The organism is Thioalkalivibrio sulfidiphilus HL-EbGr7 (assembly GCF_000021985.1).
In the GTDB taxonomy this organism is placed as follows: domain Bacteria; phylum Pseudomonadota; class Gammaproteobacteria; order Ectothiorhodospirales; family Ectothiorhodospiraceae; genus Thioalkalivibrio_A; species Thioalkalivibrio_A sulfidiphilus.
The window spans coordinates 2,262,836-2,317,665 of sequence record NC_011901.1 but is presented as its reverse complement, the minus strand read 5'-3'; the positions used below and the strand labels follow the sequence as shown (position 1 = coordinate 2,317,665).

Below are 54,830 nucleotides of genomic sequence, written 5' to 3'. Positions count from 1 at the left end.
GCCGCGCACCGCCGCGACCACACCATCCTCGATCAGCAGGATGGCGGAATCGGGCAGGGCATGACCGATGCAGGATTGCAGGGTGTTGCGCTCGAAGGGCGACTTGTTGACGGTATGCAGCATGCTCACTGATTGACTCCCCCTCAAAAGCTCAGGATGACGTCTTGTTCGTCCATGAGCCGGGCGAGGTCGTCACGGGACATCACCTCCACCGGCACCAGCATGTCTTCTTCTGTGAGCCCGCGCTCGGCCAGGGATTCGGCCTCCACGTAGAGCTTTTCCACGTCGTAGCCCTCCAGGGCACGATAGGTGGGCGAGAAGTTCTTCATGCCGATCTGCTGGGTATCCTGACCCTTCTTGAGCTGGTAGACGCCGTCATCGACGAACACCATGCTCACATCCTGTTCAAACGCCGCCGCGATCAGCACCACTTCCAGGGATTCCAGCGCGTAGATGGTTCCGTAAGGGGCCTTGCGGTTGACGTACATGAACTTCTTGACTTCACCGGGACCTTCATCTTCCCAAGGTTCGGACATCTTCATTCACCTTCATGTGTCTTGTGGGAGGAGGGCATCCGTGGGGATGCCGGCCTGTTGCGCGTCTGGGTCAGTCGCCGAACACCAGCAGGCGGTCGCACTGGATGCCGGCTTCGATCAGCTGACCGAGACCGGAGATGCGGAAGCCCGGGGCGATGTTGTTGCCGTCCTTGCCCTGACGCTTGGCCTCGCCCTCGTCCAGGATGCCGCGGCGCTGGGCGGCGGCGATGCAGATCACCAGGTCGATGTTGTTGGCCTGGGCCAGTTCGGTCCAGCGCGCGGTGATGTTGCGGTCGTCCTGGGGCGGCACGGCGAAGCGTGTGCCGTTGTTCACGCCGTCGTGATAGAAGAAGACCCGGAAGACCTCGTGGCCACGGTCAATGGCCGCCTTGCAGAACTGGTAAGCCGTATCAGCGGCCTGATGCTGATAGGGTCCTTCGTTGACCAGAATGCCGTATTTCATGTCTCGACTGTCCTGTGGTGTTCGGGTCCGGGCGGCCACAGGCCGCCCGGACGGGCAGGTCACATGGAGTTAGGCTCGCTTCCCGATCAGAAGCGAATGTGGGTCGAGGCGTTCAGGCTGTTGCGCGCCCCTCTCCAGTTCTCCACGTGGAATCGGGTGAAGGGCAGGCCGGTCTTCTCGAAGAACTCGGGCCAGCCGATACGCTCGATCCAGTCGTTGATGCGCTCCCAGTCCTTGGCACCCTCTTTGTAAGCCTGGAGGATGTTCTTGACGATGGCAGTGGCCTCGGGCCAGCGCGGCGGGTTGTTGGGGATACCGGAGGCCACCAGCTTCTGGAAGGTGGGCTTGCCGCGGGCATTGGAGTGGTTACCACCCACCCAGATGGCCAGCTTGGTGTGCTCGGCATCGTTGATCTGCATGGGCGGGCAGGGGGGGTAGCAGGCGCCGCAGCAGATGCACTTCTTCTCGTCCACTTCCAGGGAGGGCTTGCCGTTCACCAGGGCGGGGCGGATGGCCGCCACCGGGCAACGGGCCACCACGGAGGGGCGTTCGCAGACGTTGGCCACCAGGTCGTGGTTGATCTTCGGCGGCTTGGTGTGCTGCACGTTGATGGCGATGTCACCCTGGCCGCCGCAGTTGATCTGGCAGCAGGAAGTGGTGATGTGCACGCGGTTGGGCATGCGGCAGTTGCGGAACTCGTCGATGAGCTCGTCCATCATCGCCTTCACCACGCCGGAGGCGTCGGTGCCGGGGATGTCGCAGTGCAGCCAGCCCTGGGTGTGGGAGATCATGGACACCGAGTTGGCGGTGCCGCCGACGATGAAGCCGGCATCTTCCAGGGCCTTGATCAGGGGCTCGACCTTGGCCTCGCTGTCGACCATGTACTCGATGTTGGAACGGATGGTGAAACGCACGTAGCCGTCGGCGAACTGGTCACCGATATCGCACAGCTTGCGAAGGGTGAACACGTCGAGGATACGCTGGGTGCCCGCCTTGACGGTCCAGATGTCTTCGCCGGACTCGGCGACGTGACGCAGCACGCCGGGACGGGGATGCTCGTGGTACTTCCACATGCCGAAGTTCCGGCGCATCACCGGGTGCATGTACTGGAAGCCGTCCGGGCAACCGGATTCAATGGGAGGACGCATGGCCTGTGCCTGTGACATTGCTCAACTCCTGCCTTTTATAGATCCACTACCGTGGTGGAATCGGATGGTTGTTGGGTTGGGGCGGCCTTAGTTGGCCGCCGACCGCTTCTGTTCCATCTTGCGGCGCAGGTACTGCTCGGCCGCTTCGTCGAACTCGTCCATACGGATGTAGGAGCTCTGACGGGGGTGGTTGACCATGTTGGGATCGGCGTCGAGGCCCATGCCCTTGAGGAAGTTCACCAGGCCGATACGCTCGATCATCTCGCCGCAACGCTCGTGCTCCAGACCGTTCTCGGCCCAGAACTCGATGATGTTTTCGGCCAGCTCGGTGAGCTTCTCGTAGTCTTCCTCGGTCTCGAGCTTCATGAACGGGATGATCACGGTGCCCATCAGGTCGCCGATCTTCAGGGTGCGCTTGCCGCCCACCAGGATGGAGACACCCTTGTCGTCGCCGGGGGACAGGGCCTTGGGCATGACGTTCAGGCAGTGCATGCAGCGCACGCAGCCCTTGTTGTCGATGGTCAGGGTGTCGTCGGCGTTCAGGGTCATGGCCTGGGTCGGGCAGCGGGTGGTGACGTTGTCGATGACGTAGTCACGGCCCTTCTTCTCGATGAAGGCCTTCACCTCGGCCTGGTCCACCTTCATGTCGTCGCGCCAGGTGCCGATCACCGCGAAGTCGGAACGCTCGATGGAGTTCACGCAGTCGTTGGGGCAGCCGGAGACCTTGAACTTGAACTTGTAGGGCAGGGACGGACGATGCACGTCGTCGGTGAAGCGGTTGAGCAGGGTGCGGTGGATGCGCTGCTCGTTGGCGCAGGACTGTTCGCAGCGGGCAGCGCCCACGCAGGACATGCCGGTGCGCACGCAGGGGCCGGCGCCGCCGAGGTCGAAGCCGTACTCGTTGATCTCGTCGAAGAAGGCCTGGGTGTTCTCGGTGCTCACGCCGATGAACATGGCGTTACCGGTCTGGCCGTGGAAGGTGATCAGGCCGGAACCGTACTTCTCCCAGGAATCGGCCAGCTGGCGCAGGATGTCGGTGGAGTAGAAGTTGCCGGCGGGGGGCTGCACACGCACGGTGTGGAACTCGCGGGACTCCGGGAAGGCCTTGGCCACTTCGGAGAAGCGCGGAATGATGCCGGAGCCGTATCCGAACACGGACACGGTGCCGCCCTTCCAGTATCCCTTGCGGGTCTCGTAGGAGTGCTCCAGCTGACCGAGCAGGTCGTTGGTCATGCCGCGGATGCGCGCATCGGGGTGCTCGTCACGAAGACGCTTGATCCCGGAGATGAAACTCGGCCAGGGGCCGTTTTCCAGCTCGTCGAGCATCGGGGTCTGGTGCTGATTGTTCGCCATGACAGTCTCCTTCTCGGGTCTGGGGACGTGGGACCGTGTGCGTCTGCCTTGGGTGCCTGGGAACTGCGCCGCGGCTACGTCCCGGTCCTGGTTTTGGTCGGGGTCTGACGGCAAGCCGGGACCCAGATGGTTCTTTTTGCTGCGGTAGACTCTAGGACCGGCCGCCCGGGGAGAACACCCTACTCATGGGGGGGGATCCCTACCCGGGCATATCCCACTGGGGATAGAGACAGGAACGGGGCCGCGAACAGCGCCCCGGCGGCCCCTGTCCCGGCCTATCCCGGAAGGAAGGTTGTGCTGCCGTGTCGCACCATTACACTGCTTCATCAATTCTTCGCCAGGCGTTGAAAACACCAGTCATGACAGCACGACAGTCATCCAGCGTGATTGACCACTCCGGTCCCGCGACGCACGGGCACCGGGATGCCCGCGCCTTCGATCTGGGCGCTGTGCCGGCCTACCGGGCCTGGCGCGAGGGCAAACTCGCCCGCCAGCCCGAATCCATCGAGGCCTTGCGCGTGGAAGTGGGTGATCTGGCGCGGCCCAGCGCCGAGGAATGCGCGGCCCTGACCGCCCATCTCCGGCAGCACAACCTGGTCCTCTACCGCAGTGCAGCAGGCGGCGTGGACCGGGCCACGGTGCGGACCTTCGGCCTGGCCCTGGGCCTGTCGCGCCTGGACAGCAACCTGTGCAGCGAGGAGGACGGGGTCAGCGAGCTGCAGGTGAGCGCCGGCGGGCGCCAGGCAGACTACATCCCCTACACCAACCGGCCGCTCAGCTGGCATTGCGACGGCTACTACAACCCCCCCGAGCGGCGCATCCGGGCCATGTTGCTGCACTGCGTCACGGACGCGGCCGAGGGTGGCGAGAACGCCCTGCTGGATCATGAGCTGCTGTACATCCGCCTGCGCGACGAGAATCCCGGCTGGATCGAGGCCCTGATGCACCCGCAGGCCATGACCATCCCGGAGAACGTGGAGAACGGCGTGGTGCTGCGGGAGGCCCAGTCCGGCCCGGTGTTCAGTGTGGACCCGGAGACCGGCCGGCTGCACCTGCGCTACACCGCCCGGGAACGCAACGTGCACTGGCGTGATGACCCCCTGACCCGCGAGGCGGCAGCCCGCATCCGGGAATTGCTCGCCTCCGACATGCCGGGCATCATCCGCCACCGTCTCTCCCCCGGGGAGGGCATCCTGTGCAACAACGTGTTGCACAACCGCACCGGCTTTCGCGACGACCCGCAGGCCGGCCAGACAAGACTGATCTACCGTGCCCGCTACCTGGACCGGGTGGCCGGGACCTGAAACCCCGAGGAGTCCCCATGCTGTGGTTGAGTGAGCTGCTGATGCAGAACCAGGACCTGCAGTCCTTCGAGGAGATGCTGGAACTGGTGCGCGAGCGCGCAAGGGCAGGGGAGCGGTTCCTCAGCTCCGACGTCAAGCCCCCGTTCCCGGATACCCCGCCGGACTGGGAGGAGCGGGTCGAGGCCACCTTCACCTCGCCCATGTCCTGAGGATCGCCAGGCCATGTTCTGGGACGACGACACCGAGATCGACCCCCATCTGCCCGATGACATCATCGATGTGTCCTACCGCATCGACTGTCGCTGCCTGCCCCTGGACCACGCCCACGCCCTGTCCAGCGCAGTGCTTGCGGCCCTGCCGTGGATGAGCGAGGAACCCGCCGCCGGCGTGCACCTGATCCACGGGGCGGAATCCGGCAACGGCTGGTACCGGCCCCAGGACCCGGAGCACGACCTGCTGCACCTGTCCCGGCGTGCCCGCTTCCGCCTGCGCGTGCCCCGCACCCGGCTGGAGGACGCCCGGGCCCTGGTGGGTCAGGCCCTGCGACTGGAGGGCCATGAACTGCTCATCGGCGAGGCCGGTGTCCTGCCCCTGCAGCCCTTGCCGGCGCTCATGGCGCGCTATGTGGTCTCCACCCCCGACGAGGCGGAGGCGGATTTCCTGGCCCGGGCGGCCGGGGCACTGCGGGAACTGGGTGTGCCGGTCACCAAGCTCCTGTGCGGCCGTGAACACGTGCTGCGCACCCCCGATGGCGAGGTGCATACCCGAAGCCTGATGGTGGCGGACCTGGATCCCCACGGCTCGGTGGAGCTGCAGCGTCAGGGTCTCGGACCGATGCGGCTGATGGGCTGCGGCCTGTTCATCGGTCACAAGGACGTCGCGCCGGTACAACGCGTACCGGGCGAGAGTTGAAACATCACCACATCATCAACAGCAACGAGACGGAGGATGGCTCAATGAGTCTGGAAGTGGATGGCGTCACCATTGCAACCAATGCCAACGGCTACCTGGAAAACATATCCGACTGGAGCGAGAACGTGGCCAAGGCCATTGCCGCGAAGGAAGGCATCGAGCTGACCGATCGGCACTGGGACCTGATCAACTACCTGCGTGACGAATACATCAACAACAACGAGAATCAGCCCAACACCCGGACCATCGTCAAGGCGATGTCGGCCAAGTGGGACGACAAGAGCGTGGATGCCAAGACCCTCTACGACCTGTTCCCCCTGGACCCCAGCAAGCAGGGCGGCCGCGTCTCCGGCCTGCCGGAGAGCCGCCGCAAGGGCGGCTATTAAGGCAGTGGCAAGTGGCTAGTGGTTAGTGGCAAGGAAAACGGCTGCTTTTCTGATTTTCCTTGCCACTTGAGACTTGCCACTAGCCACTGCCTTTCTATCCCCTAAGGGGGGTTAAGGGGCCCGGATGGCCGGTGCTATAGTCCCGGGAGTCCCTAGTGTCCTGTCTGACAAATATCTTGTCATTCAGAGCCTCGCAAAAGCGCCAAGGCAAGGCGCGCAGCGCAGCCAATGGCAAGCCCTTGGCAAGGTGCGCAACGCCGCATTGGCGCTTTTGCGAGGCTCCCTGCGGGCGCGGCTGTGTGGGCATGTGGCGTTGTTACGCTTGCTTGAAATGGGGGTGGCCATTCCTGCGCAAGCGTGCCTAGCCACACGCCCACACAGCCACGCTGAATGGCAAGATATTTGTCAGACAGGACACTAGAATCAGGCGGCCCGCCACAGCGATCCATCGGAGGTCAGAAAGCAATGAGCAACAAGCAGGAACTGATCAAGGAAATGCTCGAGATGCAGAAGATGTTCATGGAATATGAACATGCCAACGGCGTCTCCCCCGAGGAGTACTACCTGGCCCCCGAGGGCCATCCCCTGCATCAGTACCGCCAGAAGTACCGCGATATCGCCATGCAGCTGGTGGACATCGCCCACGCGGAAAAGGGCTCCCATCGTTGATGATGGGGGAGACCCGCCGGGTCTCCGCTGCCTGACCGATCTCGCGCCCATGCCCGCACTGCCGGGCATGGGCGCGGTTCTGTATGATGCCGGGTGTTCCCAAGCCAGAGACATCATCCATGTCCAACCCGCCCCCCGCATTCGATCCCCGCATCATCGCGCCCCTGCGCGAGCGCCTCGACCAGCATCCCGTCTACGGCCTGCGGGACCTCGACGACCTGCGTCGCTTCATGGAATGCCACATCTACTCGGTGTGGGATTTCATGTCCCTGATCAAGTTTCTCCAGCACCACATCGCGCCGGCCCGCTATCCCTGGGCGCCGGGTCCGGATGCGGCGGTGTGCCGCTTCATCAACGAGCTGGTGCTGGAAGAGGAGTCCGACAAGATCCCCGGGCCCGACGGCGAGGAGATATGCCTGAGCCATTTCGAGCTCTACTGCGGCGCCATGCGTGAACTGGGCGCGGATCCCTCCGGCCCCCAGGCCTTCGTGGCCCTGGCCGCCCGTGAGGGCATCGACGCGGCGCTGGCCGCGGGCATCGCCCCCGAGCCGTCACGCCGCTTCATGGAGAGCACCTTCGGCTTCATCAGCGGCGGCCAGCCCCATGTGGTCGCGGCGGCCCTGGCCCTGGGACGCGAACACGTGATCCCCGGCATGTTCCGCAGCCTGTTGGCCCGCATGGGCATCACCGAGCAGGATGCCCCCATGTTTCACTTCTACCTGAAACGCCACATCCACCTGGATGAGGACTTCCACGGCCCCCTGTCCCTGCGCATGCTGGACATGCTCTGCGCCGGTGACGCGCAGAAGCGGCGCGAGGCGGAGCAGGCGGCCTGCGCGGCCATCGAGGCGCGCATCCGCTTCTGGGACGATGTGGCCAAGCGACTGGAGATTTCCTGATGGCACTGCGACTGCGCAATCGCTGGAAACAGGGTGAGCGGGCCCGCACCCTGGAGGATGTGGCCACGGTGAGCGCCGCCAATGCCTGGCGGGTGGCCTGCAATGGCGTGCTCAGCCTGGAGAACGAGGGATTCGAGACCCGCACCCAGTACCAGCGCCTGGACGTGATCGAGGAATTCGTGGTCTTCCTGCTGCACCTCACCGATCACCAGGTCTACGGCAAGTTCAACGAGGAGGAGCGGGCAAAATTCATCACTGCCATGGCCCTGCGCCTGGCCGGCTTCGTGGAGGAGAACCGGGCCGACAACAAGGCGCCGGAAGACCTGCAGCACCTGACGCCGGCGGACTTCAAGCGGATCTTCATCGACAAGCTCAATGCCCGCAACGCGGTCTATGCCGAATGCAGTTACAGCCCCATCGAGGGACCCGGATTCAAGCTCATGCGCGCGTTTGCCGACTGGGTCAGTGATGCCCTGGGACCGAAGAACCGGGAATGGGCCATCGATCAGATCCTGACCATCGAGGGACCCGAGGCGGTGGAGAAGTACACCGCGTCCCTGGACGCGCTGCTGGCGGGTTCAGACGACCGTGCCGGGCCGGGCAAGGAGGGGCCGGTCCGGCCGATGGCGGAGGATTGAGGGTTTAGCCAGTCGAGGCGGTAAAGGCCTTCAACGCAAAGACGCAAAGACGCGAAGAACGCAAAAGGTCATGGGTATGAAAAACGGGGGCCGAGGCCCCCGTTTTCATGCAACGCCTTTTCGCGACCTTTGCGTCTTCGCGTCTTTGCGTTGGATTTTCAGACAAGCCTTACTGCTTGGTCCAGCTGCTGAAGCCGTCGGTCTTGCCTTGCAGGCCGTCGTTGTAGCCGGCGTCGTAGGCATCGGTGACCCGCTGCTCTTCCAGCTTGGGGCTGTGCATGAAGCCGGTCTGCCATCCCATGACGTAGGCGGGGTCGACGCCCACGCTTTCCATCTTCTTGGAGGTTTCGTAGTAGGTCTTCTTGTCCATGTCTATCTCCTCTGGTACACGTGCGGTTGACCGCGTCTGATGGGTTTGGGGGTCACGCAAGAAAACGGGCCCGGGCCGAACCGTCGTCCAGGGCACGACGAATCCGGTCCGCGGCGGATTTGAGGTCGGGTTCGCGCCCCAGGTGCCAGAGGCACAGGGCGCCGGAATAGGCCAGGCTTTCCCGGGTCGGGCCTGCGGCGCCTTCCAGGGCGGCAAGCCCGGCGGTGGCGGCGGCACGGGCCAGGGCGGCGCTGTCCACGGTTTCCTGGTTCTTGCCCTTGAGCTTGCCCGGGGTCAGGTCCTCGGGCAGGGGCACGGCGCGGCCGTCGGCCTGGATGCCCAGGTCAGCGGGCTCGATCAGCACCTCCTGCTCAGGGCCTTTGTCCTTGTACTGGAACAGGCGCCCGGTCTGCTGCAGGGAGGGCGTCACGCCGCCTTCCACGCCGCGCACCACCAGGCCGGAATCGAAGCCGGAGAAGCGCGCCAGTTCCGAGTAGATGGGCGGATAGGCCTTGTGCACGTAGCCGATCAGCAGGTGGGTCCTGTTGCGCGCCCGCACCGGGCCGACGATGTTCTCGACGGTGGTCAGGCAGGTGCGCTTGACGATCTGGCTGCGCAGCGCGGTGAGATTGTGCAGGCCGGGGCAGAAGGCCTCCATGTCCACGTAGGCCCAGCCGATGTCGGGGTCGGCGATGCGCTCGGCGGCCTCGGCGGGGGAGAGGTCCACCCGGGCGCCGGCCTCGCGCAGGATCATGCGGTGGGTCGCGCCATACTTGGGGCCCATGGCCTCGACGCCATGGGAGACCGCGGGCAGGCCGCAGGCGGCCAGCACGGCAGGCAGGAAGGGGGTGGCTGGCAGTCCGCGGGCATAGCCGTCATAGGGGTCGGCCACGTCCATGAGTTCGTCCACGTCGGCGGTGGCGGTGGCGGTGTTGTCGCGAATGGCCTGCAGTATGCCCCGGTATTCGTCCATGGCCTCGCGCTTCATGCGCAGGGCGATGAGCAGCACGGCGGACTGTACCGGGTCCACCTTGCCCTGCATGATCAGTTCCATCGCGGCCTGCGCCTCTTCCCGGTTCAGGTCCTCGCTCAGCTCCGGGCCGGTGGCGACCTTCTGGATGCAGGGGCGGATGACGCTGGCGACGTCGATGGCGGCGTTCTGGCTCAGGGACATTCGGTAACCTGTGTGGATCTTTCTGCGGGCTTGCGGGCGTCCCCGGGGGCGCACCGATTCATCATGCAACGGCCGGATTATAGCGACGGGGCCTCGCGGCGGCGTATATCCCCATTGAGAGGGTTCCGGCTGGTGGGGCTTTGCTTCACCATGCCATGAGCATAATCAGCTGGGGGCCTCTTATTGCTTCGTGTCTCCGCTGCTCGACCATGGGTGTCATAGAACAATGATGCATTCGCAAGACGATGACCACATGGATCTTCATAGCGGCATCTCCGCTTTCGAGGCCAAGCATTTCTCCCGGGCCATGCAGCTGCTCAGCCCCCTTGCCGAGGCCGGCAACGCGGAGGCGCAGTATCGCGTGGCCATCATGTGCCAGAACGGACTGGCCGGCGCCCCCAATCCCGATGCCGCCGCACGCTGGATGCGGGTGGCCGCCGAACAGGGTCATCCCATGGCCCAGCACGGCCTGGGCTTCATGTACCTGGAAGGCGAGTGCCTGGAGAAGGATCCGCGCCAGGCCGCTGTGTGGTTCGAGAAGGCCGCCAACCAGGGCCTGGCCGGCTCCCAGACCACCCTGGCCATGATGTACCAGGAAGGCAACGGGGTGGAGCGTGATCCCGAGGCCGCGCGCCGCTGGTACCAGAAGGCCGGTTTCGATGTCTCGGAACTGGACGCCTTCAGCCGCAACGACTGAGCTCACTGCGAGGGTCTGCCAGTCCCATGTCCCTGATCCGCATGTATTGCACCGGGATCTGCCCCTATTGTGACCGCGCCGAGCGGCTGCTGGTGCGCAAGGGCGTCGGTGATCAGATCGAGAAGATCCGCGTGGACCACGACCACGGGGCCATGACCGAGATGATCACGCGCACCCGGCGCAGGACCGTTCCCCAGATCTTCATCGGCGAACGCCACGTGGGCGGCTTCGACGATCTGGTGGAGCTGGACATGGAAGGCGAACTCGACGAACTGCTGTCCGGCCTGAATCTGGCCTGATCCACCACCGGGTATTGCCCAAGCGCTGCCCGCAGACATGACGGAAGGCTTGCCGTGGACTTCTTTCCCGTATTCATGAGACTCAAGGACCGCGCCTGCCTGGTGGTGGGTGGCGGCCCCGTGGCCCTGCGCAAGGTGTCCCTGCTGCGCAAGGCCCACGCCCGTGTCACCGTGGTCTCCCCGGCGCTGTGCCCGGAGCTGGCCGCGCTGAAGGCCCGTGATGCCATCGAGCATCTACCCCGAGGCTTTGAGGACGCCGACGTGGACGCCCGCGTGCTGGTCATCGCCGCCACCGACGACGAGGACCTGAACCGGCACGTCTCCGAGCTGTGCACCGAGCGCTGCATCCCGGTGAACGTGGTGGACCAGCCGGAACTGTGCGGCTTCATTACCCCCTCCATGATCGACCGTTCGCCCATCCAGGTGGCGGTCTCCACCGGCGGCTCCTCGCCGGTGCTGGCGCGCCTGCTGCGCTCGCGCATCGAGAGCTTCATCCCCGCCGCCTACGGGCGCCTGGCCGCGCTGGTGGAGGGCTACCGGCTCAAGGTCAAGGCGCGCATCCCGGACACCGAGCTGCGCCGGCGTTTCTGGGAGCGCCTGCTGGAAGGGCCGGTCACGGAACTGTTCATGTCCGGGCGCGAGGATGCCGCCCGCGAGACCCTGGAAAAGGCGCTCGAAACGGGCCTCGATACACGCGACGCCGGCGGCGAGGTGTTCCTGGTGGGTGCCGGCCCCGGCGACCCGGACCTGCTCACCTTCCGCGCCCTGCGCCTCATGCAGTTGGCGGACGTGGTGGTCTACGACAACCTGGTCTCGCCGGCCATCATCGAGCTGGTGCGCCGCGACGCGGAGATGATCTACGCGGGCAAGAAGCGCAACCTGCACACCCTGCCCCAGGAAGAGATCAACCAGCTGCTGGTGCGGCTCGCCAAGGAGGGCAAGCGGGTGCTGCGGCTCAAGGGCGGCGATCCGTTCATCTTCGGCCGTGGCGGCGAGGAGATCGACACCCTGATGCAGGAGGGCATCCCCTTCCAGGTGGTGCCGGGCATCACCGCCGCCGCCGGCTGCGCGTCCTTCTCGGGCATCCCGCTGACCCATCGCGACTACGCCCAGGCCGTGGTGTTCGCTACCGGTCACCTGCGCGACGGCAGCATCGATCTCAACTGGAAGATGCTCGCCCAGCCGCGCCAGACGGTGGTGTTCTACATGGGCCTGCTGGGTCTGCCCATCATCTGCCGCGAGCTGATGGCCCACGGCGTGTCGCCGGATATGCCCATGGCCCTGGTGGAGCAGGGCACCACCCAGAATCAGCGGGTCATCGTGGGCACTCTGGCCAGCATGCCGGACCTGGTGAAGGACTATGACGTGCAGCCGCCGACCTTGATCATCGTCGGCGAAGTGGTCAAGCTGCACGAGCGGCTGAAGTGGTTCCAGCCGGGCACCGACCACACCGTGAAGAGCCTGTTCAGCAGCCAGGGTCAGGTGGTGGAAGCCCGATCCTCTACCGAGGGAGCCGAGGCATGAGTGACGCTTACAGTATTTTCGATCCCAAGCGGATCAGGGTGGAGACGCCGGACGTGGACCCCGGCGTGGGCAGCGGCTGTGCCACCAGCGAGCCCTTCGCCCTGCGGGTGCTGGGCGACAGCATGTCGCCGGAGTTCGAGCACGGCGTGATCATCATCGTCGACCCGGCCGGGCACGTGGAGTCGGGCAGCTACGTGGTGGCCCGGCATGAGGAAGAATACCTGTTCCGCCAGCTGTTGATCGAGGAGGGGCGTTACTACCTGGTGGCGCTCAAGGATGATCACCGCAAGCTGGAGATCAGCGGCGTGGATGCCATCGCCGGCGTGGTCACCCAGCGTGCCGGGACGCGGCGCTCACAGCGCAAGCATTATGTGTAGAGCGTGAGAGGATAGGGGATAGCAAGAGCTGGCAGTCAAACGGGTGTTGTTGTTCCCACTTCCCGATTCACACTTCGAACTTCATACCGCGCCTCACGCCACCTCACCTCTCCCCCGAGGCCTCGGTGTCCCCAGGCAGGCCGCCGCTTCTCAGTCCCTGCTGCACCGCCAGCACCGCCGCTTCCACCCGGGAGTGCACCCCGAGCTTTCTCAGGATCGCCTTCACGTGCAGTTTGACCGTGCCGTCGGAGATGCCCAGGTTGCGGGCAATCACCTTGTTGCTCTGACCTTCTGCCAGCAGGGCCAGGATCTCGCCCTCTCGCGGGGTCAGTTCGTCGAAGGGGCTGGGTTCGTTGGCGGAGCTGGACTTTCCCTGCACCACCCGCACCAGCAGTTGAGCCAGATCGGGGGCCACCACGGTCTTGCCCTGCAGGATCTCCTCCAGGGCATCCACCAGGTCGCCGGGCTCCATCTCCTTGAGCAGATAGCCCTGAGCGCCATTGCGCAGGCATTCCACCAGGTCCTGCTCCTCGGTGCTGGTGGTGAGCATCACGATGGGCATCTTGAGCCCGGCCTGGCGCAGACGGCGCAGCACTTCCAGGCCGTTCATGGCGGGCATGCGCATGTCCAGCAGGATGACATCGGGCAGCAGATCCCTGGCCAGGTCGATGCCGGTCTCACCGTCGCCCACGGCGCCGACGGTGTCGATGCCGTGACGCTTGAGCAGCTCCTGCAGGCCCTCGCGGAACAGGGTGTGATCATCGATGAGCAGGACCCGGCGCGTCATCGGGCCACCTGCGCGGGCGGGTCGTTGCGGGACGTGAATTCCACCACCCTCGGCTTGGGATAATGGAAGGCGAGGCTGATGCGGGTGCCCTCGCCGGGTTCACTCTCGATGCGGAAATCGGCGTCCAGACGGGCAGCACGTTCTGTCATCACGCTCAGGCCGATATGTTCGCCCGGCGCACCCTGTTCGGCAGGCTGCAGGCCCAGGCCGTCGTCCTCCACCATGACCATGCATTCGCCTTCGGCATCGTTGCGCAGCAGCACGCGCACGTGCTGGGCCTGGGCGTGCTTGCGGATATTGCACAGGGCTTCCTGGACGATACGCAGCACTTCGGTTTCCATCTCCGCGGGCAGTTTGCGGGGCCGCCATTCCTTTTGCAGGTAGACGCTGATGCCGGTCTCTCTGCGCAGGGTCTCGACCATCTTCTCCACCGCGGCGACGAAGCCCTGAGGCTCCATGGGGGCGCGGAAGTGGCTGATCAGGGCGCGAAGTTCCACGTTGGCGCGGTTGAGCACATCCTTGATCTGATCGATTTCGCGACGTGTCTCCGCCGAGGCATCCTGCGCCGTTTCGTCCAGGGCGCGAACGCGAAAACGCAGCGTGGCCAGCGTCTGGGCCAGGGAGTCGTGAAGTTCATGGGCCAGGTGGGTGCGCTCCTCGATGATGCCCAGGCGCTGGGCCTCCTCGTCCACCCGGGCCTTCTCGATGGCCATGCCCAGATGTCGGCCGATGCTGGTGAGCAGGTTGTCCATGTCCTCGTTCAGATGTTCCGGCCATTCGTGCAGGAACAGGCTGTAGACGCCCAGTGTCTTGCCGCGATGCTGCAGCGGGATGGTGATCATGGCGGGCTCATCTTCCTGCGTGTCGCAGTCCGAGGTCACCCGGCCGCATTGCCGGATGTCCGCCTTCCAGCTGAGATCGCCGCCGTCTGCCACCCGCCCGCACATGCACTTGCCCAGGGGAAGGACCTGGCGGCAGCGCTGATCGTCGGGTTCAAATCCCAGGTTGGCCACCAGGCGCATGTGACCGTCGGGGGTCACCAGGCGGGCCGTGGCGGCCTGGGCACCCAAAGCGTGTTTGAGGCTGGTGAGGAAGCGTGTCAACAGGTCGTCCAGGTCCCGGGAGGTGTTGATACTGGCGGCCACGTCATAGAGCACTTCCAGGGTGTGGGACTTCTGCTCCAGGCGTTCCGTCTGGGCACTGACCTCGTCGCGCATCTCCCGGGTGAGTCGCTGCAGTTGCTCCGTGAGGGCGTTCACGTCCTGGGCCAGTTCGGCGAATTCACCGGTGCTGGGGATGGGGATGCGCGCGGCGAGGTTGCCGCCCCGGGCGCGCTGGGCCCAGTGGCGCAGGTGGAACAGGGGGGTGATCAGGTGGTGGTAGATGAGCACCGGCAGCGTCAGGGTCACGGCGAGGCCCGCCACCAGGAACAGCGACTGGATGCCGAGCAGGGGATGGGGCCAGAAGAACAGCAGGATCCAGGCATTGATGGCCAGGGACGCGGCGAAGGCCATGCCGATCAGGCCGAGCAGCAGGAACATGCGGTTCTTGACCAGACCGCGGGTCTTGTGGCGCCAGCCATCGGCCGGGCGGATCATCCACGTGGCCAGACCGGGTCCACGCGATGACTTGGCGTGAACTTTCCTCATCTCAACCTCCTGTGCGCCCATGCCCCGCTGCGGGGTGAGCGACCTGTGGCCACGGGCATTCCCGGTGACCTTATAATATTTAGTAATTCCTAAGCATATTACGGCGCCGCTGGCGTGTCTCCCCCGGCGTGCGCCCGGGCGAGCCCGCCGGGCTTTGCTTCCTGGTTCGGTCTGGTGGATAATAACCAACTAAACCAATCAACTTTGTGCGGTCCGGCAGTCCGTCGGACCCCAGCCCAATCCGGAACCTTATGAAATCACTCAAGATCAGCAATCTGGGCGAGATTCGCAACGAGCTCAACAAGTACAAGAAGGGCAAGAAGTTCGACATCAACCAGTTCAACCAGGTGGCGCGTCTGGCCTGGCTGGGCAAGCTGGTGATGCAGCCCCTGGATCCGGAAGACAAGGAATGCAGTTCCTTCCTGGTCTACTGCGACCACCCGGACGAACTGGCCGCCCATTTTCTGGACCTGGACCAGGACCTGGTGGGGCAGATGCACATCGTCGACGGCGAGCAGGGCGAGGCCCTGATCAAGATCCTGCGCATGGGCGTCGAGGAACGCGCCCGCCTGTACCAGGACCTGTCCCGCAGTGATTTCTATTTCCGCCACTTCTACAAGTCCGACGCCGACAAGGCCCCCGAGGGCGAGTCGGGTAGTTGATGTTGTTTAAGGAATGGACAGGATGAACAGGATAAAAAAACATCAAGGGCAAGGGATCGGACAGGATTGACATGATTCACATGATAAAAAACGTCTTCAAATCATGTACATCATGTTAATCCTGTCCGATTTCATTATGATCTTGTAGATCCTCAGAAATCCTGTTCATCCTGTCCATTCAGACTTGAGCTTCTTGACCACCCTCCCGACCCACTGGCGCTGGCTGGATCTGGGCGATCTGGCCCCCGTCGAGCTGCATGCCGCCTATACCGGCGTGGCACGGGCCATGGGGCCGGAGGACGCGCCGGTCCTGCTCTGGGCCAGGCCGGACCGGCCCCATCTGAGCATTGGGGCCAGCCAATATGCGGCGGCGGACCTGGACCTGGCCCGTTGCGAGGCCCTGGGCATCCCGGTGATCCAGCGGCCCCTGGGGGGCGGCACGGTGTGGGTGGACGGCGACCAGGAGTGCTTCTTCTTCATCCTGCCCCGCCAGCGGGTGCCGGGCGGACATCGCGGGCTGTTCGATCGGTGTCTGGGTCTGGTGGCCCACTGGTTCGCAGCTACGGGCCTCGGGGTGCGGCGCGTGGGTGGCCAGGACCTGTGGCTGGGTACCCGCAAGATCCTGGGTAGCGGCGCGGCCAGCCAGGGAGAGGCCCTGGTGTTCGGCGCCAGCGTGCTGCGGCATTTTCCCGCCCGGTCCTTCGCCGAGTGCATCCGGGCACCCAGTGACGGTTTCCGGGACTGGCTGGCCGAGGCCCTGGCCGAGGGCATGACCGACTGGCGCAGCCAGGGCATCGATCCCGACACCGGGCTGCTGCAGGCGGGACTGCGCGAGACCTGCGAAGGCCAGGCCGGCTGGCGCTTCACGGACTGGCAACCGGACCCGCGCACCCGCGCCTCCATGGCCGAGGCCCGGGAAGAACTCGCGGAACCCCTGGACCCGTCGCCCGGTCGGCGCCATGTGCCCGAGGGTATCCGGATCAACGGCCTGCGTTACCTGCTGGAGCAGGATCGGGACGGGGACTGGTTGCGGGTGCTGCTGGACGACGGGATCATTCGCCGGGTGGCCAGCGCCGATCCTGCCAGCCATGCCGCTCTGCGGGCCTGCCAGGGCGAACCGGCTCATGCAGGGCGGCTGCGGGCCGTCCTGGGTGATGCCCTGCCTGCGGCCAGGGCGAGCGATCTGGCCTCCCGCCTGGAGGCCCTGCATGCCTCCATTCCTTCGTAATCCATTGATGCATCATCTGACGATCAGGAAGTCCCGCCATGGCTGAACCCACCATCGAGGCGCGCATGCAGCGCCGCTACATCCTCATGACCACGGATCAGGACATGCTGGCCCGTTTTCGGGCGCTGACCCCGGAGGGCTGGACGGCGGTGGTGGTGACGGACCTGGAGGACCTGGGCGCCTGGAACGAGGTGCTCCTGCACCGTTTCCTGGTCATGGACCTGGACGAGTTCGATGCCTTCGATCCCCTGGACGTGATCCGCATCCTGCGCCGGGAACACCAGATCAACATCCCGGTGTTCTGCTTCGGCGGTGACGAGGATATCCAGGACGAGATGCGCCTGGCCCGGGCGGACCGGTTCTTCAGCCGGGAGGAGATGCTGGAGATGCTGCCGCGCTTCTTCGAGCAGTATCGGTGGGGGGAGTGACTGGGGGGCCTGCGGTACTTCGCCATGAACGCAGAGGGCGCAGAGACGCAGAGGTCGCAATGTGCGATATGCAAAAGAGCGGCCTGAAGGCCGCTCTTTGCTATTAGATTCTGGGCCGATCTCCGCGTTCTTCGCGTCTCTGCGCCCTCTGCGTTAGTTCAGCTGCATACAAATCAGCCGATCCAGGCGTGCTCGGTGACGTCGATGCGGATGTCCTGGCGGAAGGTCTCGCCATTGCCTTCGATCACCAGCTTGCCCACGCGGGTGCCGGCGGTGTCGTAGCTGAACTTGCACTCGAAGGTGCCGGGCAGATTCACGGTCGCCTCACCCAGGACCTTGCCCTCGGCCTCGAAGCGGGCCTTGGCGCTGCCGCTGCCGTTGAGCAGGGCCTGCAGACGGAATTCCTGATTGACCGGACGGCGGTACACCTCGGGATCACGGTTGAGGTTGTACTGCAGGTTGTTCAGTTTGATGAGTTTCACGAGTTTCATCTCCGCTCCCCGGACTTGGGTTATACCTGAGTATTCTGCTAGGATTTGATTAAGAGATTAATAATATACTATCCCGCCTGCAAATTCGATTCTGTACCCAGAGGACTTTCATGGATCCCAACGCCCGGCTTGTCGCCGCCTTCGATGAACTGGATCGGCGTATCGGCGCCCTGGAGGCCGCCGTGCGCGGGGACGGGGCACCCGATCTGGCCGATCTGCTCGGGGAGGCCGGCGGAATCATGAAGGGGTTGCTCACGGCCTATGCCGAGCACGCCGGCAAGGCCATCCCGGACACCGACGACCTGCTGGAGGTGTTCAAGGCCTTCGTGAAGGGCGATCCGAGCCTCAATGCCGTGCGGGACAACGTGCGCGAACTGGTCTACTACGGCAACTGCCTGGCCATGGACCGGGCCGACGCCCTGCCGCAAAACCCCCAGCGCATGGCGGTGCACACCCTGCGGCACGTTTACCTGTACCTGCATTCGCGCTGCGAACAGGAGCATCGCCTCTAGTGTCCTGAGTCAGAGATTCGTTACATTTCAGCGGGCCTGTACGGGATGCACGGCAAGGCGCACGAGCGAAGGACGGGCAGGCCCATTCGAGCGAGAGCAACGCGGCCGAGCGCCCGTACAGGCCCGCCCGCAGGGAGCTCCGCACAAGACCCAATGCGGCGTTGCGGTCCTTGCCAAGGGCTTGCCATTGCCTGCGGCCCGCGCCTTGCCTTGGGTCTTGTGCGGGGCTCTGAAATGCAACGAATCTCTGACTCAGGACACTGAGCCTGTCGGACCGAGATGCCCTGGGCACCTAAGTCCGACAGGCTCCTAGACGCACCGGCCCGACCCAGACTGACCGACCAAGGAACACCGACCGATGAAAAACCTGTTCAACAAGCTGCGCGGCGTGGAACGGGACGCCGTGCAAAAGCCCGTCGAGGGCGAGGCCCCCTTCTACCTGCCCCAGGGCAACGAGGTGGAGGTATTCAAGGCCGCCTATGCCAAGCGCCTGCCGGTGATGCTCAAGGGCCCCACCGGCTGCGGCAAGACCCGCTTCCTGGAGCACATGGCCCACGTGCTGGATCGGCCCCTGGTGACCGTTTCCTGCCACGAGGACCTGACCAGCTCCGACCTGGTGGGCCGTTTCCTGCTGGAAGGGGAGGAGACCGTGTGGCAGGACGGCCCGCTGACCCGGGCGGTGAAGGAGGGCGCCATCTGTTACCTGGACGAGATCGTCGAGGCGCGCACCGACACCACCGTGGTGATACATCCGCTCACCGACCACCGCCGCCAGCTGCCCATCGACAAGAAGTCGCAGATCATCGACGCCCACGAGGACTTCATGCTGGTGATCTCCTACAACCCCGGCTACCAGACGGTCTTGAAGGACCTCAAGCCCTCCACCAAGCAGCGCTTCGTGGGCCTGCAGTTCGATTACCCGAAGGAGGATATCGAGCGCCAGATCGTGAAGACCGAGTCTGGCGGCCTGGATGACGCCCTGGTGGACAAGCTGGTGGCCGCCGGCCGCAAGGCCCGGGGGCTGAAGGACCACGGTCTCGAAGAGGCCACCTCCACCCGCGCCCTGTGCTACGCCGCCGAACTCATGAACGCCGGCCTCTCCCCCATGGACGCCTGCCGCGCCGCGCTCATCCACCCCATCACCGACGACCCGGAACTGGTGGAGGCCCTGGAGGAGATCTTCCGGGCGCACTTCGGTGATCGTCTGTCAGGTGAGTGATGGTGACGCAGAGGGCGCAGAGACGCGGAGAGCGCAGAGAGAACAAGTGTTCTCACAATGCAGGAAACCGTGATTTTAACGTTACGGTTTCCCTTGCGTCCTCTGCGTCTCTGCGCCCTCTGCGTTAACGCGCCTGGCTCGAATCAAGACCCCAGCACATGACCGAACAAGAAACACTCGTCCAGATCCAGGAGGTGCTGCAGCACCTGGAGCATGTGAGCTTCGTGGCCCACCGGGACACGAAGGAGGCCATGCCGTCGGTGGAACCCCAGGGCGCCGCCGACACCCTGCTGTGGATCGAGACCGCGCGGGACCTGTTCTTCCGCGACCGGGAAGGGGGCAAGAGCTTCCTGCGCCACACCCCGCACATGGTGGAACAGACCGGCTCGGTGCGCGCCTGGGTGGAACAGGCGGCGGCCTTCGGCAAATGGGTCAACGGCTGGAGGGCCCTGGAGGGTTTCCTGACCCAGGCGGGAGACGTCTGGCAGGCCTGGGGCGCCGAGGGCGAGCGGGCCTGGTACGACATGGGCATCCGCTGGTGCGAACGGGGCATCCCCGAGGGACGCGCCTACTTCGGGGCGGACTTCCGCGAGCTGGCCGGGGGCGAGGGCATCGAGGGCTTGAGACGCCTCATGCAACCCGCCGAGACCCTTTACCTGGAGCGCAAGCTCAACCTGGACGTGTTCCTGGCCGGTGCCACCATCGCCAGAGCGCTGGTGGGAAGCCGGGGCCTGGAGGCCTGGGCACGGCGCGGCGCCGACATCCTGCAGACCGGGCGTTCCCGGGGCGAGGCCTACTTCAAGCTGGAGAGCGAGGAGAGCCTCAAGCACCTGCTGGACACCCTGCCGGGCTACCGGCCCCGGGCCCACAGCCGTTTCCTGCGCCTGATCCAGGTGGCCTGGTTCGGCGCCCACGTGTCCCTGGAGGACGGTAACTGGCGCCCGGGGCGCGGCCGGCCCATGGTGGAGACCGACGGTGTGCGCCTGTTCCTGCCGGCGGTGCTGGAGAGCCGCGACGAGGCGGTGGTCGCCGTGCTGCATGCCGCCGGGCATCTGCACTTCGACACCTACTGCGGCGAGGACATCGAGGCCCTGTTCCGTGAGATGGGCATGGCGCACCCACCCCTGGACGAAGACCAGCGCATCACCTGGCGGCCCCTGTTCGCCGCCTACGCCGAGCGCATGTTCCGCTTCCAGCTCCTGTTCGACCTGTGCGAAGACCTGCGGGTGAACCATCGCCTTCAGGGACGGGTGCCCGGGTTCCTGTCCCGCCTGCTGCGCCTGGCGCGAAACCACCCTGCGCCCGAGGGCGCGGCAGGCGAGTACTACCGGGTCGCCCTGGGAGCGCACGAGTCATTGATCACGGGGCAGGGTCTGGATGCCCGCCTGCAACCGCTGCTGTCCGAAGGCGCGACCATCCAGGACAGCTTCCGCATCGCCCGCGCACTGTTCGAGGACGCGGCCTTTCCCGAGATCGACGTGGAGGGCCGGGAGCAGGCCTACCTGCCGGGCCTGTCCATGAACACCGCCCGGGCCGTTTATCCCCGCAAGCGGGGCGAGCCGGTGGGCGGCTACAACGAGGACACCGACGCCCACGCCGATCAGAAGGCGGTGCAGGAGAAGCAGGCGGAGCTGCCGCCGCCCCAGGCCCCGGAACAGCGCCAGAACGACCCGGATCCGGACATCAACGTGCCCCAGGAGAACACTTCCGGCAGCGGCGGGCGCATCGGCGTGGGCATCCCCATGCCCGCCCAGGTGGACAAGCGCGGCGTCGCCCACCGGCAGACCCTGGAGGGCGTGCCTTATCCCGAGTGGGACTATCGCGAGCAGCGCTACCTCAGCGACTGGGCGCGGGTGCATGAGAAGCGCCTGGAGGAAAGCGACCCGGATCGGGCCGAGCTGCTGCTGGCCGAACACGCGCCCATGCTCAAGCGCCTGCGCCGGGCCCTGGAACTGCAGCGCCCCAGCCGGGTGGCGCCGCTGCGCAAACAGCTGGACGGCGACGAGCTGGACCTGGAGGCGGTCACCGGCTTCATCGCCGACAAGAAGGCGGGTCTCTCGCCCAAACCCTTCATCTATCGGCGCCGCACCGTGCAGCACCGGGACACCGCCGTGCTGCTGCTGGCCGATATGTCCACCTCCATCATGGCCAAGCATCCCAGCGGCCAGGGCAAGGTGGTGGACCGGCTGCGCGCCGGGCTGATGATGTTCGCCGAGGCCATCGAGAGCGTGGGCGACCCCTACGCCATCTGCGGCTTCGCCTCGCGCCATCACGACAACGTGAACTTCTACGTGCTCAAGGACTTCCACGAGCACACCGGCCCCGAGGTGCGTGCCAGCATCGCCGCGGTCTCCGGTCGTCTCGCCTCGCGCATGGGTGCGGCCATCCGCCACGGTATCCGGCGCTTCGAGCAGGCCGATGCCCATCACCGCCTGCTGCTGATCCTCTCCGACGGACGCCCTGCGGACTACGACGACGGCGGCGACTCCCGCTACCTGCACGAGGACACGCGTATGGCCATGAAGGAGGCGGTGGACGCGGGCGTGCATCCCTTCTGCATCACCCTGGACACCTCGGGCTCGGAATACCTGCCGGCCATCTTCGGCCCGGGTCACTACCTGGTCCTGGACAACGTGGACGACCTGCCGCGGCGGCTGCCGGAGATCTACCTGCGGTTGCGGCGCTGATCTGCCACTCTGATCAGGGCGAAGGAACGCAGAGGACGCAGAGACGCAGAGGGCGCGGAGAGATGACCGATAAAGCACTCACGCACGATTGTCCATGGTTAGCGAGGATGGATGCAGGCATGGTTTCGAGATTGGCGCATGACAAGTGGCTCTTAATTCGGATGTACTCCGCGTCCTCTGCGTCTCTGCGCCCTCTGCGTTAACAGTCCATAGACAGATAAGAACAGATGATCACACCGTCTCGTACCGAACCCACCCGCAAGGCACTGCTGATCGGCGCGTCCCGTTACCGGCGGCATAGCTACGGGGACAACCATCCCCTGGGCATCCCGCGCGTGTCCCTGACCCTGGACCTGATCCGGGCCTATGGCGCGCTCACGGAGGAGGAATTCCAGGTCTCGCGCAAGGCCACGCCGGCGGAACTTGAGTGGTTTCACACCCGCGAATACGTCTCGGCCATGCAGCGCTGCGAGGCGCTGGGCAAGGTCTATGATCGCTACCGCCAGCGGCACAACATCGGCAACTTCGAGAACCCGTACTTCCCCGGTTTCTTCGCCACCCCCGCCACCGCCACCTACGGCAGCATCCAGGGCGCCGAACGGGTGCTGGAGGGCTTCATGGCCTTCAACCCGGCGGGCGGCATGCACCACGCGGCGCCGGATGCGGCACAGGGTTTCTGCTTCTTCAACGATCCGGTGCTCGGTATCCTGCGGCTGCGTCGGGAAGGGCTGCGCGTCCTGTACCTGGACATCGATGCGCACCACGGCGACGGGGTGGAGGCGGCCTTTCGCAGCGATGACCAGGTGATGACCTGCTCCCTGCACATGGACACGAGCTACGCCTATCCCTTCAAGGGCGGTGGCATCGAGGACACCGGGCCGCTCAACAACGCCGTGAACATGCCCCTGCCCAAGGGCATGAACGACGACGAATACCGCCACGTGTTCGGGCGCCTCTGGCCGGCGGTGCTGGAGGCCTTCCGCCCGGAGGTGATCGTGCTCCAGGCGGGCACCGACATCCTCGGCCCGGATCCCCTGGGCAAGTTCCACATCTCCACCCAGCTGTTCCTGGAGGTGGTGGAGCGGGTCATCAACGACGCGCCCAGGCATTCCGATGGGACGCCGCGGCTGCTGGTGGTGGGCGGCGGCGGTTACCACCCCCTGATGCTCGCCCGCTGCTGGGCCGGTGTCTGGGGCTTGCTCTCGGGGCGCGAACTGCCCGAGGCCATCCCGCCCGAGGGCGAGGCCCTGTTGCGCGCCGTGGACTGGGATCAGGACGAGGAAGAGGATTATTTCGAGGACCTGTTCACTTCTCGGTTGGACAGGCTGGTGGAAGGGGAGGTGCGACGGGAAGTGCGCGAGCGTGTCGATGCCCTCCTGTCGGCACATCCGGCGCTGGTCCGTGGCGGTATCATGCTCGAGAAGACGGTCACAGCCGGCTGATGCGATCAAGCCAGTCCGAGAGGGCGGGAGTGGCACTACGGGTATCGCCGTTGACTGCCACCTGTTGATGCTGGATTTCTGCGGCGATGCCTTTGAGCCGATAGCTCGCTTCGCGGGTGAGGGCTGCCAGTTCGACACTCAACTCGGGCGACTCTTGTAAATCTTCCAGCCACTGATCGGGTGCGGCGGCACGCATCCCGGCACGATCCAGTGATCGGGCCAGATCCGTGAGGCGTCCATTGATCAAGCGCGCGGCGGCGCCGGTGTCGGTCCGCGTCGCCTCAAGGCCCTGCTGGACCAGATCCAGCACTTCGCGCAGATCGGCGATGATCATCTCCGGCATGGTAGGCCTGGACTGCTTGTTTGATGTGGGGCAGTGCTGCAGGGCCAGCAGCAGACGCCCCACAGGCAGGGCATCGAGCTTTTCCGGCTGGCCTTTCAGGATGGCCGCCAGGTTGTCTCCACCGCCGCGATCGCAAAGGGCCACGGCCAGTTCCGCCACCGCCAGGATGCGGCCTGCCATGGCCAGCCTGTCGCCGGAGCGGCCCTGGGGATAGCCGCTGCCGTCCAGTCGTTCGTGGTGTTCCAGCACGGCCCGGCTGACTTCGGGGTGATATTGCGGAAATTCCCTGAGCAGCAGGTAGGCGATCACCGGGTGGGCACGCACCTGCCGCTCCTCGGGCGGCTCAAGGGGGCGACGCAAGGCGAAGATCTCTGGGCTGATGTGCAATTCCCCGAGGTCATGGAACAGCCCCGCCGTGCAGACGGTCCGTGACAGGGCCGCGGTCTCGGCGCCGCCGGACTCCGCCAGCGCACAGGCGGTCAGGGCGACCCGAACGGCGTGGCGAAAGTGATCGGACATCCGTTCCCTGAACACGGTCAGTTTCGCGGCCAGGGGCGGTACCAGGATCACCTTGCCCAGGTGATTCAGCGGTGCCTGGGGATTTTTCAGGGTGGTGTGGAGGGCCTGGAGCAGGGGGTCCTGCTCCGCCAGTTCCTGTCCGACAGTCACCAGTTCCGGTGATTGGACGGCGCCTTCGATGGACAGGCTGTGATCCAGCGGGCGCAGCAGTTTGTGACGCGTGAGTTTTTCGAATACGCCCCGGTCGATTCGAGCCTGGCGGGCGAGCAGCTTGTGCCCCGTCGCGCTGAAGATGTCCTCGCTGGCCTGAACCTGGCGTTGTTCACCGAGTTCCGTGACATGGCGGGTGTAGATTTCATCGCAGTTTTCCGGGAGCGAATCCCGGATATCCTGCATGGTTTCGTCGGCGATGGATGACATGGAATCCTGTTGCTGCGTGCGCAGATCCGGTATGTCTCGAAGTGTACTACGGCGCGTCCGGCGGGTGCCCGTCCTGCCACGGATTCTGGTAGCATTTCCGACCTTTGAACTCAATCATGTCACAGTCCATGAACACAGCTTCCCTGATCCCCGGTTACGCCAATGCCAAGGCCACCCGCGCCTATGCCGAGGCCCACATCGCCTCCGGTGACGCCGCCCCGGGCCATTACAGCGAATTCCTGCGCGCCCGCATGCAGCTCTCCAGCCTCGGTGTGGGCACCTTCGGCGGCGAGGCGAGCCCGCAGGTCGACGCGGCCATCAGCGCCATCGTGACCAAGGCACTCACCCGGGGCATCAACGTCATCGACACCGGCGCCCATTACCGCTACGGCCGCTCCCTGGCCGCGGTGGGTGCGGGGGTGCGCGCGGCCATCGAGGCGGGGGTGCCCCGGGAGGCCATGTTCCTCATGTCCAAGGGCGGCTTCCTGACCCTGCGCGGTGGTCCGCCGGCGGACATGAACGCCTGGTTCGAGTCGGAGATCGTCGCCCAGGGTCTGGGCACCAAGGACGACCTGGCCAAGGGCGCGCACCTGCTGACGCCCGAGTACATCAACTACCAGATCGAGCTGTCGCGCAGCCTGATGGGCGTGGAGACCCTGGATGCCTTCCTGGTGGATCAGCCGGAGGTGCACATCCCGGTGATCGGCAAGGAGGCCACCAACCGCAAGCTCGCCAGGGTGTTCCAGGTGCTGGAACGGGCGGCCAATGAAAAGCGCATCCGCGCCTACGGCATCACCACCTTCGAGGGTTTCAGGGTGGAGACCGACGCCAGGATGTTCCAGTCCATCACTTCCATGATCGGCCTGGCCGAGGGTGCCGCCCGGGAGGTGACCGGCGATGATCATGCGCGGCATCACTTCAAGATCGTGATGATGCCCTTCAACCAGGTGATGCTGGAGGGCTTCACCCGCTTCAACACCGCCACCGGTCAGGGCAACGTGGGCTCCCCCATTCAGGCGGCACACCAGCTGGAGGTCTACATGATGGCCTCCCACACCATGTTCAAGGGCCACCTGGGCAGCCAGTCCGTGGACGTGGTGGCCGAGCGCTTCGCGGACCTCAAGCCCGCGCAACGGGCCATGCAGTTCAACCGCTCCACCCCGGGCCTGGGTACCTCCCTGGTGGGCATGAGCACGCCCGAGCACCTGGACGACATGCTGGCGGTGGCAAAGCTCCCGCCGCTGGAGCGCAAGGATTACCTGTCCATGTATAAGAAGGCCGAGTGACAAGAGACAAGATACAAGAGACAAGATAAGGTGCACGTTGTGTGCGCTCTGCGGCAGAGTCAGCAGAAGCCCCCTCTTGTCTCTAGCCACTTGTCTCTTGTCTCTGATTATTCCTATGCAAGCCGATCTGAAACCCCTGGAGTTCGACTCCATCCGGCGATTGCTGGAACGCCTGACCCACACCCCCTACGGGGCCGATGCCGCGCGGGCCCTGGAGCCGGCGCCGACCCTGGCGGTGGCCCGTGACATGCAGCGGGCGGTCACGGCGGCCCGCACCCGCATCGATGCGGGGCGCATGCCGCTCATGGGACAGCTGCCGGACATCCGTGCGGCCCTGCGTCAGGCGTCTTCTCCGGGCGCGCGGCTCTCCACCCAGGCCATGCACAACATCCAGGTGGTGATGCGTGCCGCCGGCCAGCTGGCCGGGGCGCTGGACGAAACGCCGGATATCTATCCTGGCAGCCTGGATGAACTGAAGCCGCCCCAGGCGCTGGTGGAACTGCTGGACAAGAGCCTCGTGGGTGCAGGTTCCCTGCGCGAGGACGCCAGTACCGAGCTGGAAGAGGCCTTTGCTGAGCGGTCGAAGCTGCGTGCCGAGGTGGAGCAGGTGGTGCTCGGGCGCATGGGCCGTGACGACATCCGCGACTGCCTCGATGACCACCGCAAGGTGCAGTGGAACAGCGAGCGCGCGGTGATCGTGATCCGCGGCACCGAGGCGGACAAGGTCAAGGGGGTGCGCCGGGGCTCGGCCATGGGCGGTCGCGACCAGATCGTGGAACCCATGGAGGCGGTGCCCCTGAACAACCGCCTGGACACCCTGAACGGGCGCATCAACGCCGAGCAGCAGCGGGTGCTGCGGGAGCTGACGGCCGGTATCGCCGAGCACATGGATGCCCTGAACGGCATGCTGGATGCACTCACCTGGGTGGACCTGGCCTTCGCCGCCGGGCAGCTTTCCCACCACATGAATGCCCACGCCCCCACCCTGGTGGAAGGGCCGCGGGTGCGCCTCGCGGAGGCCTACCACCCCCTGCTGCTGATCCAGTTTGCCGACGGCAGTGGACCCCGGCCCGTGCCCCTGTCCATTCACCTGGACGGCAACGACGTGCTGCTGCTGGTCACCGGTCCCAACACCGGCGGCAAGACCGTGGCGCTCAAGACCCTGGGCCTGATCACGGTGATGGCCTGGTGCGGCCTGCACGTGCCCGCGGAACAGGACTGCGAGATCGGCAGCTATGCCCGGGTGATCGTGGACGTGGGCGACCACCAGAGCCTGTTTCATCACCTGTCCACCTTCGCCGGCCACGTGGAGGTGCTCAAGCGCATCCTGGACGAGGCGGACGGCGAGACCCTGGTGCTGCTGGACGAGTTGGGCACCGGCACGGACCCGGAGGAGGGCGCGGCCCTGGCCATGGCGGTGCTGGACGAGCTGCTGTCCCGCAAGGTCCAGGGCATCGTCAATACCCACCTCTCGCCGCTCAAGGACTATGCCGCCAGGCACCCGGGCATCCGCAACGCCTCCATGCAGTTCGACCACCAGCGCCTGGCGCCCACCTACCGGCTGATCATCGGCGAGCCGGGGGTGTCCCTGGGGCTCACCATCGCCCAGAAGAATGGCCTGCCCGAGGCCCTGGTGGAGCGGGCGAGGGGGCATCTGGCGGCCATCATCGGGGAGGGGCGTTAGCCTCCAGACCCGAGAAGCTCACCGCAAAGGGCGCGAAGCGATGCGCGCAGGACGCAAGGGTTTTGTCTTACAAGAGATTTTCCTGGCGTCCTTGGCGAGACCTTCGCGCCCTTTGCGTTCCAGCTTTTGACTTTCCATGCTGACGGGGACCGTCGGATGCGGGCGGCGAAGCTGGCAGGAAAACCACAGGATGTGTCTGAAATATCAAGTTTTCGTGAAATTCCGACCGCTTCATATTACTATTGGGCCCTTTCCCCGCCGTTCCGGCTCCGGGCGCTTCTGCGCCCGGTCGGGCGTGGGGAAGCCAACCCCACCACCCTCGCAACACGCAGGAGACAAGCCGTGGAATTGACCGGTGCCGAGATCTTTGTCCGCTGCTTGCAGGAGGAAGGTGTCGATCTTATTTTCGGGTACCCGGGTGGCGCCGTGCTTCACATCTACGACGCCCTGTACAAGCAGGATAAGGTTGCACACATCCTCGTGCGGCATGAACAGGGGGCGATTCACGCCGCCGAAGGCTATGCCAAGTCGACGGACAAGCCCGGTGTAGCCCTGGTAACCTCCGGTCCCGGCGCCACCAATGCCATCACCGGCATCGCCGACGCCTACATGGATTCCGTGCCCCTGGTGGTGTTCACCGGCCAGGTGCCCACCAGCCTGATCGGCAACGACGCCTTCCAGGAAGTGGACACCGTCGGTATCACGCGCCCCTGCGTGAAGCACAACTTCCTGGTCAAGGACGTCAAGGATCTGGCCACCACCATCAAGAAGGCCTTCTACGTGGCCACCTCCGGCCGACCCGGCCCGGTGGTGGTGGACATCCCCAAGGATGTCACCGCCCACAAGTGCGAGTTCAGCTACCCCAAGACCATCCGGATGCGTTCCTACAATCCGACGGTCAAGGGCCACACGGGGCAGATCAAGAAGGCCATCGACCTGATCCTGGAGGCGCGCCAGCCGGTGATCTATACCGGCGGTGGCGTGATCCTGGGCCGTGCCGCCAAGTCCCTGACCGACTTCACCAGGCTGCTCGGTTATCCCATCACCAACACCCTGATGGGCCTGGGTGGCTACCCGGCCACCGACAAGCAGTTCATCGGCATGCTGGGCATGCACGGCACCTATGAAGCCAACATGGCCATGCACCACGCTGACCTGGTAATCGCCATCGGCGCCCGCTTCGACGACCGGGTGACGGGCAACATCGAGAAGTTCTGCCCCTACGCCAAGATCGTGCACGTGGACGTGGACCCGGCCTCCATCTCCAAGAACGTGAAGGTGGATGTGCCCATCGTCGGCCAAGTGGACAGCGTGCTCAAGGCCATGATCAAGGAGATCAAGGCCGACCCGCGCAAGCCCGACGCCACCGCGCTCAAGGCCTGGTGGAAGCAGATCGACGAGTGGCGCGCCATGGACTGCCTGAAGTTCGACCGCAACTCCGAACTCATCAAGCCCCAGTTCGTGATCGAGACCCTGTGGAAGCTTACCAAGGGGGATGCCTTCGTCACCTCCGACGTGGGCCAGCACCAGATGTGGGCGGCGCAGTTCTACAAGTTCGACAAGCCCAATCGCTGGATCAACTCGGGGGGGCTCGGCACCATGGGTTTCGGCCTGCCGTCGGCCATGGGCGTGCAGCTTGCCCACCCGGATGCCACGGTGGCCTGTATCACCGGTGAGGCCAGCATCCAGATGTGCATCCAGGAGCTGTCAACCTGCCTGCAGTATCACCTGCCCATCAAGGTGGTGAACCTGAACAACCGTTACATGGGCATGGTGCGGCAGTGGCAGGAGTTCTTCTATCAGGGCCGTTACGCCATGTCCTACATGGATGCCCTGCCGGACTTCATGGCGCTCGCCCAGGCCTACGGCCACGTGGGCATGCGCATCGAGAAGCCCGCTGACGTGGAGGGCGCCATCAAGGAGGCCCTCAAGCTCAAGGACCGCCTGGTGTTCATGGACTTCATCACCGATCAGTCCGAGAACGTCTATCCCATGATCCCGGCCGGTGCCGGCCAGAACGAAATGATCCTGGTGTGAGGGCGGGGGCATCATGAGACATATCATTGCAATCCTGATGGAAAACGAATCCGGCGCCCTGTCCCGGGTGGCCGGGCTGTTCTCGGCGCGCGGCTACAACATCGAGTCGCTCACCGTGGCGCCCACCGATGACCCGACCCTGTCGCGCCTGACGCTGGTCACCAGCGGCTCCGACGAGATCGTCGAGCAGATCGTCAAGCAGCTCAACAAGCTGATCGACGTGGTCAAGCTGATGGACCTGACCGAGTATCGCCACATCGAGCGCGAGATTATGATGGCCAAGCTGCGGGTGGGTGGTGACGACCGGGAAGAGGTCAAGCGCCTGACTGATATCTTCCGCGGCCGCATCATCGACGTGAGCCCGGCCACCTATGTGATCGAGCTCACCGGTGACAGCAGCAAACTGGACGCCTTCATCGAGGCCCTGCGCCCGTTCGAGGTGCTCGAAGTGGTGCGTTCCGGCGTCATGGGCATTGCCCGTGGCGATGTCGCATTAAAGATTTAGTTACTAGATACAAGAGACAAGAGGCAAGTTAAGGCCAAACCCTTTTCTCTCTTATCTCTTGGATCTTGCCTCTTGTCTCTTTTTTTACTGGAGCTTTGCTATGCAGGTTTATTACGACAAAGACGCCGACCTCTCCATTATCCAGGGCATGAAGGTCGCCATCGTGGGTTACGGCTCCCAGGGCCACGCCCATGCCAACAACCTGAAGGATTCCGGCGTGGACGTGACCGTGGCGCTGCGCGCCGGTTCCGCCTCCGCCAAGAAGGCCGAGGGTGCGGGCCTCAAGGTTCAGGGCATCGAGGAGGCCGTCAAGGCCGCCGACCTGATCATGATCCTGGCCCCCGACGAGCACCAGGCCGCCCTGTACAAGAACCAGGTGGAGCCCAACCTGAAGCAGGGCGCCGTGCTGGCCTTCGCCCACGGCTTCAACGTGCACTTCGAGCAGATCGTGCCTCGCTCCGACGTGGACGTGATCATGATCGCCCCCAAGGGCCCCGGCCACCTGGTGCGTTCCACCTACACCAAGGGCGGCGGTGTGCCCAGCCTGATCGCCGTCTACCAGGACGCCTCCGGCCGTGCCCGTGACATCGCGCTCTCCTACGCCTCCGCCAACGGCGGCGGCCGCGCCGGTGTCATCGAGACCAGCTTCAAGGACGAGACCGAGACCGATCTGTTCGGCGAACAGGCCGTGCTGTGCGGCGGTGCCACCGCTCTGGTGCAGGCCGGCTTCGAGACCCTGGTGGAAGCCGGCTATCCGCCGGAGATGGCCTACTTCGAGTGCCTGCACGAACTCAAGCTGATCGTGGACCTGATGTATGAAGGCGGCATCGCCGACATGCGTTACTCCATCTCCAACACCGCCGAGTACGGCGACATCACCCGCGGCCCCCGCGTGGTGACCGAGCAGACCAAGGCGGAGATGAAGAAGATCCTGACCGAGATCCAGACCGGCAAGTTCGCCCGGGAATTCATCCTGGAGAACCAGGCCGGTGCCGCGACCCTGAAGGCCAGCCGTCGCATCGCCCGCGAGCATCCCATCGAGGTGGTGGGTGCCAAGCTGCGTGACATGATGCCCTGGATCAAGGCCAACAAGATCGTCGACAAGTCGAAAAACTGATCAAGAGGCAAGATATAAGAGGCAAGAGGCAAGAAGGGGTTGGCCCTTTCTTGTCTCTTGCCTCTTTTCACTTGTATCTTCTTTAAATGCTTCCTCTCGCACCTGAAGGTCGTCCCTACGTCGCGGCTGCGGCGGTCGTCGTCGCCGGTACCCATGCGGTCTGGGGAGCCGAGATCGCCTGGCCCAGCTGGATCCTGCTGGCCGTGGCATTTTTCATCTTCCGTGATTTCAGCCGCAAGGTCGCGCCCAGGGCCCTGGCCGTGCTGAGCCCCGTGGACGGTGTGGTCACGGAGGTGGCCGAACATCGTGATCCCTACCTGGGCCGGCCGGCCCGGCGTGTGAGCCTGCGCCAGTCCCGTTTCGGTGAATTCAACGTGCACAGCCCGATCGAGGGCAAAGTGCAGGCGCGCTGGTGGCCGGGCAAGGAAGGGGTCAAGGAGGGGCTCCCCGGGGACGAGTTCGCCCTGCAGGTGCAGACCGATGAAGGCGACGAGGTGGTATTCGCCATACAGATCCGGGGGCTGCGATTGGTTCGTTGCGGCGTGCAGTCCGGTGAGCGCATGGGGCAGGGCAGGCGCTGCGGTTTCCTGGGTTTCGGCCTGCCGGTGCAGGTCTACCTGCCCATGAACAGCCGGGTGGAGGTGGCGCCGGGACAGCGCCTGAAGGCGGGCAGTGATATCATCGGTATCCTGGTCCACAAGGAAAGCGACAAGGCCTGACTATGTCGGACACCGAACCCCAGGCGGGCGACCAGAAGGCCCGCCGCGGCATCTACCTGCTGCCCAACCTGTTCACCACGGCGGCCCTGTTTGCGGGCTTCTATGCCATCGTGGCCGCCATCAACGATCAGTTCACCGCCGCCGCCATCGCGGTGTTCGTGGCCATGGTGCTGGATGGCATCGATGGACGCGTGGCGCGCATGACCAACACCCAGAGCGCCTTCGGCGCCGAGTACGACAGCCTCTCGGACATGGTCTCCTTCGGCCTCGCGCCGGCCCTGGTGGTCTATCTCTGGGCCCTGGTGGAACTGGGACAGGTGGGCTGGGTTGCGGCCTTCTTCTATGCCGCCGCCGCCGCCCTGCGCCTGGCCCGCTTCAACACCAAGGTGGGCGTGGCTGACAAGCGTTTCTTCCAGGGCCTGCCCAGCCCCTCCGCCGCCGCCCTGGTGATGGGCATGGTGTGGGTCTGGCACGACCTGGAATTCGTGGGCACGGATCTCGGGATCATGGCCCTGGTGGTGACCGTGATCGCCGGCGCGCTGATGGTGAGCAACGTCACTTACTTCAGCTTCAAGGACATGGATTTCCGCCACCGGGTGCCGTTCTTCGTGGTGCTGGTCATCGTGGTGGCCCTGATGCTGACCGCCATCGATCCCCCCAAGGTGCTCTGGGGCGGGTTCCTGCTCTACGCCCTGTCGGGCCCGACCCTGACCGTGATCCGCTGGCGTCGCCGGCGTGCCCGGGGCAGTGAGGACAAGGCGGATGGCGAGGAGCAGAAGGAGGATTGAAGTGGGAAGTGAGAATTGGGAAGTTGGAACAAACGCTCGCACTTCCCAATTCTCACTTCCCACTTGTCAGCCTCGTTCCCCTTTGATAGATTTAGACCAAGTCTAAGTCAACGCTCGACCGAAGAATCTGCAACCATGCCAATTGCCCGGAGCCAACTCGGTCTCTTTCGCGCCCCCCGCCAGGCGGGTGCTGCGGGCTATTGCGGTCTCTCCCTGCTCGTCCTGCGACTGCCGCGCTAGCGGCTACCTCCCTTGTGCCTGGCGAGGCCAAACGCACCCCTGATCCGTGTGTCGTCCCTGTGGACGCAAGCCCCCGATGCGGGCGCGGAATCCGTTAGAATCCGTGAATTGATTTTCAGGCCGACAGGATCGGCCGGCAGGAGAGAGAACCATGTCAGGCAGCGACAAGCTCATCATTTTCGACACCACCTTGCGCGACGGCGAGCAGAGTCCCGGCGCGTCCATGACCCGCGAGGAGAAGGTGCGCATCGCCAAGGCCCTGGAGAAGATGCGCGTGGACGTCATCGAGGCGGGCTTCCCCATCGCCAGCCCCGGCGACTTCGAGTCCGTGCAGGCGGTGGCCCGCGCGGTGAAGGATTCCACCGTGTGCGGTCTGGCCCGGGCCAAGGACAGCGACATCGACCGGGCCGGCGAGGCCCTGAAGGACGCCGCCTCCGCACGCATCCACACCTTCATCGCCACCTCGCCCATCCACATGCAGCACAAGCTGCGCATGAGCCCGGACCAGGTGCTGGAGCAGGCGGTCAAGGCGGTCAAGCGCGCCCGCCAGCACACCGACAACGTGGAGTTCTCCGCCGAGGACGCCGGGCGTTCCGAGCTGGACTTCCTGTGCCGGGTGATCGAGGCGGTGATCGACGCCGGCGCCCGCACCATCAACATCCCCGACACCGTGGGCTACAACATCCCCCAGCAGTTCGGCGAGTTGATCAAGAATCTCATCGAGCGGGTGCCCAACTCCGACAAGGCGGTGTTCTCCGTGCACTGCCACAACGACCTGGGCCTGGCCGTGGCCAACTCCCTGTCCGCGGTGCTCAACGGCGCCCGGCAGGTGGAGTGCACCATCAACGGCCTGGGCGAGCGGGCGGGCAATGCTTCGCTCGAGGAGATCGTCATGGCGGTGCGCACCCGCCAGGACGTGTTCTCCTGCAACACGACGCTCGACACCACCCAGATCGTGCCCTGCTCGCGCCTGGTCTCCGGCATCACCGGTTTCCCGGTGCAGCCCAACAAGGCCATCGTGGGGGCGAACGCCTTCGCCCATGAGTCCGGCATCCACCAGGACGGCGTGCTCAAGCACCGCGACACCTACGAAATCATGCGCGCCCAGGACGTGGGCTGGTCCGACAACCGCATCGTGCTGGGCAAGCACTCCGGCCGCAACGCCTTCAAGACCCGACTCAAGGACCTGGGCATCGAGTTCGAGTCCGAGGAGGAGTTGAACGAGGCCTTCGCCCGGTTCAAGGATCTGGCCGACCGCAAGCACGAGATCTTTGATGAGGATCTCCAGGCCCTGGTGACCGAGACCGCCACCGCCATGGAGGACGAGACCTACAAGCTGGTGGCGCTCAAGGTCTGTTCCGAGACCGGCGAGACTCCGGTGGCCTCGGTGACCCTGAACGTCAATGGCGAGGAGAAGAGCGGCACTGCCGAGGGCGGTGGCCCCGTGGATGCGGCCTTCAAGGCCATCGAATCCATCGCGCCGAGCGGCACCGAGCTGCAGCTCTATTCGGTGAACAACATCACCAGCGGCACCGACGCCCAGGGCGAGGTGACCGTGCGCCTGGAGAAGGCGGGCCGGGTGGTCAACGGCCAGGGTGCCGATACGGACATCGTCATCGCCTCGGCCAAGGCCTATCTCAATGCCCTTAACCGGCTGACCAATCCTCCCGGCCGGGCCCATCCCCAGCGTGGCGACGTCTGACGAAGGGTGAAGTGAGAATTTGGAAGTGCGAACGATAGAGACTGAGCAATGGGCATGAGCCCGGAGCAGCGTCAGCGCTACCTGGAGACCATGGGGATCCAGCGCTGGGTGCCCCGGGCCGTGCCCGATGCCCCGGCCGCCTCTGGAGCGGTGCCGGTGGCGTACGAGGCTTCGCAGGCACCGGCGCCCGTCGTCGAGGTCTCTGCCGGGGACGTCTCGCAACTGGATTGGGATGAACTGGCCGCCCGGGTGGCGGCCTGCTCCCGTTGCGGGGAACTGGCCGCCACCCGCACCCAGACCGTGTTCGGGGTGGGGGACCGGCAGGCGGACTGGCTGTTCATCGGCGAGGCCCCGGGGGCCGAGGAGGACCGTCAGGGCGAGCCCTTCGTGGGCCGGGCCGGGCAACTGCTGGACAGCATGCTGTTCGCCCTCGGGCTCAAGCGGGGCCGGGGGGTCTACATCGCCAACATCCTCAAGTGCCGCCCCCCGGGCAACCGAGACCCGAAGCCCGAGGAGGCCCGGGCATGCCGTGCCTACCTGGACCGGCAGATCGACCTGATCCAACCGCGCATCATCGTCGCCCTGGGCCGCATCGCCGCCCAGAACCTGCTGGGCACCGACGAGCCCCTGGGCCGTCTGCGTGGCAAGCCGTTGAACTACCGCGACATTCCCCTGGTCATTACCTATCATCCGGCCTATCTGCTGCGCCAGCCGGCGGACAAGCGCAAGGCCTGGGAAGACCTCTGCCTGGCCCGCCGTGTGATGGGTGTCTGAGACCTGCGCCCGGCGTCTTGCGCCAGATGGGTGTCCATTGCAGAGTGAATGCATGGACAGGATGCGAGGATTCATCGGGTACTGCAGGGAGAAGACCTTTTTTGACAGGATTAACATGATTTACTTGATTAAAGAGAAAAATAATCTTGTAAATCATGTTAATCCTGTCCGATCCTTTCTTCTCCTTGCCCCTGAAGATTCCTGTCAATCCTGTCCATTCGTCATTCCTCCGGAGACTGCGAGCCCTCAGACCTTGAGCGCCATTCTCAGTACAAACCCGCAGCTTCGCCCCATGCGTCACGAGGACCTGGACGAGATCATGGTCGTGGAGCTCAGTGCCTATCCCTATCCCTGGACCGAGGGGATCTTCCGGGACTGCATGCGGGTAGGGTACTCCTGCTGGGTGATGACCGAGGCGCAACGGCTGGTGGGCTACGGTGTGATGTCCATGGCGGTCGGGGAATGTCACGTGCTCAACCTGTGCGTGCGACCCGAATGCCAGGGACGGGGCTACGGTCGCATCCTGCTGCGGGGGCTCCTGGACCACGCCCGCCGGCACAAGGTGGAGACCGCCTTCCTGGAGGTGCGCCCCTCAAACACCCCGGCTGTGCAGCTCTACTACAGCGAGGGCTTCAACGAGGTGGGCCTGCGCAAGCGCTACTATCCCGCGGACAACGGCCGGGAGGATGCCCTGGTGCTGGCCAGGGATATAACTGGTTGATTCAAAGTTTAAAATTCAAGATTCAAAGCTGGGCGGTCTCCTTTGAATCTTGATCTTTGAATCTTGAATTGCCCTTTCGTCAACCGATTCCCCGCTCGCGCGTTCTAGCTCCTGAAGGCCGGCAATCCGTCGGACCACGAATCACCAGGAGCATGACCATGAGCAAGCTTTCCCGCACGATTCTCACGATCGGTATCATCGGTACCATGGCGCTGTCGGTACCCGTGCTGGCCCACAGTTTTCACGGTGACCGCGAAGCCCGGCACGGAGATCATGGGCACATGATGATGGCCCGTGCCGAGGGTGAAGGCGGCTACGGTCACAAGGGCCGTCACCACGAGCGCTTCGCCAACATGAGCGATGAGGAGCGCAAGGCCCACCGCGAGCAGAAACGGGTGCAGCACATGGCCATGCGCATGCACTGGAACACCCTGTCCGACGCGGAGAAGGAGAACTACCGGGTGCAGGCCCGCATGCGCATGGACGAGCGCCGTGCCGCCTGGGAGGCCATGAGCCCCGAGGAGCGCGAGGCCAAGCGCCAGGAGATGCGTGAGCGCCGCGGCGAGATGCGTGGCCACAGCCACTGACATGCCCCTCCCCGGGCGGCGGGCCAGCCCTCCGCCCGGCGGACCCGAACACCCGAGAAGGAACGCCTGGTTTGGACCGGACGAACGCGACGGACAACGAAGTCTCTCTCGACCGGTTCCTGTCCGGGGTTCAGGCACGGGCAGTGCGCATGGCCGCCCTGGCGCTCAATGACCGCGACGCGGCCCTGGATGTGGTGCAGGACGCCATGGAGAAGCTGATCACCCGCTACGCTGACAGGCCGGAGTTCGAGTGGCAGCCGTTGTTCTGGCGCATCCTGCAGAGCCGGATCATGGATGCCCATCGCCGGCGCAGCGTACGCAACCGCGTGGTCTCCCTGTTCGGTTTCGCGGGCAACGGCCACGACGAGGACGACCGGGACATGGGGCCGGACGACTGGGCCGACACCCGCACCCCGGAACCGGACCAGGCCTTGAGTGACGAGCACTTCGGCAATGATCTGGAGAGGGCCCTGGCATCGCTGCCCCTGCGCCAGCAACAGGCCTTCCTGCTACGGGTCTGGGAAGGACTGGACACCGCCGAGACGGCCCAGGCCCTGGGCATCAGCGAGGGCAGCGTGAAGACCCATGTGCACCGTGCCATGGCCGCACTCAGGCAGCGGCTGGAGGCGTACCGATGAACCGCAACGACACAGACACGCACGACAAGCCCCGCGATGACGCCCTGATGGCGCGCGTCCGGGACCGGCTCGACCGCGACAGCGGTTTGAGTGCCGAGGAGGCGCAGCGCCTCGCCCAAGGCCGCCGCGAGGCCTTTGAACGGCGCCGCCGCCGGCCGTCCCGCATGCCCGCCTACGGCCTGGCCGTGGCCGCTTCGGTGATGCTGGTGGCCGGCCTGCTGCTGATGCGTCCCGATGGCCTGGAACCCCTGCCGGCCCAGCTGGCGCAACTGGACGACCTGGAGCTGCTGCTGGTGCTGGAGGAGGGCGATGCCGGCGCCGACCCGGAATTCCTGGCCTGGGCCCTGGAGGAGCGCAGCTGATGCGTCACCTGATGCTCCTGCTGCTGCTGGGCGTGCTTAGCTTCGGGACCTTGCCCGCCAGTGCAGGGCACCGGCACCACGATGGTGAGCAGGGTCGGCATGCCTATCTCAAGGTGGCGGAACAGCCGGCGCCGGCCTGGTCGGCGCTCAACCGCGAACAGCGTGCCCTGCTGGCCCCCTACGCAGCATCCTGGGATTCGCTGCCGGACGGTCAGCGCCATCGCCTGTTGCGGGCGGCGGAACGCTGGCATCACATGGGCCCGGAGGAACAGGCCCGCTTCCGGGAGCGACTGGAACGGTTCAGGGACATGGACCCCGAGGAACGGGCCGCCACCCGGGAACGCTGGGAGCGCTTCCGTGCCCTGCCGCCGGAGGAACGCGAACGCCTGCGCGCGCGCTGGGAGGCCATGAGCCCCGAGGAGCGCCAGGCGGCCCGCGAGCGTCACCGCCGCTGGCATGAACACCTCAAGACGCTGCCCGAGGAAGAGCGCCGTGCCCTGCGTGAGCGCCTGCGGGTAATGGAGCCCGAAGAACGGCGACGCTTCATGCACGATGCCATGCCCGGGCAGGGCAATGGACAGGATTGACAGGATTTTTCAGCATGTAAGGGAGAAAAAAGCCGGGATCCGACAGGATTAACATGATTTACAAGATTGGATCATCGTCTTCTTAATCCCGTGAATCATGTTAATCCTGTCAAAAATTGCCCAGCTTTTGATCCTGTCAATCCTGTCCATTAAGCCTCCACGGAATCGGTTACAATAGCCGGTTTCCATTAGCCCCAGATTCCCATGAGTTCCAAGCACGCCACCGAGACCGCCCGCCGTCGCACCTTTGCGATCATCTCCCACCCGGACGCGGGCAAGACCACCATCACCGAGAAGCTGCTGCTGTTCGGCGGTGCCATCCAGCTGGCCGGCACCGTGAAGGGCCGCAAGGCGGCGCGCCATGCTACCTCCGACTGGATGGAGCTGGAGAAGCAGCGCGGCATTTCCGTGACCTCCTCCGTCATGCAGTTCCCCTACAAGGGGCGCATCGTGAACCTGCTGGACACCCCGGGCCACGAGGACTTCTCCGAGGACACCTACCGCACCCTGACCGCCGTGGACTCGGCGCTCATGGTCATCGACGTGGCCAAGGGCGTGGAGGAGCGCACCATCAAGCTCATGGACGTGTGCCGCATGCGCGACACGCCCATCATGACCTTCATCAACAAGCTGGACCGGGAGGGCCGCGAGCCCATCGACCTGCTGGACGAGGTGGAGCAGGTGCTCAAGATCCAGTGCGCCCCGGTGACCTGGCCCATCGGCATGGGCAAGCGCTTCAAGGGCGTGTACCACATCCACAACGACGCGGTGCACCTGTACTCGCCCACCCACGGCGGCAAGATCCAGCACGGCGAGGTGATCCAGGGGCTGGACAACCCGCGCCTGGATGAGCTGCTGGGCGGTCAGGCCGCCGAGCTGCGCGAGGAGCTGGAGCTGGTGATGGGCGCGTCCCACAGCTTCGACAAGGCCGAGTACTTGGCCGGCCGCCAGACCCCGGTGTTCTTCGGCTCTGCCATCAACAACTTCGGCGTGCAGGAACTGCTGGACGACTTCGTGGAACACGCCCCGGGCCCGCTGCCCCGGGCCACCGAGAGCCGCACCGTGGATCCCGCCGAGGAGACCTTCAGCGGCTTCGTGTTCAAGATCCAGGCGAACATGGACCCCCAGCACCGGGACCGCATCGCCTTCCTGCGGGTCTGCTCGGGCACCTTCAGCAAGGGCATGAAGGTGCACCAGGTACGCATCAAGCGGGACGTGAAGATCAGCGACGCACTCACCTTCATGGCCTCGGACCGCGAGCACGTGGAGGAGGCCTATCCGGGCGACATCATCGGCCTGCACAACCACGGCACCATCCGCATCGGCGACACCTTCACCCAGGGCGAGCAGCTGATCTTCACCGGCATCCCCAACTTCGCCCCGGAACTGTTCCGCCGCGCCCACCTGCGCGATCCTCTGAAGATGAAACAGCTGCAGAAGGGCCTGCAACAGCTCTGCGAGGAGGGCGCCACCCAGCTGTTCAAGCCGCTCACCAACAACGACCTGATCCTGGGTGCGGTGGGCGTGCTGCAGTTCGACGTGGTGGCCCATCGGCTCAAGGCCGAGTACAACGTGGACGCCAGCTTCGAGAACGTGAACGTGCAGACCGCCCGCTGGGTGAGCTGTGACAACGCGCGCAAGTTTGAGGAATTCCAGGAGAAGGCCGCGGCCAACCTGGCCATCGACCATGGCGGCGACCTGGTGTACATCGCGCCCACCCGGGTGAACCTTCAGATGGCCCAGGAGAAGTGGCCCGAGGTGCGCTTCCACGCCACCCGGGAGCACGGCGTGGCCGCCTGAGCGGTCACGGCTCCACGACGGCCGGTCCCTGCGTTGCTCGGTGGCTTGATATGATCCTAGAAACGGCAGTTGACCGCTCGATTTCCTTCGCCAGGCCCCATGGTCACTGACGATCGCGGCTTCGATGACGCTCACCCATCGGGTGAGCCCCGCTACGCACCCGATTGCACGGTTTTCGTGTCGCCTGGCGGCGTTGCGACTCCTCGGAATGGAACGACCATTCCTCGTCGTCGCGCCTTGCCAGACAACACGAAAACCGCACACTCGGGCGCGTTCAACTGCCGTTTCTAGGATGATCGAGCACAGCCGTCCACAGAAGACGGCGATTGAGCCACCGGAGGTTTTATGCAGACGTGGATCCTGACGGCCCTGCTGGTGCTGTCCCTGTTCGCCAATGGTTTCCTGTTCGCCCAGCGGGCCGCCGCGCCTGCGCCACCCCCGCCTCCCGACGCCGCCCTGGTGTCGGACCTGCAACGACTCATGATTGACCTGGATGAGGCGCCTGAATGGCGCCATCGCCTGGTAAGCCTGGGACGCTTCGCCGAGAGCCGGGACGCCCGCCGCCAGGCCCAGCAGCGCATCATGACCGGCGAGCTGCTAGAACTGCTGTCCGGAGCCGATCTGGATTTCGGGCGCATCACAGCCCTGGTGGAGGAGATCGGCCTGGAGGACAACACCCACCGCCTGCGGCTGATCGAACAGCTGATCCTGTTGCTCAATGACCTGCCGGCCGACAAACGACAACTCATGGTCGAGCGCCTGGGCGCCCTGGAAGTGCATCTGGACGAGCTGGAGAGTCTGGCGCGTGTGCTGCCCTGACCTGATTTGCCAACGCGGTTTCCAGGGCTGCCTCGCTTTCATAGGGCGGCCCATGGCCGCCGACGGAAGTGTGGACGACGGGCACGGCCCGCCCTATGGCCACTGGACAGTAGATTCACGGTTAATAAAAAAGGGGGCCAACGGCCCCCTTCTTGTCTCTGCCCACTTGTCTCTTGTCTCTAGAGCCTTCGTATCTTCTCAAGCTGCGACTCCAGTTCCTTGAGGGTCACGCCCATCTCCGCTACCCGGGCCCGTTCCTTGTCCACCACCTCGGCGGGGGCGCGGTCCACGAAGCTGGGGTTGGCGAGCTTGGCGCTGCACACCTCCAGGTTCTTCTGCACCTTGGCCCGTTCCTTTTCCAGGCGGGCGATCTCGGCGTCCTTGTCGATCAGACCCGCGAGCGGGATCAGCAGGCGCATCTCGCCCACCAGGGCCATGGCGGATTCGGGGGCCTCAGTGCCCGCATCAAGCCAGGTGACTGACTCGGGCTTGCCCAGGAAGCCGATGAAGGCCTCGGCCTGGGCGTAGCGGCTCCGGTCGGCGTCCTTCCAGTTGTCGATCAGCAGGGGCAGGGGCTTGCCCGGGGAGATGTCCATCTCGGCGCGGATGCGGCGCATGCCCAGGATGAAGGTCTTCACCCACTCGATCTCGCTTTCCGCCTGGGCATCCACCCGGGCTTCGTCCCGGACCGGGTAGGCCAGGTGCATGAGGGTGTCGCCCTGGCTTCCCGCCAGCGGGCCCACCTGGCGCCAGATGGCCTCGGTGATGAAGGGCATGATGGGGTGCATGAGGCGCAGCAGGGCATCCAGCACCCGCACCAGGGTCTGCCGCGTGCCGCGCTGCTGCTCGGCGCTGGAGTCGCCGGTGAGCACCGGCTTGGACAGCTCCAGGTACCAGTCGCAGTAGTCGTGCCAGGTGAACTCGTAGAGGGCCTGGGCGGCCAGGTCGAAGCGGTACTGGTCCAGGTTGCCGCGCACCTGATTGATGGCGCCCTGCAGGCGTGACTGGATCCAGCGGTCGGCGAGCGACAGTTCCACGGGTTCGTTGCCGAGACCCGTGTCCTGGCCCTCGGTGTTCATGAGCACGTAGCGGGCGGCGTTCCACAGCTTGTTGCAGAAGTTGCGGTAGCCCTCGATGCGGCCCAGGTCGAACTTGATGTCCCGGCCGGTGGAGGCGAGCGAGGCGAGCGTGAAGCGCAGGGCGTCGGTGCCAAAGGGCGGGATGCCGTCGGGAAACTGCTTGCGGGTGGCCTTGTCGATCTTCTTGGCCATCTGGGGCTGCATGAGGCCCTGGGTGCGTTTCTCCAGCAGGGCGTCCAGGGTGATGCCGTCGATGAGATCGATGGGGTCCAGCACGTTGCCCTTGGACTTGGACATCTTCTGGCCTTCCGCGTCGCGGATCAGACCGGTGATGTAGACCTCACGGAAGGGCACGTCGTCCATGAACTTGAGCCCCATCATGATCATCCGGGCGACCCAGAAGAAGATGATGTCAAAGCCCGTGACCAGCACGTTGGTGGGGTAGTAGCGTGAAAGCTCCGGGGTCTTCTCCGGCCAGCCCAGGGTGGAGAAGGGCCACAGCGCCGAGCTGAACCAGGTGTCCAGCACGTCCGGGTCCTGGGTGAGCGCGACCTCGGCACCCAGCTTGTATTTCTTGCGCACCTCGGCCTCGTCGTGGGCCACATAGATGTTGCCGTCGGCGTCATACCAGGCGGGGATGCGGTGGCCCCACCAGATCTGGCGGGAGATGCACCAGTCCTCGATGTTGCGCATCCACTCGAAGTAGGTCTTGCTCCAGTTCTCGGGCACGAAGCGGATGCGCCCGTCCTCCACGGCGGCGATGGCGGGCTCGGCCAGGGGGCCGGCCTTCACGTACCACTGGTCGGTGAGGAAGGGCTCGATCACCGCGCCGGTGCGATCGCCCCGGGGCACCATGAGCTTGTGGTCGTCGATGCGCTCCAGCAGGCCCTGGGCCTCCAGGTCGGCGACGATGCGCTTGCGGGCCTCGAAGCGGTCCAGGCCCCGGTAGGCCTCGGGGGCCTCGTCGTTGATCTTCGCGTCCACGGTGAAGATGTTGATCATGGGCAGGTCGTGGCGCTGTCCCATGGCGTAGTCATTGAAGTCGTGGGCGGGGGTGATCTTCACGCAGCCGGAGCCGAATTCCGGTTCCACGTAGTCGTCGGCGATCACCGGGATGCTGCGGCCGGTGAGCGGCAGGGCCACCTGCTTGCCGATCAGGTGCCGGTAGCGCTCGTCCTCCGGGTGCACGGCCACGGCGGTGTCGCCCAGCATGGTCTCGGGGCGGGTGGTGGCCACCACCAGGTGCCCGGAACCGTCGGCGAGCGGGTAGCGCAGGTGCCAGAGGCTGCCCTGTTCCTCCTCGTTGATCACCTCCAGGTCCGAGACCGCCGTGTGCAGCACCGGGTCCCAGTTCACCAGGCGCTTGCCCCGGTAGATGAGGCCCTCGTCATGGAGGCGCACGAACACCTCGCGCACCGCCCTGGACAGGCCTTCGTCCATGGTGAAGCGTTCCCGCTCCCAGTCGATGCTGTTGCCGAGCCGGCGCATCTGCCGGGTGATGGTGCCGCCGGACTGCTCCTTCCACTGCCAGACCCGCTCCAGGAATTTCTCACGCCCCAGGTCGTGGCGGCTCACCTTGTCGGTGGCCAGCTGGCGTTCCACCACCATCTGGGTGGCGATGCCCGCGTGGTCCGTGCCGCCCTGCCACAGGGCGTCGTCGCCGCTCATGCGGTGGTAGCGCATGAGGGTGTCCATGAGGGTGTGCTGGAAGGCGTGGCCCATGTGCAGGGTGCCGGTCACGTTGGGCGGCGGCAGCATGATGCAGTAGGGGGTGCCTTCACCGCTGGGCCGGAAGTGGCCGGCGCGCTCCCATTGCTCGTACAGGGACTGTTCGATGGCGCGGGGGTCGTAGGTCTTGTCCATGGGCATCCGGGGGCTTGGGTTCGCGGGACACAGTCGCGGGCCGAGAGTGGCTGGCGACGGGCCGAAAGCCCGCCATTATAGCGAAAGCCTGCCGGGGTTTGGCGGGCTCAGCCGCCGCTGATGGCCAGGCGGTACTCCGCCGGGGATGCCGGGGACAGGGCAGGCGGCCGGGCGGCGCGGGCGGGTTCCGCGTAGAGCTCCACCGCGCGGCGCAACAGCCAGTTGCCGTAGTGTTCCACGCTGCGGAAACGGTTGGTGAGCACGATCACGCCCACCTCGTGCCGGGGCGAGAAGCCCATGTAGCTGGAATAGCCCCCCAGGGCGCCGGTATGCCAGACCACGTCGCCTACCGGCCCCATGGGGCGCACGTGCCAGCCGATGCCCACGGCCTGGTCCCAGGTGTCCAGTACCCGCTGGGGCATCTGCATCTCCGTGAGACTGCCGGAGGCCACGGGCAGGATGCCGTGGCTGCCGGCCCGCATGTGCAGCGCCAGGAAGCGCGCGAGATCCTCCACGGTGGAGTAGAGGCCTCCCGCGGCCTCCATGGCGCCCATGTCCCATTCCCGCTCCCGCACCTGGCCGTCGCGCAGGCTGTAGCCCACCGCGACACGCTGGGGATGGACCTCGAGGGCGTTCATCAGGGTGTCGTGCATGCCCAGGGGCTCCAGCAGGTGACGCCTGAGCAGGGTCTCGTAGCTGGCGCCGCCGGCCTGCTCCAGGGCAATGCCGATCAGGCCGTAGCCGGCGTTGGAGTAGTTGTACCAGCGGCCGGTGGGGGAGATGAGCAGGGTCTGGTTTACGCCTGCATAGAAACGGGCGCGGTCGTAGCCCTCGAAGGGGTTGTTGTCGTGGCGGGGCAGGTTGTCCGGGTTGCGGGGCAGTCCGGAGGTATGGGTGGCCAGATGCCGGAAGGTGATCTGCCGGGCGCCGCGAGGGTCGGAGGGCAGGTGGATGATGCCGGGCAGATAGTCGCTCACCGGGTCGTCCAGGGACAGGTAGCCCCCGTCGCGCAGGCTCACCATCAGGGACGCGGTGATGACCTTGGTGAGAGAGCCGATGCGATACAGGGTGTCAGGGGAGGCCGGGATGCCCGCTTCCTGATCCGCGTAGCCCAGGCTTTTCAGGTAGACGGGTGCGCCCCGATGGACGATGCCGATGCTCAGGCTTGGGTAGCCCTCGGCCGCCCGCTCGATCTCCAGGGCCTGTTCCAGGGCGCGCAGGCGTTCATCGAGGTCAAGCCGGTCGGTATCGCTCCAGGCAAGGCCCGGAACGAGCAGCAGGCACAACATCCACAGAGACCATCGCCTGAACATGGGCGCCACCTCCTTCCTGGCCGGTTCGGCACGCACCCTCAACTGCAAGTGTAGAGTATGACAGGAAGGTTGCAGTTCCCCGGCCTGATCGGCGGCGTCGGGAGGACGAAGGAAGGTAGCCTGGTAAGGAGATCAGGTGCGCTGGCCGCCGGCCTCATCGGCCTCGGTGAGACTGGCCATTACGGCACGCACCAGCTGTTCGCGCAGCTGGGGCAACTGGGCTGACAGGGCGGCATCCACGGCCTGCTCGATGCCTGCGCGCAAGGCCTCGAGGTCCCGGGCCGGCGGTGCATCAGGAGCGGCCTTGGGTGTTGCGGGCGGCGCTGCGGGGGCCAGGGATTCCAGCAGGCCCGGCGGGGCCAGGGACAGGGACGGCTCGTCCAAGGCCTCCAGGGAGAAGTCGATGTCCAGGTCCGGGGGCAGGGTCCCCGGCGACGGCACGACGGGTTCTGTGGGCGGCGGCAGCGTGCCCGGCGGGCTGCTGTCCTGGGTCCTGGGCCGGGCGGCCGGCTTGACCACCTGGGTCAGGGTGGGGATATGCGGGTCTTCCGGTCCCTGGGTCACGGCTGTGTTCCTGCTGAGGCGCCGAGGCGGTGGTGGGAGAGATCGTAGCCCCGGTCCTTGTAGAAACGGTAGCGTTCCCGGCCCGCGTCCCGGATGGCCGGGTCCTGGTTGACGATCTCGGCCACCCGTTCGAAGCGGCTGAAGAACAGGGGCACCTGGGTGTCCAGGTTCACCAGGATGTCGCCGGCGTTCTGGGGCTCCTGATCATGGCAGATCTGCACCGGGCATTCGGCGTCCTCGCCTTCCACCTGGTGAGGGATGAAGCTCACGTCCCGGAAGGTCCACAGCAGGTCATCCAGCTGCATCGACAGGGCCCTGGAGCCGGTGTGCACGTGGATGCGATGACCCAGGCCGTAGGCCTTGCCGATCAGCCGGCAGGCGGTGCGCAGGCGCTGGCCGGGGTCGGTGTCGTCGAGGACGTAGAAGTCGATGCGCGTCATCGGGTTGCTCAGGAGGCCTTGTTGAGCAGGTACTGCATCAGCAGGGGGACGGGGCGGCCGGTGGCGCCTTTTTCCTTGCCGCTCTTCCAGGCCACGCCGGCGATGTCCAGGTGCGCCCACTTGTACTTCTTGGTGAAGCGCGACAGGAAGCAGGCGGCGGTGATGGTGCCGGCGGGGCGGCCGCCGATGTTGGCCATGTCGGCGAAGTTGCTCTTGAGCTGCTCCTGGTACTCGTCCCACAGGGGCAGTTCCCAGGCCCGGTCGTAGCTCTGCTTGCCGGCGCCGAGCAGGTCGTTGGCCAGCGGGCTGTGGTTGCTCAGCAGGCCCGTGGCCTGGTGGCCCAGGGCGATGATGCAGGCGCCGGTCAGGGTGGCGATGTCGATCACCACGTCCGGGTCGAAGCGCTCCACGTAGGAGAGGGCGTCACACAGCACGAGGCGGCCCTCGGCGTCGGTGTTGAGGATCTCGATGGTCTGGCCGGACATGCTGGTCACCACGTCGCCGGGCCGGGTGGCCTTGCCATCGGGCATGTTCTCGGCGGCGGCCACCACGCCCACCAGGTTGATGGGCAGCATCATCTCGGCCACGGCCTTCATGACACCGAGCACGCTGGCGGCACCGCACATGTCGAACTTCATCTCGTCCATCTCGGCTCCGGGCTTGAGCGAGATGCCGCCGGTGTCGAAGGTGATGCCCTTGCCGACCAGCACCACGGGCTTGGCGTCCTTCCTGCCGCCCCGGTATTCCAGGGTGATCAGTTTGGCGGGCTGCTCACTGCCCCGGGAGACCGAAAGCAGGGCGCCCATGCCGAGCTTCTCCATGTCCGCCTCTTCCAGGATCTCCACCTTGAGGCCCTTGTAGGTCTTCTTGAGCTGCAGGGCCTGCTCGGCCAGATAAGTTGGGTTGCAGATGTTGCCGGGCAGGTTGGCGAGATCCCGGGTGAGCTTGGTGCCCACGCTGATGGCCGTGGCCACGCGCACAGCATCCTCGCCGGGGAGCAGGTCGGCGCGGGAGGGCACGCTCAGGATGATGCGCTTGAGCGGGCGCTGGGTGTCCTCCTTCTTGCTCTTGAGCTGCTGGAAGCTGTAGAGGCTGTCCTGGGTGATCGTCACCGCCTGGCTGATCTTCCACAGGGTGTCGCGTCCCTTCACCGGCAGATCCGTGAGATAATTGACCGCCTCCACGGCGCCGCTCTTGTTCACCGTCCGGGCGACGGTGGCGATGACGCTGCGGTAGGCGGGCTCGTCGAAGTCCCGTTCCTTGCCGCAGCCCACCAGCAGGACGCGTTCGCACAGGGTGTTGGGCAGGTTGTACAGCCACAGGGTCTGGCCCTTCTCGCCGTCCATGTCGCCGCGGCGCAGGATGGTGGACAGGGCACCGCCGCTGGCCTTGTCCAGGACGCGGGCGGCGGAGGACAGCTTGCGGCGATCGAATACGCCCACGACCACGCAGGCGCTGCGCTGTTTTTCCGGATTGCCACTCTTGACTGAAAATTCCATGCCGTTCCTCGGGTATGCTGGTGGGGTTTCGCGGCTTCGGCGCTAGATCGCCGGCTCGCTCAATGAGGTCCGATCATTCTATGAAAGTTCCCTGTGCATCACCATGGCAGATCACCGGCCGCAGCCGTTTCGGGCTGCAGCGGGGGCGTGCTTGAGCCAGACGGCAGGCACGCTCGGCGGCCGGTTGCGGCCCAGCATCCTGACCCGCTACCTGGTCAGGGAGGTGCTGCTGACCCAGGCGGCGGTGACCCTGGTGCTGCTGCTCATCATCGTGGGCGGTACCGTGGCGCGCATGCTGCGCGAGGCCGCCGAGGGGCGCATCCCTGCCGATGTGCTGCTGCCCATGGTGGCCCTGGGTTCCGTGCGCGGCCTGATCCTGCTGCTGCCGGTATCCCTGTTCCTGGCCCTGATGCTGAGCCTGGGGCGGCTCTACAAGGACAGCGAGATGGCGGCCATGAAGGCCTGCGGGGTCGGGCCCGAGCAACTCTATCGCGCCATCGCCTGGATGACCGTACCGCTGTTGGTCATGCTCACGGTGCTGGTGTTCTGGGGTTCGCCCCTGGCTTCCCAGGGCATCGACCAGATCCGCATAGATGCCGAGCAGCGTTCCGACCTGGTGGGCATCGCGCCCGGGCGGTTCACCGAGTCCAGGGCCACCGGCCAGGTGTTCTTCATCGAGGGCCTGGCCGGGGACGGCAACACCATGCGCGGCGTGTTCATCCGCTCCCGGGGTCCCGAGGGCGATGAGGTGGTGACGGCGCGCCGGGGGGAGACCCGGGTGGACCCGCTGACCGGCCAGCGCTACCTGGTACTCCATGACGGTTACCGCTACCGGGGCGCACCCGGCAGCCAGGAATTCCATATCCTGGCCTTCGAGACCCACGGCCTGCGCGTGCCGGATCCCACGGGTTCCACCCGGCGCGGCAAGGTGGACAGCCTGTCCACCGCCGAGCTCTGGCAGTCCACGAACCTGAGCCACCGCGCCGAGCTGCACTGGCGCATCGCCATGCCCGTGTCCATGGTGCTGCTGGCGGCCCTGGCACTGCCCCTGTCGCATACCAGCAATCCCCGCTCGGGGCGCTTCGGCAAGCTCACTGCCGCCATCGGCGTGTACATCCTGTATGCCAATTTCCTGATCCTGTCCAAGTCCTGGTTCGCCTCGGGCCAGACCCCCGCCTGGCTCGGCATGTGGTGGGTGCATGGCCTGTTGCTGGCGCTCATCCTGGTGCTGCTCTGGCGACAGCGGGGCATCGGCCGGCGTCGCGCACGGCGCGAGGCCCTGGCATGAAGCGCCTGGACGCCTACATCGCCCGCAATGTCATGGGCGGCACCCTCCTGGCCATGCTGGTGCTGGGCGGGCTCGACACCCTGTTCGCCTTCATCGCGGAGCTGGACGAGATCGGGCGCAACGATTACGGGTTGATCCAGGCGGTGGTGTACACGGCGCTGACGGTGCCCAGGCGGGTCTACGAACTGTTTCCCACCAGCGTGCTGCTGGGCAGCCTGCTGAGCCTCGGGGCCCTGGCCGCCAACAGCGAGCTGACCGCCATGCGCGCCGCCGGCGTGCCCATCGCGGGCATCGTGCGCTCGGTGCTGCGCGCGGGTCTGATGATGCTGGTGGTGGTGGTCCTGCTGGGCGAGGCGGTGGCGCCGATGAGCGAACAGCGTGCCCAGACCATCAAGAGCCAGGCCAGCGGCGAGGAGATGTACCGGGGTTCGGCCGGTCTGTGGGCCAAGGACGGGCAGCGTTTCATCCAGGTGGGCGTGGTCATGCCGGACCTGCGCCTGCTGGACCTGAGCATCTATGAACTGGACGCGGAGCGGCGTCTGAGCTCCATGCTGCGGGCCGGTTCCGCCAGTTATCAGAACGGCGCCTGGATCCTCAGGGACATTGAACGCAGTCACCTGGGCGAGGCGGGCGTGACCGGCGAGCACGTGGACGAGGAGCGCTGGCCCCGGCTGCTGGCCCCCGAGCTGTTCAGCGTGCTGGCCGTGGAGCCGCGCCAGATGGCGGCCACGACCCTGGCCCAGTACGTGACCTACCTGCGCGAGAATGACCTGGATTCCGCCAGTTTCGAACTGGCCTTCTGGATGCGCTTCACCACGCCCCTGTCCAGCCTGGTGATGCTGCTGCTGGCGGTACCCTTCGTGTTCGGCTCCCTGCGCACCGGAGGCGCCGGCCAGCGGCTGTTCATCGGCCTGCTCATCGGCGTGGGCTTCCACCTGCTCAACCGCACCCTCAACCACATGGGCCTGGTCTACGGCCTGCCCCCCATGCTCAGCGCCACCCTGCCCACCCTGATCTTCTTCGCCGTGGCGATGCTGGCGCTGAGGCGGGTCAGGTGAAGTCGAGTAATTCAAGATTCAAGATTCAAAATTCAAAGGGATTGGCAGTTTTGCTTTGAATTTTGAATCTTGAATCTTGAATTCACTTTACCCTCACCAGCCGTGTCCCCGACAGCCTGTCGTGCAGCATCAGTCGTTGCGGGTCCCGCCGTGCCAGCATCAGGCCGATCATCACCAGGCCGGCCAGGGGCAGGGCGGCCAGCCACCAGCCTTTGACATAGAGTGCGATGGCCGCCAGCACCACGATCCACTGGGCCAGGGCCACGGCGAAACGGATGGCAGCCTGGCGCCAGTCAGCCCGGCCGCCGTCCATGTCCACCAGACGCACATGCCAGGCCTGCATGCCTAAGGTCTGGCCGGCAGGGCGGGTCCAGAACCAGCCCAGGAAGGCGAAGGCCAGCAGGGGAACGTACAGATGGATGGCCATAAACAGGGGGTGGTCCTCGGTGATGGCGAAGGGTGCCACGATCAGGAACTCCGCCACCATGAGCAGGGCGATGAGCAGCAGGCCGTCGTAGAGCATGGCGCCGAAACGGCGAGGCAGTCCGACCGGGGTGACGAGTGGGGCGTCAGCAGACATGGAGGCTCCGGGAAGATATTCGGGGTCCGCCCTCGGGAACCCCATCAATTTTTTCAATGAAACCTATGGATTTCATGGCGCGATGCCAGAACCTGTGTTAAAGACTTGTTGCAAGCAGGTTCAATAACCGCATCGCGGCCCCGATCCAGGGGCTTTGGAGCGCAGATTATACCCAGAGTGCCCCGGGGCCGCGTCGCCCCGGAGGCACCACGCTCCGGACGGTGCAGGGACAGGCACACAGGGGGAGGGACGAGTCATGGGGTTGATTGGCGATCTCATGGGGCTGCCGGGTGTCCTGGCGGCGGGGGAATATTCCTACCGGGGCGACCGGTTCTCCTACGAAGGACAGATGACACCGGAGATGGCGCGCATGGCCTCGATCATGTGCCGCGCAACCCACATGGGCGTGCACATGGAGTGCGACATGCTGGGGGTCTTCTGTCCCGGCTGCGGCCTGGTGCCCTCACGGGGCTGGGCGGTCCGGGGTCCCGATTTCAGCGTCTGCGTCATGGCCAACGTGTTCTGCTTCGCGGACAACACGGTGGGTTCCATGAACCGCATCCTCAAGCTCATGCACGAATCCCTGGATCATGCCTCACGGGAGATGATCTGAAGGATTCGAACGCCATCCGCCGGGGCGACCCGGAGTCCCATGTCTCTGTCACTCCACGGGAGATCCTTACATGCAGGAATTGTCTTCGCTCATGACCCTATCCGGTGCCATCGCCGCGTTCCAGTTCACCGATCAGGGCGAACTGCTCAGCCATCAGATTGCCCCGGGGGCCGAGATGGACGAGATAGCCCTGGACATGTTGAGCCATGTCTGCGTGGCCAACATCTCGCTCGCCTCCATGCAGGCGCGGGGCTGGGAGGGGCTCACGGGCATGAATGGTTTCTATCCCATCGAGGGCTTCACCCTGATCGGCATGGACTGGACCGCCGTGGTCAATGGTCATCGGGGCGTGGTGCTGCGCAACGACAAGGGCGACATCGAAGCCGCCTACGCCGCCCTGGCCGGTTGAGGGACGCGCCATGATCAAGCGTCTGCTCGCCCTGGACGGGGTGATGGTGGTGGTGCGATTCAGGGATGACGGCCAGTTCGTGGAGGGGTATGGTTTGCTGGACGCCCAGAACATGCAACGGCTGGCCCGCTTCGCCCATGATTACAAGCGCTTCACCCAGGGCAATGCCGATCAGTTCTCCATGTTCACCCGCCTGCCGGGCTGGACGCCCCCCCGGGGCTGGATCGTGCGCGGGCGCACCCACTCCGCCTGCTGCATCGGCAGCGTGGCCTGTCTGGTGGCCAACGGCGAGGCCTCTCTCAAGGAGGTCATGCGTGAACTGGACGAGGTGTCGCATTTCTGAACCATCCATAACACGATGACAGAGGAAGACATTCAGTGACGCAATCCGGCAGCAGCGAACGACGCCATTTCCACCGCATCAGCTTCGAGGGCGTGGCCTATTTCGAATGCGACGGCAGTGAGCATCGGGTGCGATTGCTGGACCTCTCCCTGCATGGCGCCCTGGTGAATCTCGAAAGCGAAGAGCAGGGCGACACGGCCCTGGAAGGCAGTCACTGCCGCTTGCGTGTTCCGCTCTCCCCGGACCTGGACATCCATCTCGACACCCGCATCGCACGGGTCACCGGCAGTGAGCTGGGACTGGCGGTCGAGCGCCTGGACCTGGACAGCGCCCAGCATCTCAAGCGCCTGGTGGAACTGAACCTGGGCGATGACGAACTGCTGCACAGGGACCTGGCGGCGCTGTTTGAGAGCTAATTCAAGATTCAAGATTCAAAATTCAAAATTCAAAATTCAAAGGTGGGCATGTTTACCCTTTGAATCTTGAATCTTGAATTTTGAATCTTGAATTAGCCTCAAAGGTGCCCCTCCAGCGGCATCACCTCCACCATCTCACCCGCCTCCACGTCCCCCGCTTCCCGGGGAATGACGATGAAGGCATTGGCCCGGCTCATGGAACTGAGCACGTGGGAGCCCTGCAGGCCCGTGGTGCCTACCACCAGTTCGCCGTGCGCGTCCCGGGACAAGATGCCCCGCTGGTAGTCGGTGCGGCCCGGCACCTTGCGCAGGCGGTTTTCGCAGCGGGCGCGTACCGTGAGGGGCGCCGCGGGCGCCATGCCCATGAGCTGCTGCAGGGCAGGGCGCACGAACAGGATGAAGGTGGCCATGGTGGACACCGGGTTGCCGGGCAGGCCGAAGAACACGGCCTTGCCCAGGCTGCCGAAGGCGAGCGGCCGGCCGGGCTTCATGGCGATCTTCCAGAAATCGATGCGCCCCAGGTTTTCCAGGGTCTGCTTGACGAAGTCCGCATCCCCCACCGACACGCCGCCGGTGGTGATCACCATGTCCGCCATGTCCCGGGCTTCCTGGAAGGCCTGCAGGATGGCCTCGGGCTGATCGGGGATCACGCCCAGGTCGCGGATCTCCACGTCCAGGCGCCTGAGCAGGGCATAAAGGGTGTGCCGGTTGCTGTCGTAGATCTGTCCGGGCCCCAGGGGCTGACCGATGCCGCAGAGCTCGTCGCCGGTGGAGAAGTAGGCCACCACCGGACGCCGGCGCACGTCCACCTCGGCGATGCCCTGGGAGGCCAGCAGGCCCAGGTCTGCGGCGTTCACCCGCCGCCCGGCCGCGAGCACCACATCGCCCCGCTTCACGTCCTGACCCGGCAGGCGCACGTTGTCGCCCGCCTGGGTGTCGGCCAGCAGCGTGACCTGGTCTCCCTCGACGCTCACCCGTTCCTGCATCACCACCGTATCCGCGCCCTCCGGGACCACCGCCCCGGTCATGATGCGCACGCACTCGCCGGACCTGACCGTGCCCGGATAGGGGTGGCCCGCCAGGGACTGACCCACCACCCGAAACCGGGGCTCGCCGCCGGTACCCAGATCGCTGCCGGCGAAGGCATAGCCGTCCATGGCCGCGTTGCGTTCCGGCGGCACGTCCAGGGCGGCCAGCACGTCCCGAGCCAGGACCCGGTTGAGTGCGTCGCGCAGCAGCACCCGCTCGCTGCCCGTCACGGGCCGGCACAGGGCCTGGATGTTGGCCAGGGCCTGCTCCACGGTCTGGGAGTGGGGATCGAACTCGTCCATGCAGGACGGGGCGGGCTGGGTTCTGGTCTCGGTCATGGCAGGTCGTCTGGGTTGGTCAGGTCAGTTCGCGGTGCCATTGTAGAACAAAGTCCCGGATCGCCCCGAGGTCGTTCAGATCCAGCAGCGGACGGTCGCAGTCCCGGCCCAGGGGCGCGTCGCAGGCCACGGCGAAGATGTCCGTGTCTTCGGGGAACATCAGCGGCTTGCCGAGGCTCGGTCGGTGCAGCTCGATCTTGGGGAAGTGTTCATGCTTGAAACCCTCCACCAGCACCAGGTCGGCGCGCTGTGGATCCAGTTGCATCAGCAGATCCTGCAGGCGCGGATCGGCGGGCGGATCGAACTCGGTCATCAGCGCCATGCGCCGGTCCGATGCGATCAGCATCTGCGTGGCCCCCGCCTTGCGCAGCTCGTAGCTGTCCTTGCCCGGCTTGTCCACGTCGAAGTCGTGATGAGCGTGCTTGACCATGCTGATACGCAGGCCCTGTTCCCGCAGCATGGGAATGAGTTGTGTCAGCAGGGTGGTCTTGCCGGT

The 54,830-nt window shown here is 65.4% G+C and carries 59 protein-coding genes (2 of these 59 running past the window's edge); 40 read left to right on the top strand and 19 right to left on the bottom strand.

Annotation, left to right across the window (positions count from 1 at the left end):
- The 5 genes from tusB to dsrA all read right to left on the bottom strand — a co-directional run.
- A protein-coding gene (gene tusB / locus TGR7_RS10955; protein ID WP_012638747.1) for a sulfurtransferase complex subunit TusB crosses the window boundary here: on the bottom strand, positions 1-123 show its 5' portion. The gene continues 180 nt to the left of window position 1, outside the view; the window shows 123 of its 303 coding nt (coding positions 1-123); it begins with the start codon at positions 121-123; its stop codon lies beyond the left edge, outside the window.
- Between the two features lie 20 nt (positions 124-143).
- Positions 144-536 (bottom strand): sulfurtransferase complex subunit TusC, encoded by a 393-nt coding sequence (tusC, locus tag TGR7_RS10950; protein WP_012638746.1) that lies wholly within the window; start codon positions 534-536, stop codon positions 144-146.
- A 70-nt stretch (positions 537-606) separates the two neighbouring features.
- Positions 607-999, bottom strand: coding sequence for a sulfurtransferase complex subunit TusD (gene tusD / locus TGR7_RS10945; protein ID WP_012638745.1), 393 nt, complete (start codon positions 997-999; stop codon positions 607-609).
- 86 nt (positions 1,000-1,085) lie between these two features.
- Positions 1,086-2,165, bottom strand: coding sequence for a dissimilatory-type sulfite reductase subunit beta (gene dsrB / locus TGR7_RS10940; protein WP_012638744.1), 1,080 nt, complete (start codon positions 2,163-2,165; stop codon positions 1,086-1,088).
- 69 nt (positions 2,166-2,234) lie between these two features.
- On the bottom strand, positions 2,235-3,500 hold the full coding sequence (gene dsrA, locus TGR7_RS10935; protein WP_012638743.1) for a dissimilatory-type sulfite reductase subunit alpha: 1,266 nt from the start codon (positions 3,498-3,500) through the stop codon (positions 2,235-2,237).
- 359 nt (positions 3,501-3,859) lie between these two features.
- Here dsrA and TGR7_RS10930 point away from each other — a divergent pair, with 359 nt between their 5' ends.
- The 7 genes from TGR7_RS10930 (at position 3,860) to TGR7_RS10900 (ending at position 8,308) form a co-directional block, all read left to right on the top strand.
- Positions 3,860-4,804: a TauD/TfdA family dioxygenase gene (locus TGR7_RS10930; RefSeq protein ID WP_012638742.1), complete on the top strand. Its 945-nt coding sequence runs from the start codon at positions 3,860-3,862 to the stop codon at positions 4,802-4,804.
- Positions 4,805-4,821: 17 nt separating this feature from the next.
- Positions 4,822-5,013 carry a hypothetical protein gene (locus tag TGR7_RS10925; protein ID WP_012638741.1) on the top strand — a complete coding sequence of 64 codons (192 nt, stop codon included), beginning with the start codon at positions 4,822-4,824 and terminating at the stop codon, positions 5,011-5,013.
- A gap of 13 nt (positions 5,014-5,026) precedes the next feature.
- Positions 5,027-5,716 (top strand): type I-MYXAN CRISPR-associated protein Cas6/Cmx6, encoded by a 690-nt coding sequence (gene cas6 / locus TGR7_RS10920; RefSeq protein WP_012638740.1) that lies wholly within the window; start codon positions 5,027-5,029, stop codon positions 5,714-5,716.
- A 44-nt stretch (positions 5,717-5,760) separates the two neighbouring features.
- Positions 5,761-6,102 (top strand): TusE/DsrC/DsvC family sulfur relay protein, encoded by a 342-nt coding sequence (locus TGR7_RS10915; RefSeq protein WP_012638739.1) that lies wholly within the window; start codon positions 5,761-5,763, stop codon positions 6,100-6,102.
- Positions 6,103-6,567: 465 nt separating this feature from the next.
- Positions 6,568-6,771 carry a hypothetical protein gene (locus TGR7_RS10910; protein ID WP_012638738.1) on the top strand — a complete coding sequence of 68 codons (204 nt, stop codon included), beginning with the start codon at positions 6,568-6,570 and terminating at the stop codon, positions 6,769-6,771.
- Positions 6,772-6,890: 119 nt separating this feature from the next.
- Positions 6,891-7,670, top strand: a complete 780-nt coding sequence (locus tag TGR7_RS10905; RefSeq protein ID WP_012638737.1) for a DUF3050 domain-containing protein — start codon at positions 6,891-6,893, stop codon at positions 7,668-7,670.
- Positions 7,670-8,308, top strand: coding sequence for a hypothetical protein (locus tag TGR7_RS10900; RefSeq protein ID WP_012638736.1), 639 nt, complete (start codon positions 7,670-7,672; stop codon positions 8,306-8,308). Before TGR7_RS10905 ends, TGR7_RS10900 begins: the two co-directional genes overlap by 1 nt.
- A 169-nt stretch (positions 8,309-8,477) precedes the next feature.
- On the opposite strand, the gene TGR7_RS10895 is transcribed toward TGR7_RS10900, so the two are convergent.
- Entirely contained in the window at positions 8,478-8,678 is a 201-nt protein-coding gene (locus TGR7_RS10895; protein WP_012638735.1) for an Alvin_2107 family globule sulfur oxidation protein, read from the bottom strand.
- A 52-nt stretch (positions 8,679-8,730) separates the two neighbouring features.
- Entirely contained in the window at positions 8,731-9,852 is a 1,122-nt protein-coding gene (locus TGR7_RS10890) for an anthranilate phosphoribosyltransferase (protein WP_012638734.1), read from the bottom strand.
- A 226-nt stretch (positions 9,853-10,078) separates the two neighbouring features.
- Here TGR7_RS10890 and TGR7_RS10885 point away from each other — a divergent pair, with 226 nt between their 5' ends.
- From TGR7_RS10885 to TGR7_RS10870, 4 genes are read left to right on the top strand one after another with little or no spacing between them, the layout of a single operon-like run.
- Positions 10,079-10,549, top strand: a complete 471-nt coding sequence (locus TGR7_RS10885; RefSeq protein WP_012638733.1) for a tetratricopeptide repeat protein — start codon at positions 10,079-10,081, stop codon at positions 10,547-10,549.
- A gap of 26 nt (positions 10,550-10,575) precedes the next feature.
- Complete coding sequence (gene grxC, locus TGR7_RS10880) at positions 10,576-10,848, top strand: glutaredoxin 3 (protein WP_012638732.1); 273 nt, start codon at positions 10,576-10,578, stop codon at positions 10,846-10,848.
- 54 nt (positions 10,849-10,902) lie between these two features.
- The gene (gene cysG / locus TGR7_RS10875; protein ID WP_012638731.1) at positions 10,903-12,372 is read left to right on the top strand and encodes a siroheme synthase CysG; all 1,470 of its coding nucleotides are present in this window, start codon (positions 10,903-10,905) and stop codon (positions 12,370-12,372) included.
- On the top strand, positions 12,369-12,749 hold the full coding sequence (locus tag TGR7_RS10870; RefSeq protein WP_012638730.1) for a S24 family peptidase: 381 nt from the start codon (positions 12,369-12,371) through the stop codon (positions 12,747-12,749). The genes cysG and TGR7_RS10870 overlap by 4 nt, the downstream gene beginning before the upstream one ends.
- Positions 12,750-12,852: 103 nt before the next feature.
- Here TGR7_RS10870 and TGR7_RS10865 read toward each other — a convergent pair whose 3' ends face one another.
- Together TGR7_RS10865 and TGR7_RS10860 are read right to left on the bottom strand one after the other, a co-directional pair.
- A complete protein-coding gene (locus TGR7_RS10865; protein WP_012638729.1) occupies positions 12,853-13,536 on the bottom strand; it encodes a response regulator in 684 nt (227 codons plus the stop codon).
- Positions 13,533-15,185 (bottom strand): histidine kinase, encoded by a 1,653-nt coding sequence (locus TGR7_RS10860; protein ID WP_012638728.1) that lies wholly within the window; start codon positions 15,183-15,185, stop codon positions 13,533-13,535. Before TGR7_RS10860 ends, TGR7_RS10865 begins: the two co-directional genes overlap by 4 nt.
- 251 nt (positions 15,186-15,436) lie before the next feature.
- On the opposite strand from TGR7_RS10860, the gene TGR7_RS10855 reads away from it, so the two are divergent.
- The 3 genes from TGR7_RS10855 (at position 15,437) to TGR7_RS10845 (ending at position 17,503) form a co-directional block, all read left to right on the top strand.
- Entirely contained in the window at positions 15,437-15,847 is a 411-nt protein-coding gene (locus TGR7_RS10855; RefSeq protein WP_012638727.1) for a hypothetical protein, read from the top strand.
- 193 nt (positions 15,848-16,040) lie between these two features.
- Complete coding sequence (locus tag TGR7_RS10850) at positions 16,041-17,075, top strand: lipoate--protein ligase family protein (protein WP_041441675.1); 1,035 nt, start codon at positions 16,041-16,043, stop codon at positions 17,073-17,075.
- 38 nt (positions 17,076-17,113) lie between these two features.
- Complete coding sequence (locus TGR7_RS10845) at positions 17,114-17,503, top strand: hypothetical protein (RefSeq protein WP_012638725.1); 390 nt, start codon at positions 17,114-17,116, stop codon at positions 17,501-17,503.
- 173 nt (positions 17,504-17,676) lie between these two features.
- Here the strand turns inward: TGR7_RS10845 and TGR7_RS10840 are convergent, their stop codons facing one another.
- Entirely contained in the window at positions 17,677-17,994 is a 318-nt protein-coding gene (locus TGR7_RS10840) for a hypothetical protein (protein WP_012638724.1), read from the bottom strand.
- Between the two features lie 110 nt (positions 17,995-18,104).
- Between TGR7_RS10840 and TGR7_RS10835 the strand changes: the two genes are divergently transcribed.
- The 4 genes from TGR7_RS10835 to TGR7_RS10820 all read left to right on the top strand — a co-directional run bounded on the left by TGR7_RS10835 (position 18,105) and on the right by TGR7_RS10820 (position 23,854).
- Positions 18,105-18,506 carry a hypothetical protein gene (locus TGR7_RS10835; RefSeq protein WP_012638723.1) on the top strand — a complete coding sequence of 134 codons (402 nt, stop codon included), beginning with the start codon at positions 18,105-18,107 and terminating at the stop codon, positions 18,504-18,506.
- 358 nt (positions 18,507-18,864) lie between these two features.
- Entirely contained in the window at positions 18,865-19,725 is an 861-nt protein-coding gene (locus TGR7_RS10830; RefSeq protein WP_012638722.1) for a CbbQ/NirQ/NorQ/GpvN family protein, read from the top strand.
- Positions 19,726-19,883: 158 nt separating this feature from the next.
- Positions 19,884-22,412 (top strand): nitric oxide reductase activation protein NorD, encoded by a 2,529-nt coding sequence (locus TGR7_RS10825; protein ID WP_012638721.1) that lies wholly within the window; start codon positions 19,884-19,886, stop codon positions 22,410-22,412.
- 227 nt (positions 22,413-22,639) lie between these two features.
- Positions 22,640-23,854 carry an acetoin utilization protein AcuC gene (locus TGR7_RS10820; protein ID WP_012638720.1) on the top strand — a complete coding sequence of 405 codons (1,215 nt, stop codon included), beginning with the start codon at positions 22,640-22,642 and terminating at the stop codon, positions 23,852-23,854.
- On the opposite strand, the gene TGR7_RS10815 is transcribed toward TGR7_RS10820, so the two are convergent.
- The gene (locus tag TGR7_RS10815) at positions 23,841-25,136 is read right to left on the bottom strand and encodes an HD-GYP domain-containing protein (protein ID WP_012638719.1); all 1,296 of its coding nucleotides are present in this window, start codon (positions 25,134-25,136) and stop codon (positions 23,841-23,843) included. The genes TGR7_RS10820 and TGR7_RS10815 overlap by 14 nt on opposite strands.
- 128 nt (positions 25,137-25,264) lie before the next feature.
- Between TGR7_RS10815 and TGR7_RS10810 the strand changes: the two genes are divergently transcribed.
- From TGR7_RS10810 to TGR7_RS10735, 16 genes are all read left to right on the top strand, one after another.
- Complete coding sequence (locus tag TGR7_RS10810) at positions 25,265-26,422, top strand: aldo/keto reductase (protein WP_041441668.1); 1,158 nt, start codon at positions 25,265-25,267, stop codon at positions 26,420-26,422.
- A 115-nt stretch (positions 26,423-26,537) separates the two neighbouring features.
- Positions 26,538-28,106 carry an endonuclease MutS2 gene (locus tag TGR7_RS10805; RefSeq protein WP_012638717.1) on the top strand — a complete coding sequence of 523 codons (1,569 nt, stop codon included), beginning with the start codon at positions 26,538-26,540 and terminating at the stop codon, positions 28,104-28,106.
- 342 nt (positions 28,107-28,448) lie between these two features.
- On the top strand, positions 28,449-30,143 hold the full coding sequence (locus tag TGR7_RS10800) for an acetolactate synthase 3 large subunit (RefSeq protein WP_012638716.1): 1,695 nt from the start codon (positions 28,449-28,451) through the stop codon (positions 30,141-30,143).
- Positions 30,144-30,156: 13 nt separating this feature from the next.
- Positions 30,157-30,648: an acetolactate synthase small subunit gene (ilvN, locus tag TGR7_RS10795; RefSeq protein ID WP_012638715.1), complete on the top strand. Its 492-nt coding sequence runs from the start codon at positions 30,157-30,159 to the stop codon at positions 30,646-30,648.
- Positions 30,649-30,748: 100 nt separating this feature from the next.
- Positions 30,749-31,765: a ketol-acid reductoisomerase gene (gene ilvC / locus TGR7_RS10790; protein ID WP_012638714.1), complete on the top strand. Its 1,017-nt coding sequence runs from the start codon at positions 30,749-30,751 to the stop codon at positions 31,763-31,765.
- Positions 31,766-31,851: 86 nt separating this feature from the next.
- On the top strand, positions 31,852-32,484 hold the full coding sequence (locus TGR7_RS10785) for a phosphatidylserine decarboxylase (protein WP_012638713.1): 633 nt from the start codon (positions 31,852-31,854) through the stop codon (positions 32,482-32,484).
- Positions 32,485-32,486: 2 nt separating this feature from the next.
- A complete protein-coding gene (gene pssA, locus TGR7_RS10780; protein ID WP_012638712.1) occupies positions 32,487-33,272 on the top strand; it encodes a CDP-diacylglycerol--serine O-phosphatidyltransferase in 786 nt (261 codons plus the stop codon).
- Positions 33,273-33,663: 391 nt separating this feature from the next.
- Complete coding sequence (locus tag TGR7_RS10775; RefSeq protein ID WP_012638711.1) at positions 33,664-35,214, top strand: 2-isopropylmalate synthase; 1,551 nt, start codon at positions 33,664-33,666, stop codon at positions 35,212-35,214.
- Positions 35,215-35,262: 48 nt separating this feature from the next.
- Positions 35,263-35,988, top strand: a complete 726-nt coding sequence (locus tag TGR7_RS10770) for a uracil-DNA glycosylase (protein ID WP_012638710.1) — start codon at positions 35,263-35,265, stop codon at positions 35,986-35,988.
- Between the two features lie 253 nt (positions 35,989-36,241).
- Entirely contained in the window at positions 36,242-36,709 is a 468-nt protein-coding gene (gene rimI, locus TGR7_RS10765; protein WP_012638709.1) for a ribosomal protein S18-alanine N-acetyltransferase, read from the top strand.
- A gap of 158 nt (positions 36,710-36,867) precedes the next feature.
- Positions 36,868-37,296, top strand: a complete 429-nt coding sequence (locus TGR7_RS10760) for a hypothetical protein (protein WP_012638708.1) — start codon at positions 36,868-36,870, stop codon at positions 37,294-37,296.
- A gap of 71 nt (positions 37,297-37,367) precedes the next feature.
- Positions 37,368-37,934: an RNA polymerase sigma factor gene (locus tag TGR7_RS10755; protein WP_012638707.1), complete on the top strand. Its 567-nt coding sequence runs from the start codon at positions 37,368-37,370 to the stop codon at positions 37,932-37,934.
- Entirely contained in the window at positions 37,931-38,296 is a 366-nt protein-coding gene (locus tag TGR7_RS10750) for a hypothetical protein (RefSeq protein WP_012638706.1), read from the top strand. The genes TGR7_RS10755 and TGR7_RS10750 overlap by 4 nt, the downstream gene beginning before the upstream one ends.
- The gene (locus TGR7_RS10745) at positions 38,296-38,883 is read left to right on the top strand and encodes a DUF3106 domain-containing protein (RefSeq protein WP_012638705.1); all 588 of its coding nucleotides are present in this window, start codon (positions 38,296-38,298) and stop codon (positions 38,881-38,883) included. Before TGR7_RS10750 ends, TGR7_RS10745 begins: the two co-directional genes overlap by 1 nt.
- Positions 38,884-39,087: 204 nt before the next feature.
- The gene (locus TGR7_RS10740; protein WP_012638704.1) at positions 39,088-40,683 is read left to right on the top strand and encodes a peptide chain release factor 3; all 1,596 of its coding nucleotides are present in this window, start codon (positions 39,088-39,090) and stop codon (positions 40,681-40,683) included.
- Between the two features lie 345 nt (positions 40,684-41,028).
- Positions 41,029-41,502 carry a periplasmic heavy metal sensor gene (locus TGR7_RS10735; protein WP_012638703.1) on the top strand — a complete coding sequence of 158 codons (474 nt, stop codon included), beginning with the start codon at positions 41,029-41,031 and terminating at the stop codon, positions 41,500-41,502.
- A 179-nt stretch (positions 41,503-41,681) separates the two neighbouring features.
- Here the strand turns inward: TGR7_RS10735 and TGR7_RS10730 are convergent, their stop codons facing one another.
- From TGR7_RS10730 to TGR7_RS10710, 5 genes are all read right to left on the bottom strand, one after another.
- Positions 41,682-44,444, bottom strand: a complete 2,763-nt coding sequence (locus TGR7_RS10730) for a valine--tRNA ligase (protein WP_012638702.1) — start codon at positions 44,442-44,444, stop codon at positions 41,682-41,684.
- Positions 44,445-44,551: 107 nt separating this feature from the next.
- On the bottom strand, positions 44,552-45,757 hold the full coding sequence (locus TGR7_RS10725) for a serine hydrolase domain-containing protein (protein ID WP_012638701.1): 1,206 nt from the start codon (positions 45,755-45,757) through the stop codon (positions 44,552-44,554).
- A 132-nt stretch (positions 45,758-45,889) separates the two neighbouring features.
- A complete protein-coding gene (locus TGR7_RS10720) occupies positions 45,890-46,321 on the bottom strand; it encodes a hypothetical protein (RefSeq protein ID WP_012638700.1) in 432 nt (143 codons plus the stop codon).
- Entirely contained in the window at positions 46,318-46,761 is a 444-nt protein-coding gene (locus tag TGR7_RS10715) for a DNA polymerase III subunit chi (protein ID WP_012638699.1), read from the bottom strand. Before TGR7_RS10715 ends, TGR7_RS10720 begins: the two co-directional genes overlap by 4 nt.
- Before the next feature lie 8 nt (positions 46,762-46,769).
- On the bottom strand, positions 46,770-48,260 hold the full coding sequence (locus TGR7_RS10710; RefSeq protein WP_012638698.1) for a leucyl aminopeptidase: 1,491 nt from the start codon (positions 48,258-48,260) through the stop codon (positions 46,770-46,772).
- Between the two features lie 184 nt (positions 48,261-48,444).
- On the opposite strand from TGR7_RS10710, the gene lptF reads away from it, so the two are divergent.
- Entirely contained in the window at positions 48,445-49,548 is a 1,104-nt protein-coding gene (gene lptF, locus TGR7_RS10705; protein WP_012638697.1) for an LPS export ABC transporter permease LptF, read from the top strand.
- Entirely contained in the window at positions 49,545-50,606 is a 1,062-nt protein-coding gene (lptG, locus tag TGR7_RS10700; RefSeq protein ID WP_012638696.1) for an LPS export ABC transporter permease LptG, read from the top strand. Before lptF ends, lptG begins: the two co-directional genes overlap by 4 nt.
- An 82-nt stretch (positions 50,607-50,688) precedes the next feature.
- On the opposite strand, the gene TGR7_RS10695 is transcribed toward lptG, so the two are convergent.
- Positions 50,689-51,186 (bottom strand): RDD family protein, encoded by a 498-nt coding sequence (locus TGR7_RS10695; protein ID WP_012638695.1) that lies wholly within the window; start codon positions 51,184-51,186, stop codon positions 50,689-50,691.
- Between the two features lie 256 nt (positions 51,187-51,442).
- On the opposite strand from TGR7_RS10695, the gene TGR7_RS10690 reads away from it, so the two are divergent.
- The 4 genes from TGR7_RS10690 (at position 51,443) to TGR7_RS10675 (ending at position 52,967) form a co-directional block, all read left to right on the top strand.
- The gene (locus TGR7_RS10690; protein WP_012638694.1) at positions 51,443-51,799 is read left to right on the top strand and encodes a DUF2173 family protein; all 357 of its coding nucleotides are present in this window, start codon (positions 51,443-51,445) and stop codon (positions 51,797-51,799) included.
- Positions 51,800-51,869: 70 nt separating this feature from the next.
- Positions 51,870-52,208, top strand: coding sequence for a DUF2173 family protein (locus TGR7_RS10685; protein WP_012638693.1), 339 nt, complete (start codon positions 51,870-51,872; stop codon positions 52,206-52,208).
- Between the two features lie 10 nt (positions 52,209-52,218).
- A complete protein-coding gene (locus tag TGR7_RS10680; RefSeq protein ID WP_012638692.1) occupies positions 52,219-52,551 on the top strand; it encodes a DUF2173 family protein in 333 nt (110 codons plus the stop codon).
- Positions 52,552-52,586: 35 nt separating this feature from the next.
- Positions 52,587-52,967: a PilZ domain-containing protein gene (locus TGR7_RS10675; RefSeq protein WP_012638691.1), complete on the top strand. Its 381-nt coding sequence runs from the start codon at positions 52,587-52,589 to the stop codon at positions 52,965-52,967.
- A gap of 98 nt (positions 52,968-53,065) precedes the next feature.
- Here TGR7_RS10675 and moeA read toward each other — a convergent pair whose 3' ends face one another.
- A complete protein-coding gene (gene moeA, locus TGR7_RS10670; RefSeq protein ID WP_012638690.1) occupies positions 53,066-54,334 on the bottom strand; it encodes a molybdopterin molybdotransferase MoeA in 1,269 nt (422 codons plus the stop codon).
- A 19-nt stretch (positions 54,335-54,353) separates the two neighbouring features.
- Positions 54,354-54,830, bottom strand: the 3' portion of a protein-coding gene (mobB, locus tag TGR7_RS10665) for a molybdopterin-guanine dinucleotide biosynthesis protein B (protein WP_012638689.1). It continues 69 nt past the right edge of the window; only the last 477 of its 546 coding nucleotides appear in the window; its start codon lies off the right edge, out of view — the gene reads right to left on this strand; its stop codon occupies positions 54,354-54,356.

Coding starts and splice junctions, on each gene's coding strand:
- TGR7_RS10740 (WP_012638704.1), top strand. CDS start 39,088: ATGAGTTCCAAGCACGCCACCGAGACCGCCCGCCGTCGCACCTTTGCG.
- TGR7_RS10680 (WP_012638692.1), top strand. CDS start 52,219: ATGATCAAGCGTCTGCTCGCCCTGGACGGGGTGATGGTGGTGGTGCGA.
- TGR7_RS10930 (WP_012638742.1), top strand. CDS start 3,860: ATGACAGCACGACAGTCATCCAGCGTGATTGACCACTCCGGTCCCGCG.
- cas6 (WP_012638740.1), top strand. CDS start 5,027: ATGTTCTGGGACGACGACACCGAGATCGACCCCCATCTGCCCGATGAC.
- TGR7_RS10725 (WP_012638701.1), bottom strand. CDS start 45,757: ATGTTCAGGCGATGGTCTCTGTGGATGTTGTGCCTGCTGCTCGTTCCG.
- TGR7_RS10860 (WP_012638728.1), bottom strand. CDS start 15,185: ATGAGGAAAGTTCACGCCAAGTCATCGCGTGGACCCGGTCTGGCCACG.
- lptG (WP_012638696.1), top strand. CDS start 49,545: ATGAAGCGCCTGGACGCCTACATCGCCCGCAATGTCATGGGCGGCACC.
- TGR7_RS10690 (WP_012638694.1), top strand. CDS start 51,443: ATGGGGTTGATTGGCGATCTCATGGGGCTGCCGGGTGTCCTGGCGGCG.
- TGR7_RS10895 (WP_012638735.1), bottom strand. CDS start 8,678: ATGGACAAGAAGACCTACTACGAAACCTCCAAGAAGATGGAAAGCGTG.
- TGR7_RS10885 (WP_012638733.1), top strand. CDS start 10,079: ATGATGCATTCGCAAGACGATGACCACATGGATCTTCATAGCGGCATC.
- TGR7_RS10825 (WP_012638721.1), top strand. CDS start 19,884: ATGACCGAACAAGAAACACTCGTCCAGATCCAGGAGGTGCTGCAGCAC.
- TGR7_RS10750 (WP_012638706.1), top strand. CDS start 37,931: ATGAACCGCAACGACACAGACACGCACGACAAGCCCCGCGATGACGCC.
- TGR7_RS10900 (WP_012638736.1), top strand. CDS start 7,670: ATGGCACTGCGACTGCGCAATCGCTGGAAACAGGGTGAGCGGGCCCGC.
- TGR7_RS10785 (WP_012638713.1), top strand. CDS start 31,852: ATGCTTCCTCTCGCACCTGAAGGTCGTCCCTACGTCGCGGCTGCGGCG.
- TGR7_RS10775 (WP_012638711.1), top strand. CDS start 33,664: ATGTCAGGCAGCGACAAGCTCATCATTTTCGACACCACCTTGCGCGAC.
- TGR7_RS10915 (WP_012638739.1), top strand. CDS start 5,761: ATGAGTCTGGAAGTGGATGGCGTCACCATTGCAACCAATGCCAACGGC.
- TGR7_RS10715 (WP_012638699.1), bottom strand. CDS start 46,761: ATGACGCGCATCGACTTCTACGTCCTCGACGACACCGACCCCGGCCAG.
- TGR7_RS10760 (WP_012638708.1), top strand. CDS start 36,868: ATGAGCAAGCTTTCCCGCACGATTCTCACGATCGGTATCATCGGTACC.
- TGR7_RS10830 (WP_012638722.1), top strand. CDS start 18,865: ATGAAAAACCTGTTCAACAAGCTGCGCGGCGTGGAACGGGACGCCGTG.
- dsrA (WP_012638743.1), bottom strand. CDS start 3,500: ATGGCGAACAATCAGCACCAGACCCCGATGCTCGACGAGCTGGAAAAC.
- TGR7_RS10815 (WP_012638719.1), bottom strand. CDS start 25,136: ATGTCATCCATCGCCGACGAAACCATGCAGGATATCCGGGATTCGCTC.
- tusC (WP_012638746.1), bottom strand. CDS start 536: ATGTCCGAACCTTGGGAAGATGAAGGTCCCGGTGAAGTCAAGAAGTTC.
- moeA (WP_012638690.1), bottom strand. CDS start 54,334: ATGACCGAGACCAGAACCCAGCCCGCCCCGTCCTGCATGGACGAGTTC.
- TGR7_RS10835 (WP_012638723.1), top strand. CDS start 18,105: ATGGATCCCAACGCCCGGCTTGTCGCCGCCTTCGATGAACTGGATCGG.
- TGR7_RS10710 (WP_012638698.1), bottom strand. CDS start 48,260: ATGGAATTTTCAGTCAAGAGTGGCAATCCGGAAAAACAGCGCAGCGCC.
- TGR7_RS10840 (WP_012638724.1), bottom strand. CDS start 17,994: ATGAAACTCGTGAAACTCATCAAACTGAACAACCTGCAGTACAACCTC.
- dsrB (WP_012638744.1), bottom strand. CDS start 2,165: ATGTCACAGGCACAGGCCATGCGTCCTCCCATTGAATCCGGTTGCCCG.
- TGR7_RS10845 (WP_012638725.1), top strand. CDS start 17,114: ATGGCTGAACCCACCATCGAGGCGCGCATGCAGCGCCGCTACATCCTC.
- ilvN (WP_012638715.1), top strand. CDS start 30,157: ATGAGACATATCATTGCAATCCTGATGGAAAACGAATCCGGCGCCCTG.
- TGR7_RS10925 (WP_012638741.1), top strand. CDS start 4,822: ATGCTGTGGTTGAGTGAGCTGCTGATGCAGAACCAGGACCTGCAGTCC.
- pssA (WP_012638712.1), top strand. CDS start 32,487: ATGTCGGACACCGAACCCCAGGCGGGCGACCAGAAGGCCCGCCGCGGC.
- grxC (WP_012638732.1), top strand. CDS start 10,576: ATGTCCCTGATCCGCATGTATTGCACCGGGATCTGCCCCTATTGTGAC.
- TGR7_RS10745 (WP_012638705.1), top strand. CDS start 38,296: ATGCGTCACCTGATGCTCCTGCTGCTGCTGGGCGTGCTTAGCTTCGGG.
- TGR7_RS10695 (WP_012638695.1), bottom strand. CDS start 51,186: ATGTCTGCTGACGCCCCACTCGTCACCCCGGTCGGACTGCCTCGCCGT.
- TGR7_RS10870 (WP_012638730.1), top strand. CDS start 12,369: ATGAGTGACGCTTACAGTATTTTCGATCCCAAGCGGATCAGGGTGGAG.
- TGR7_RS10910 (WP_012638738.1), top strand. CDS start 6,568: ATGAGCAACAAGCAGGAACTGATCAAGGAAATGCTCGAGATGCAGAAG.
- ilvC (WP_012638714.1), top strand. CDS start 30,749: ATGCAGGTTTATTACGACAAAGACGCCGACCTCTCCATTATCCAGGGC.
- TGR7_RS10730 (WP_012638702.1), bottom strand. CDS start 44,444: ATGGACAAGACCTACGACCCCCGCGCCATCGAACAGTCCCTGTACGAG.
- TGR7_RS10805 (WP_012638717.1), top strand. CDS start 26,538: ATGCAAGCCGATCTGAAACCCCTGGAGTTCGACTCCATCCGGCGATTG.
- TGR7_RS10770 (WP_012638710.1), top strand. CDS start 35,263: ATGGGCATGAGCCCGGAGCAGCGTCAGCGCTACCTGGAGACCATGGGG.
- tusD (WP_012638745.1), bottom strand. CDS start 999: ATGAAATACGGCATTCTGGTCAACGAAGGACCCTATCAGCATCAGGCC.
- TGR7_RS10685 (WP_012638693.1), top strand. CDS start 51,870: ATGCAGGAATTGTCTTCGCTCATGACCCTATCCGGTGCCATCGCCGCG.
- TGR7_RS10865 (WP_012638729.1), bottom strand. CDS start 13,536: ATGACGCGCCGGGTCCTGCTCATCGATGATCACACCCTGTTCCGCGAG.
- TGR7_RS10820 (WP_012638720.1), top strand. CDS start 22,640: ATGATCACACCGTCTCGTACCGAACCCACCCGCAAGGCACTGCTGATC.
- TGR7_RS10890 (WP_012638734.1), bottom strand. CDS start 9,852: ATGTCCCTGAGCCAGAACGCCGCCATCGACGTCGCCAGCGTCATCCGC.
- TGR7_RS10810 (WP_041441668.1), top strand. CDS start 25,265: ATGAACACAGCTTCCCTGATCCCCGGTTACGCCAATGCCAAGGCCACC.
- TGR7_RS10735 (WP_012638703.1), top strand. CDS start 41,029: ATGCAGACGTGGATCCTGACGGCCCTGCTGGTGCTGTCCCTGTTCGCC.
- TGR7_RS10855 (WP_012638727.1), top strand. CDS start 15,437: ATGAAATCACTCAAGATCAGCAATCTGGGCGAGATTCGCAACGAGCTC.
- TGR7_RS10905 (WP_012638737.1), top strand. CDS start 6,891: ATGTCCAACCCGCCCCCCGCATTCGATCCCCGCATCATCGCGCCCCTG.